This is a genomic window from Shewanella sp. 10N.286.52.B9 (assembly GCF_002873635.1).
In the GTDB taxonomy this organism is placed as follows: Bacteria; Pseudomonadota; Gammaproteobacteria; order Enterobacterales; family Shewanellaceae; genus Shewanella.
The window spans coordinates 1-57,671 of the sequence record NZ_MCTY01000164.1 but is presented as its reverse complement, the minus strand read 5'-3'; the positions used below and the strand labels follow the sequence as shown (position 1 = coordinate 57,671).

The 57,671-nt window shown below is 40.5% G+C and carries 47 protein-coding genes; 20 read left to right on the top strand and 27 right to left on the bottom strand.

The window, feature by feature from the left end; genetic code table 11:
- Positions 1–123 precede the first annotated feature (123 nt).
- From BCU91_RS09605 to BCU91_RS09595, 3 genes are all read left to right on the top strand, one after another.
- Positions 124–531 (top strand): S24 family peptidase, encoded by a 408-nt coding sequence (locus BCU91_RS09605; protein WP_102476820.1) that lies wholly within the window; start codon positions 124–126, stop codon positions 529–531.
- 40 nt (positions 532–571) lie between these two features.
- On the top strand, positions 572–1,828 hold the full coding sequence (locus BCU91_RS09600; RefSeq protein ID WP_102439842.1) for a Y-family DNA polymerase: 1,257 nt from the start codon (positions 572–574) through the stop codon (positions 1,826–1,828).
- A 296-nt stretch (positions 1,829–2,124) separates the two neighbouring features.
- Positions 2,125–2,781 carry a YgjV family protein gene (locus BCU91_RS09595; protein WP_241901023.1) on the top strand — a complete coding sequence of 219 codons (657 nt, stop codon included), beginning with the start codon at positions 2,125–2,127 and terminating at the stop codon, positions 2,779–2,781.
- A gap of 138 nt (positions 2,782–2,919) precedes the next feature.
- On the opposite strand, the gene BCU91_RS09590 is transcribed toward BCU91_RS09595, so the two are convergent.
- Both BCU91_RS09590 and BCU91_RS09585 read right to left on the bottom strand, forming a co-directional pair.
- Positions 2,920–3,993 carry an efflux RND transporter periplasmic adaptor subunit gene (locus tag BCU91_RS09590; RefSeq protein WP_102439841.1) on the bottom strand — a complete coding sequence of 358 codons (1,074 nt, stop codon included), beginning with the start codon at positions 3,991–3,993 and terminating at the stop codon, positions 2,920–2,922.
- Positions 3,990–4,475, bottom strand: coding sequence for a magnesium transporter (locus tag BCU91_RS09585; protein ID WP_102531370.1), 486 nt, complete (start codon positions 4,473–4,475; stop codon positions 3,990–3,992). Before BCU91_RS09585 ends, BCU91_RS09590 begins: the two co-directional genes overlap by 4 nt.
- A gap of 195 nt (positions 4,476–4,670) precedes the next feature.
- On the opposite strand from BCU91_RS09585, the gene BCU91_RS09580 reads away from it, so the two are divergent.
- Both BCU91_RS09580 and BCU91_RS09575 read left to right on the top strand, forming a co-directional pair.
- Positions 4,671–5,468: a LysR family transcriptional regulator gene (locus BCU91_RS09580; RefSeq protein WP_102439839.1), complete on the top strand. Its 798-nt coding sequence runs from the start codon at positions 4,671–4,673 to the stop codon at positions 5,466–5,468.
- 19 nt (positions 5,469–5,487) lie between these two features.
- Complete coding sequence (locus BCU91_RS09575; protein WP_102531369.1) at positions 5,488–8,232, top strand: bifunctional acetate--CoA ligase family protein/GNAT family N-acetyltransferase; 2,745 nt, start codon at positions 5,488–5,490, stop codon at positions 8,230–8,232.
- Here BCU91_RS09575 and BCU91_RS09570 read toward each other — a convergent pair.
- A complete protein-coding gene (locus BCU91_RS09570) occupies positions 8,229–9,203 on the bottom strand; it encodes a GGDEF domain-containing protein (protein WP_102531376.1) in 975 nt (324 codons plus the stop codon). The two genes, BCU91_RS09575 and BCU91_RS09570, sit on opposite strands and share 4 nt — an antisense overlap.
- 202 nt (positions 9,204–9,405) lie before the next feature.
- Between BCU91_RS09570 and eco the strand changes: the two genes are divergently transcribed.
- Positions 9,406–9,969, top strand: coding sequence for a serine protease inhibitor ecotin (gene eco, locus BCU91_RS09565; protein WP_102439837.1), 564 nt, complete (start codon positions 9,406–9,408; stop codon positions 9,967–9,969).
- A gap of 112 nt (positions 9,970–10,081) precedes the next feature.
- Here eco and BCU91_RS09560 read toward each other — a convergent pair whose 3' ends face one another.
- From BCU91_RS09560 to pssA, 5 genes are all read right to left on the bottom strand, one after another.
- The gene (locus BCU91_RS09560; protein WP_102531368.1) at positions 10,082–10,360 is read right to left on the bottom strand and encodes a hypothetical protein; all 279 of its coding nucleotides are present in this window, start codon (positions 10,358–10,360) and stop codon (positions 10,082–10,084) included.
- A 1-nt stretch (position 10,361) separates the two neighbouring features.
- Positions 10,362–12,368 carry an ATP-dependent DNA helicase RecQ gene (locus BCU91_RS09555; RefSeq protein ID WP_102531367.1) on the bottom strand — a complete coding sequence of 669 codons (2,007 nt, stop codon included), beginning with the start codon at positions 12,366–12,368 and terminating at the stop codon, positions 10,362–10,364.
- Between the two features lie 179 nt (positions 12,369–12,547).
- Positions 12,548–12,871, bottom strand: a complete 324-nt coding sequence (locus BCU91_RS09550; RefSeq protein ID WP_102519894.1) for a hypothetical protein — start codon at positions 12,869–12,871, stop codon at positions 12,548–12,550.
- Between the two features lie 44 nt (positions 12,872–12,915).
- On the bottom strand, positions 12,916–13,686 hold the full coding sequence (locus tag BCU91_RS09545; protein ID WP_102439847.1) for a DTW domain-containing protein: 771 nt from the start codon (positions 13,684–13,686) through the stop codon (positions 12,916–12,918).
- Between the two features lie 77 nt (positions 13,687–13,763).
- Complete coding sequence (pssA, locus tag BCU91_RS09540) at positions 13,764–15,077, bottom strand: CDP-diacylglycerol--serine O-phosphatidyltransferase (protein ID WP_102439833.1); 1,314 nt, start codon at positions 15,075–15,077, stop codon at positions 13,764–13,766.
- Positions 15,078–15,537: 460 nt separating this feature from the next.
- Between pssA and dacB the strand changes: the two genes are divergently transcribed.
- Positions 15,538–16,989, top strand: coding sequence for a D-alanyl-D-alanine carboxypeptidase/D-alanyl-D-alanine-endopeptidase (dacB, locus tag BCU91_RS09535; protein ID WP_102531366.1), 1,452 nt, complete (start codon positions 15,538–15,540; stop codon positions 16,987–16,989).
- 66 nt (positions 16,990–17,055) lie between these two features.
- Here the strand turns inward: dacB and BCU91_RS09530 are convergent, their stop codons facing one another.
- The 11 genes from BCU91_RS09530 to aroA form a co-directional block, all read right to left on the bottom strand.
- Positions 17,056–18,813: an acyl-CoA dehydrogenase C-terminal domain-containing protein gene (locus BCU91_RS09530; protein WP_102531365.1), complete on the bottom strand. Its 1,758-nt coding sequence runs from the start codon at positions 18,811–18,813 to the stop codon at positions 17,056–17,058.
- A gap of 215 nt (positions 18,814–19,028) precedes the next feature.
- Positions 19,029–19,829, bottom strand: a complete 801-nt coding sequence (locus tag BCU91_RS09525; RefSeq protein WP_102439830.1) for a CLCA_X family protein — start codon at positions 19,827–19,829, stop codon at positions 19,029–19,031.
- A 112-nt stretch (positions 19,830–19,941) separates the two neighbouring features.
- Positions 19,942–20,493, bottom strand: coding sequence for a DUF2058 domain-containing protein (locus BCU91_RS09520; RefSeq protein WP_102439829.1), 552 nt, complete (start codon positions 20,491–20,493; stop codon positions 19,942–19,944).
- Positions 20,494–20,520: 27 nt separating this feature from the next.
- Complete coding sequence (locus tag BCU91_RS09515; protein WP_102531364.1) at positions 20,521–21,324, bottom strand: SDR family oxidoreductase; 804 nt, start codon at positions 21,322–21,324, stop codon at positions 20,521–20,523.
- 86 nt (positions 21,325–21,410) lie between these two features.
- Positions 21,411–22,106: an orotidine-5'-phosphate decarboxylase gene (gene pyrF, locus BCU91_RS09510; protein ID WP_102531363.1), complete on the bottom strand. Its 696-nt coding sequence runs from the start codon at positions 22,104–22,106 to the stop codon at positions 21,411–21,413.
- 27 nt (positions 22,107–22,133) lie between these two features.
- Positions 22,134–23,294: a lipopolysaccharide assembly protein LapB gene (gene lapB / locus BCU91_RS09505; RefSeq protein WP_102476829.1), complete on the bottom strand. Its 1,161-nt coding sequence runs from the start codon at positions 23,292–23,294 to the stop codon at positions 22,134–22,136.
- 1 nt (position 23,295) lies between these two features.
- Positions 23,296–23,595 (bottom strand): lipopolysaccharide assembly protein LapA domain-containing protein, encoded by a 300-nt coding sequence (locus BCU91_RS09500; protein WP_102439825.1) that lies wholly within the window; start codon positions 23,593–23,595, stop codon positions 23,296–23,298.
- Positions 23,596–23,717: 122 nt separating this feature from the next.
- Entirely contained in the window at positions 23,718–24,005 is a 288-nt protein-coding gene (gene ihfB, locus BCU91_RS09495; RefSeq protein ID WP_076536501.1) for an integration host factor subunit beta, read from the bottom strand.
- Positions 24,006–24,077: 72 nt separating this feature from the next.
- On the bottom strand, positions 24,078–25,766 hold the full coding sequence (gene rpsA / locus BCU91_RS09490) for a 30S ribosomal protein S1 (RefSeq protein WP_277869102.1): 1,689 nt from the start codon (positions 25,764–25,766) through the stop codon (positions 24,078–24,080).
- Between the two features lie 92 nt (positions 25,767–25,858).
- Complete coding sequence (cmk, locus tag BCU91_RS09485) at positions 25,859–26,536, bottom strand: (d)CMP kinase (RefSeq protein WP_102531362.1); 678 nt, start codon at positions 26,534–26,536, stop codon at positions 25,859–25,861.
- Positions 26,537–26,711: 175 nt separating this feature from the next.
- Complete coding sequence (aroA, locus tag BCU91_RS09480) at positions 26,712–27,992, bottom strand: 3-phosphoshikimate 1-carboxyvinyltransferase (RefSeq protein WP_102439822.1); 1,281 nt, start codon at positions 27,990–27,992, stop codon at positions 26,712–26,714.
- 423 nt (positions 27,993–28,415) lie between these two features.
- Here aroA and BCU91_RS09475 point away from each other — a divergent pair, with 423 nt between their 5' ends.
- The gene (locus BCU91_RS09475; protein ID WP_102476832.1) at positions 28,416–29,606 is read left to right on the top strand and encodes an amino acid aminotransferase; all 1,191 of its coding nucleotides are present in this window, start codon (positions 28,416–28,418) and stop codon (positions 29,604–29,606) included.
- A gap of 109 nt (positions 29,607–29,715) precedes the next feature.
- Here the strand turns inward: BCU91_RS09475 and serC are convergent, their stop codons facing one another.
- Positions 29,716–30,807: a 3-phosphoserine/phosphohydroxythreonine transaminase gene (gene serC, locus BCU91_RS09470; protein ID WP_102531361.1), complete on the bottom strand. Its 1,092-nt coding sequence runs from the start codon at positions 30,805–30,807 to the stop codon at positions 29,716–29,718.
- Between the two features lie 311 nt (positions 30,808–31,118).
- On the opposite strand from serC, the gene BCU91_RS09465 reads away from it, so the two are divergent.
- Entirely contained in the window at positions 31,119–32,264 is a 1,146-nt protein-coding gene (locus BCU91_RS09465; protein ID WP_102476835.1) for a serine hydrolase domain-containing protein, read from the top strand.
- An 80-nt stretch (positions 32,265–32,344) separates the two neighbouring features.
- Here BCU91_RS09465 and gyrA read toward each other — a convergent pair whose 3' ends face one another.
- A complete protein-coding gene (gene gyrA, locus BCU91_RS09460) occupies positions 32,345–35,047 on the bottom strand; it encodes a DNA gyrase subunit A (protein WP_102439818.1) in 2,703 nt (900 codons plus the stop codon).
- A 356-nt stretch (positions 35,048–35,403) separates the two neighbouring features.
- Here gyrA and ubiG point away from each other — a divergent pair, with 356 nt between their 5' ends.
- From ubiG to yfaE, 5 genes are all read left to right on the top strand, one after another.
- A complete protein-coding gene (gene ubiG, locus BCU91_RS09455; protein ID WP_102439817.1) occupies positions 35,404–36,129 on the top strand; it encodes a bifunctional 2-polyprenyl-6-hydroxyphenol methylase/3-demethylubiquinol 3-O-methyltransferase UbiG in 726 nt (241 codons plus the stop codon).
- 150 nt (positions 36,130–36,279) lie between these two features.
- Positions 36,280–36,948: an HAD-IA family hydrolase gene (locus BCU91_RS09450; RefSeq protein ID WP_102439816.1), complete on the top strand. Its 669-nt coding sequence runs from the start codon at positions 36,280–36,282 to the stop codon at positions 36,946–36,948.
- A gap of 463 nt (positions 36,949–37,411) precedes the next feature.
- The gene (gene nrdA, locus BCU91_RS09445; RefSeq protein ID WP_102531360.1) at positions 37,412–39,700 is read left to right on the top strand and encodes a class 1a ribonucleoside-diphosphate reductase subunit alpha; all 2,289 of its coding nucleotides are present in this window, start codon (positions 37,412–37,414) and stop codon (positions 39,698–39,700) included.
- Positions 39,701–39,755: 55 nt separating this feature from the next.
- Positions 39,756–40,886: a class Ia ribonucleoside-diphosphate reductase subunit beta gene (gene nrdB / locus BCU91_RS09440; protein WP_102439814.1), complete on the top strand. Its 1,131-nt coding sequence runs from the start codon at positions 39,756–39,758 to the stop codon at positions 40,884–40,886.
- Positions 40,876–41,214: a class I ribonucleotide reductase maintenance protein YfaE gene (yfaE, locus tag BCU91_RS09435; RefSeq protein WP_102476838.1), complete on the top strand. Its 339-nt coding sequence runs from the start codon at positions 40,876–40,878 to the stop codon at positions 41,212–41,214. The genes nrdB and yfaE overlap by 11 nt, the downstream gene beginning before the upstream one ends.
- A 70-nt stretch (positions 41,215–41,284) precedes the next feature.
- On the opposite strand, the gene BCU91_RS09430 is transcribed toward yfaE, so the two are convergent.
- On the bottom strand, positions 41,285–42,175 hold the full coding sequence (locus BCU91_RS09430; RefSeq protein WP_102439812.1) for a LysR family transcriptional regulator: 891 nt from the start codon (positions 42,173–42,175) through the stop codon (positions 41,285–41,287).
- Between the two features lie 114 nt (positions 42,176–42,289).
- Between BCU91_RS09430 and BCU91_RS09425 the strand changes: the two genes are divergently transcribed.
- Complete coding sequence (locus BCU91_RS09425) at positions 42,290–43,696, top strand: MATE family efflux transporter (protein WP_102531359.1); 1,407 nt, start codon at positions 42,290–42,292, stop codon at positions 43,694–43,696.
- 86 nt (positions 43,697–43,782) lie between these two features.
- On the opposite strand, the gene BCU91_RS09420 is transcribed toward BCU91_RS09425, so the two are convergent.
- The gene (locus BCU91_RS09420; RefSeq protein WP_102531358.1) at positions 43,783–45,336 is read right to left on the bottom strand and encodes an AbgT family transporter; all 1,554 of its coding nucleotides are present in this window, start codon (positions 45,334–45,336) and stop codon (positions 43,783–43,785) included.
- 391 nt (positions 45,337–45,727) lie between these two features.
- Here BCU91_RS09420 and BCU91_RS09415 point away from each other — a divergent pair, with 391 nt between their 5' ends.
- The gene (locus tag BCU91_RS09415; protein WP_102439809.1) at positions 45,728–47,323 is read left to right on the top strand and encodes a BCCT family transporter; all 1,596 of its coding nucleotides are present in this window, start codon (positions 45,728–45,730) and stop codon (positions 47,321–47,323) included.
- Positions 47,324–47,435: 112 nt separating this feature from the next.
- Here BCU91_RS09415 and BCU91_RS09410 read toward each other — a convergent pair whose 3' ends face one another.
- The gene (locus BCU91_RS09410) at positions 47,436–47,942 is read right to left on the bottom strand and encodes a cupin domain-containing protein (protein WP_102439808.1); all 507 of its coding nucleotides are present in this window, start codon (positions 47,940–47,942) and stop codon (positions 47,436–47,438) included.
- A 210-nt stretch (positions 47,943–48,152) separates the two neighbouring features.
- Entirely contained in the window at positions 48,153–49,157 is a 1,005-nt protein-coding gene (locus BCU91_RS09405; RefSeq protein WP_102531357.1) for a kelch-like protein, read from the bottom strand.
- A 251-nt stretch (positions 49,158–49,408) separates the two neighbouring features.
- On the opposite strand from BCU91_RS09405, the gene BCU91_RS09400 reads away from it, so the two are divergent.
- Positions 49,409–49,591 (top strand): hypothetical protein, encoded by a 183-nt coding sequence (locus BCU91_RS09400; protein ID WP_102439805.1) that lies wholly within the window; start codon positions 49,409–49,411, stop codon positions 49,589–49,591.
- A 61-nt stretch (positions 49,592–49,652) separates the two neighbouring features.
- On the top strand, positions 49,653–51,512 hold the full coding sequence (locus BCU91_RS09395) for an SLC13 family permease (protein WP_102531356.1): 1,860 nt from the start codon (positions 49,653–49,655) through the stop codon (positions 51,510–51,512).
- A gap of 117 nt (positions 51,513–51,629) precedes the next feature.
- Here BCU91_RS09395 and BCU91_RS09390 read toward each other — a convergent pair whose 3' ends face one another.
- Both BCU91_RS09390 and BCU91_RS09385 read right to left on the bottom strand, forming a co-directional pair.
- The gene (locus tag BCU91_RS09390) at positions 51,630–52,295 is read right to left on the bottom strand and encodes an SDR family oxidoreductase (RefSeq protein WP_102531355.1); all 666 of its coding nucleotides are present in this window, start codon (positions 52,293–52,295) and stop codon (positions 51,630–51,632) included.
- Between the two features lie 148 nt (positions 52,296–52,443).
- Positions 52,444–54,459 (bottom strand): NADPH-dependent 2,4-dienoyl-CoA reductase, encoded by a 2,016-nt coding sequence (locus BCU91_RS09385; protein WP_102476844.1) that lies wholly within the window; start codon positions 54,457–54,459, stop codon positions 52,444–52,446.
- A 163-nt stretch (positions 54,460–54,622) separates the two neighbouring features.
- Between BCU91_RS09385 and sppA the strand changes: the two genes are divergently transcribed.
- Together sppA and ansA are read left to right on the top strand one after the other, a co-directional pair.
- Positions 54,623–56,464 (top strand): signal peptide peptidase SppA, encoded by a 1,842-nt coding sequence (gene sppA, locus BCU91_RS09380; RefSeq protein WP_102476845.1) that lies wholly within the window; start codon positions 54,623–54,625, stop codon positions 56,462–56,464.
- A 162-nt stretch (positions 56,465–56,626) separates the two neighbouring features.
- The gene (gene ansA, locus BCU91_RS09375; protein ID WP_102435808.1) at positions 56,627–57,637 is read left to right on the top strand and encodes an asparaginase; all 1,011 of its coding nucleotides are present in this window, start codon (positions 56,627–56,629) and stop codon (positions 57,635–57,637) included.
- The last annotated feature ends 34 nt before the right edge of the window (positions 57,638–57,671 follow it).

Sequence of the window (57,671 nt, the reverse complement as noted above, 5' to 3'; positions counted from 1 at the left end):
ATAACAGATTAAATAACCAACAATTCGCACGCTTATTCGACAACCTTACGGAATTTATTGCCAATTTTACGGGGACAGCTATAATGCTGTATAAACATACAGTGCTGTTGGGTGTCGATTGTTATGAAGGTTATTCCTATTTTTGCTTGTGCCGGTATTACTGGTTTTGAAAGTCCTGCTGCTGAATATCGGCAACTGCCATTAAGTTTAGATGAGCTATTGATTGAACATCCCAGTGCCACTTTTATTGGCCAAGCTAGCGGCGACTCTATGGAGAAAATCGGCATTTTTGATAAGGATATTCTCATTGTGGATCGCCATGTCAGTGTCGAAAACCATGATGTGATAGTGGCAAACTATAACGGCAACTTTGTCTGTAAGCTCATTGATATCAAGCGGCGATTATTATTATCGGCAAATGATCTTCACCAGAGTGTCACGATACAAGAGTATGACAACTTCAGTGTTGAAGGCGTGGTGATCCGTTCAATCCGTTGTCATCGCCAAAGCCCTATATTAGTTAATAACTAATGTTAGCTGATTAAACTAACGACTAACGGACAGTTAAATTATGTATGCACTCGTTGATGCCAACTCTTTTTATTGCAGCGCCGAGCAAGTGTTTCGCCCAGAGTGGCGTGGCCGTCCTATCGTGGTGCTGTCCAATAACGATGGTTGCATTGTGGCGGCTAACCGCCAGGCAAAAGCATTAGGAGTGGGTAAATTTGGTCCTTACTTTGAAGTGCGCGATTTTTGTGAAAAAGCAGGCGTGATTGCGCTTTCCTCCAATTATGAGCTTTATGCCTCTTTGTCTCACTCTATGATGGAAGTGATTGGCCGCTTTGCACCTGAGCAACATATTTACTCTATTGATGAGTCATTTCTGTCATTTAAACATTGTTACCCTGCGATCCCGTGTTTATTAAGCCATGCCGCTATGATCCGCCGCGCGGTATGGAAAGAAACCCGTTTACCTGTGTGTGTCGGTATTGCTGCCACCTTAACCCTTGCCAAAGTGGCCAATCATGCCGCTAAAAAGCTCCAGGGCTATAACGGGGTATGTTATATCCAATCCATTGAGCAAAGAAATGCCATTTTAGCGACAATGAAAGTCACCGATGTGTGGGGGATCGGTTCGCGGATCGGTAACAAATTACATGCCATGGGGATCACCACCGCACTGGATCTGGCTAAATTACAACCAGGCATTGCTCGTAGCCAATTTAGTATTGAAATCGAGCGTACAGTCAGAGAGCTCAATGGCGAGGCTTGTAAAGGCTGGGATAGCGCCAGAGCAGATAAACAGCAGATCTTTTCAACTCGTAGTGTCGGTGAACGTATTAGCGATATAGACTCATTATTACAGGCGCTCAGTAAGCATGCTGGTATCGCGGCAGCCAAAGCCAGAAAGCAAGGCTCTGTGGCTAGCACCATACTGATCTTTGCCAGTAACTCCCCTTATGATGAACAGCCTAATGGCTTTAAATATCATTACCGCTGTGCATATCCAACTAATGACAACCGTGAAATCATCAGTTACGCAGCAGAAATTGCCCGTAAGCTTTATAACCCCAATACTCGCTACTATAAAATCGGGATTGGATTGTTAGATTTATCACCGGTCAAACATTTGCAAACAGACTTGTTTGCCCCAGTAAAAGATCCTGCCTTGATGCAGGTTTTTGATAAGTTAAATCAACGCTACGGTAGTGATGCAATATTTGTCGCCGCCCAAGGTATTGGAGGTAAATGGCATATGCGCCGTGAGCTATTAACCCCGCAATACACCAGCTGTTGGCAAGATATTCCGCAAATCCACTGTGGCTAAATTGGTGATAAATTGATTTGCGTGTGCTGGTTTTTATTCTGACTTGGTTCAGGTTTAGTTGTGGCTTTAAATTAGCGTAAAATGGACAACTAATATCAAACCCAAACAGTACATTAATCGATCTTAAGCTCAACAAAAATACAACTTAGTCAACTCTAGCTGTTCAAAAAACACTCTCCAGTTCACAGTTTTATATCTAATCACATGAGCGAGGCTATTATGCGATTTTAGCCATTGTGTTATTGCTGAAAAAAACGACAATACGCATCCTTAATTTTCTTGGATTGTGCTTGCCTGTGTTAGATTTTTCCGCATTTGATTTTCAGTTTATTGCCGAGCCCCTATTTTACTTTCAGCTTATTGGCTTTGTCTCAATGGCCATTGGCTGGTGGGCAAATAGCCAACAACAAGACTGCAAATTTATTCATGGCAATATGATAGCGTCAGTACTTACCGCAATCCATTTAGGCTTATTAGGCAGCTTTCTCGGCATGGCCAACCAACTAGTTAATGTTATTCGCTTTCGTTTATGTCAAAGTTTGAATAGCAATAACCAGCAAAATCTTGCATCGACTGCCTGGTTAACATCGCCTTTAGCCATGTCACTCAGCTTTAGTATTATTGCCATGACGCAGGGTTTTCTATGGGCTGAGCATTGGAGTGAATGGTGTGCGGTTATCGCTGCAGTCGTAATGAGCTTTAGTTTATTCTTCTTAGCGGGCAGTCAACTAAGGTTAGCTATGGTTGCCAGTAATGGATTAAACCTGATGCTTTCAATATATTTGATGTCATGGTCAGGAATACTCTACCAAGTAATGACAATAGCAATATTGGCACTAGGGCTTATGCGCGAATTTAGCGACTACTATAACGACCAGCTCAACCAAAACTTTGAGCAAAATAGTGCCCTTGAAAGCTGTAATGAAACACAAGTGGCATTGTCTAAAGGTTAAAGTAATTAGCTTGAATCAATTCAGTTAGGATGAGTAAACCCTGTGGTAATAAGCAATTAAGAGCGAGTCATATTACTCACTCTGCTAATGCTAATACCAATGACTCGCAACGAAAGCACATTCACTAGAACGCATTCACTAAAGCGCATTAAGGTACGACTTTAACGCTTTAAGCCTAACAGTCGCCGCGCCAATGATATCCATAAAGCCCAATGCTGGATGGGGTTTCTCAGCAGAAATCCAAGCTGAGCCGGTTGCCCCAATCGGTAATGAATAACCTTCAGGTTCTTCAAACTCAATAACGACTGTACGACCATGAGAGCCGCCATTGTTACCCACATGCTGGCGCACATGTTGACTGCCACTCATGGGGTTAATCATGGCTTCGCCCGTACCTGAAGTAATGCTGTGCACTCTGCCTCTAAAGATTTCTCCCGGATAAGCATCCACATAGAACTCGGCAAACTGCCCAGGTTTTATATAGCGATATGATTGATCGGCAATGCGCATTTCTAAAAATTTCTTACTGGTATCAAACAAGTGCATATTACCCAAGCGGGTGCCTTCAGTTACATTGGTAATGGCAAGCTGCCCATCATATTGAGCCCGTATTTCACGACGTGAATCTGTCCATTTAGCCGATTCAATATCAGCCTCAATAGCTTGCATTTGCGCTGTTTGCGCGCCCAACTGGGCAATATTGGCAGCCACTTGGGCACGATTGGCATCAATCTGCGCTTGTAAATTATCGCGGTCCACCTGACTTGCATGCTCTTTTAAGGCCGTTAGACGCGCTAAATTACGCTCATCATTATTGATACTGACATTTAAAGCGTTAATTTGTTGGATTGCGGCAGCGTGCTGCGCTTGTACTGCATTTTTACTGGCTTCAAGGGCTTTGATTTGTTCCGTGCTATCCACTGATACTAAGGTGTAAATCAAGTCCCCTTTTTTAACGATTTGGTTATGAGTCACATAGACGTTTTCAACTTCCTGACCAATGAGTGGACTTAGCACTGCATGAGGCGCTTTAATGGTTGAGCTATCGGTTAAATCAGCGGGTGACCAAAAGCGATGGCCAGTAAACAATGAAAAAGCAATAAACATTCCTAAACCAATGGTGCGTACCGCATTAGTAAGGTTCCATTGAATGACCCCTAATTTAACTAAGAGCCATATAATTAACACATAAGGCAACATGATCTCTTTCATGATTTAACTCCTTTGATGCCATTACTAATGATGCTTGATAACCGTTTAGATAGGACATCCCAGCGCCCAAAAGCAATGATTATCGCCAGTACCCACCAGGTCTTATCAATAAACAAACCACATAAAGATAAAGCAAACACAATTTGGGTATGGGCACTCGACATGGCTTCTGACTTATGAACTGCAACTTCATGTAATTTCCAAAATAACAGCAGTACATAGCAAATGATCAAAATGGTGACCACAAACACAAAGCCCATAAAAAATTCAGAATCTAATAGGGTTAAAATGCTGGGGTAGCCATTAACAAAGTAGCCTTCAGGTAATTGCTTACCGTGTATTTGAGTGAGTAATGAGAAGCCATAACTTAAAAGTCCGATAACCGATAACGATAAAATAAATGTGGTCATTTTTCGCACATAGAAAGATAACTTATTGCTCAATGATGGTTGAACCGTGTCGATATCAGGTAATTCAGTCATAAAGATCCTAAAAACATGAGATATTTAACAGGGAGAGTAACAATGTCTCGCTGTATATGAGCTGAATACTAGCAATAACTCACTGTGATAACGGAATAACCGATATTCCAAATGAACTATTTACTTTAGTCCCAATGTACGCTTCGAATTTATAGTGTAATATATTGTTAAATTGCACTTATTTATCGGTATCTCATGGATTTGAATGCACTGAATGTGTTTGTCACCCTGTATAGATCAGGCTCGACCCAAAAAGCCGCCAAGCAACTGGGCCGCTCACAATCATTTGTCTCAAAAGTATTGGCTCAATTACGTGAAGAACTAAGCGACCCGTTATTTATTCGCACCGCTAATGGCCTACAACCCACCAGTTATGCCGATAAAATCGCCCCGCAAATCCAAAGTTCTATCGAGCAAATTAGCTTAGCCCTAGAACCAGAATACTTTGACCCTAAAAACCTGCAGTTCATTTCGGTGCACTTAGGCGAACCCTTGATGGTATTAATGGGTAAAAGCCTAATCAATGAATTACGCAAACAAACCAATGCCACCATAGAGTTAAGACAATGGCGAAAATCCAGTAATGATGGCTTGATCGATGGCTCCATTGATATCGGCGTGCAATCACTGCGAGACAGACCGCAGCAGCTGTATCAGAAAAAAGTGGCTTCTGGTTATGTTACTAAAGTGGGCAATGAGCAAGGGGAATTTGTAAAGCTATTAGTTGATGATTTAAATGAACATGTTGAATATTTTCGTGAATTAAATGAAAACCATAATCCGACAATCATTACCGACAACTATAGTTTACATCGCCAATTACTGGCCGATCATTACTCCTATAATTTTAAAATCGATGCTGAATTGCACAAAAAAGAAGTCGCCATAGACATGGCGATTATTTGTAGTTCATCGCGGCGCCATGAAGCTAAAATAGTATGGCTATCAGAGATATGTAAAAACGTCTTATTACAAGCAATTACCACGCGTTAATGATTATGCTGAGGGTATTATGAGCCAAAGAAGTATTCACACATTATTTAAACCCACTTCCATCGCCGTTATTGGTGCCTCAAATAGTGAAAAGCGCGCGGGGCGCGTGTTGATGAAAAACTTATTGGCCAGCGGCTTTTCAGGGCCCATTATGCCCGTAACCCCTAAATATTCCGCCGTTATGGGCGTATTGGCTTATCCCAATATTGAATCGCTGCCCATTAAACCCGATTTAGCCGTGATATGTACTCGCGCCAGTCGTGTACCTGATATCGTCGAAACATTGGCGCAGTTTGGCTGTAAAATCGCGATAATTATGGCCTCAGGCATGGCTGATGAGTTTGATGAACATGGTGTTAGCCTGTTAACTCAAACGCTGCAAAATGCAAAACGTTACGGCATGCGAATATTGGGATCAAATAGTTTAGGGATGATTATTCCCACCATTGGTCTTAATGCGAGCCTAGCGCATACCGGCGCAAAAAAAGGCAAAATTGCGTTTGTGTCACAATCTGCCGCCATTTGTACTACGGTGCTGGATTGGGCTAATAATAAAGACATCGGCTTTTCATCGTTTATATCTTTAGGTGATGCATCTGATATAAATTTTGATGAATTGCTCGATTATTTAGGTCGTGATAGCCGCACCAGCGCCATTATGCTTTATATTGATTCTATTAGTGAAAAGCGTCATTTTTTATCCGCAGCGCGCGCAGCAGCCCGTAATAAACCCATATTTGTGATTAAATCGGGTCGCAGTGCTGAAGGCGTTAAGGCCGCTATGTTGCACACAGGCGGTAAAGGCGGCAATGATGCCGTCTACGATGCCGCCTTTAAGCGTGGTGGTATGTTGCGGGTGCATGACTTAATTGAACTGTTTGCCGCAGTTGAAAGTTTGGCCCACTCCACGCCATTAAAAGGTGAGCGAGTCGCCATAATCAGTAATGGCGGCGGCCCTGCAGTATTGGCCGCTGATGAACTCATTATTAAAGGCGGTAAACTGGCACAGTTGTCAGATGACACCATCACTCAATTAAATCGCATATTGCCAACAACCTGGTCTGGTCAAAATCCAATAGATATTGTCGGTGATGCTGACAGTAAACGTTATAGCCAAGCACTAACTATATTGATGGATAGCCAAGAAATGGACGCTATTTTAGTGCTGCATTCACCATCAGCATTAGAAGAAAGTGACCAAATCGCCCAGAGTTTAATTGATGTCATCAAGGGCCATCCAAATCGAAACAAGTTAAATATTTTAACCAATTGGAGTGGTGAGGATTCAGCCTACACCGCAAGAAAGCGATTTAGTAAAGCCGGGATTCCGACTTATCGAACCCCTGAAGGCGCAGTAAAAGCCTTTATGCATATGGTCGAATACCGCCGTAATCAAAAACTATTGCAAGAAGTGCCGCAATCTATTCCAGATAATATTCCCACTGACACTAATACAGCGCGGAATTTATTACAAAAAGCCCAAGCCAATAATCGTTTTATTCTCGAAACCCATGAAGCCAGTGACATTTTAAAAGCTTACGGTTTAAATACCATAGATACAGAGTTTGCCAGTAGCGCAGAGCAAGCCGTTAATATCGCCACCAAGTTGGGCTTTCCTGTGGCACTAAAAGTCCAATCCCCTGACTTGATGTACAAATCTGATGTGCACGGTGTGGTACTAAACCTCAATAATGCTGAAGAAGTGTATCAGGCAGCGCTATCCATTACTTCCAGAGTTAAGGACACCAACCCTGACGCTGAAATCAATGGCATGATAGTGCAAAAAATGGCATTAACCGCTGGCGCTCAAGAAGTGCGGGTCTCTGTGATTAATGATCCTGTTTTTGGCCCTGCAATTTGCCTTGGTGAAGGCGGCTCAGAATGGGACCCGACACGTGATGCTGCAGTTGCCCTACCGCCACTTAATATGGCACTGGCGCGCTATATGGTCATTCAGGCGTTGAAAACTCACAAACTTAGAGACAGACATTTACCCCTTGGTTTAGACATGAATGCAATATGTGTGATGCTAACCCAAATATCGCACCTGATTATCGATTGCCCTGAAATCGCTTCTTTAGACCTTAACCCAGTGCTCGCCGCAGGTGAAACCATTACCCTGCTTGACGTTAACATGAAGCTCAATTGTACAGATATTGATCCCAAAGCGCGCTTAGCGATCATGCCATACCCAAAAGAGTTAGAACAAAAGGCCACCTTGAAAAATGGCTTGAAGGTCATGCTCAGGCCCATTCTTCCTGAGGATGAGCCAAAGCATTTAGCCTTTGATAACTCACTCAGTGATGAAGATCGCTATAAACGCTACTTTGGCGTTCGTTCGAAAATGACCCATGAGGAAATGGCGGTTTTAACACAAATAGATTACGCCAGAGAAATGGCATTTATCGCCACTGCAGAAGATGAAAATGGTGAGGCAATCACCTTAGGTGCGGTGCGAGCATCGACTGATCCTGATAATACAGAAGCAGAATTTGCTATGGCGGTGCGCGGCGACTATCAAGGAATTGGTTTAGGTAAAATGCTATTAGAAAAACTGATTAACTATTATAAAACCACTAATACTCCTGTGTTAGCGGGCTTTACCATGTTTGAAAACCGCAGTATGGCAAACCTCGCCAAAGGGCTTGGCTTTACGGTATCTTTTGATATGGATGAGCACCTGATTAAGATGCATATGGACTTGCCCCAATGTGAAGCTAACCCGCAAGCTAAAGCGGGTATAGACTCTGCCGATAAACATTAGCCTTTAACACAGTTGCGACCTGATGATTTCGCTTGATACAGCATTTCATCAGCGCGACTTAACCAGGTATCACTATCATCTCCAGGGTGGATTTCAGCAGCCCCTATCGATACTGTGATATTGCCTAAATGCTGCTTTTTTTCTTTACCAATGGTGAGCTGCTTATCTGCAATACGATTTTTAATTTGCTCAGCCACCGTTAAGGCATCTTGTAGCTCAGTATTAGGCAATAAAATCACAAACTCTTCACCGCCATAGCGGGCAACGAAATCATTACCTTTTACCGTTTGTTTTAATGCAAAAGCCACAAATGCCAGCACTTTATCGCCAACTAGATGACCATAAGTATCATTGAATTTTTTAAAGAAATCGATATCTATCATTAATAGGCAACAAGGTATATTGCTATGGCTAAACAAACTGACTTGCTCTAAAGCAAACACCTCATAGGCACGGCGATTATTTAACGAGGTTAATTCATCGGTCATTGCCACTTTACTTAAACTGGTCATTTCATCTTTTAAAGTCGTTAATTCATTACCCAGAGAGTCTATGTCGGCTTTCATTAAATCGTTGTTTAATAGCACCTTCTCCACTTCAAAACTAATATTGACGATTAACTCGTTAAGTAATTGTGGACTTGGATTTGACTGCAGTTCCTCGTTTAAAGAATGTAAGCTCGATGAAAAGTCACTAGTACCAGAAGAAAGCTGACTGATCTTACTGTATAAGCTATTGATGAGTAATTTGGTTTCAATTTGAACATTATCAATGACTTCTGGAGACTGCTCTTGAATAAAGTTGTTATAAAGGCCTTGATTGACCGCGGCGGTAAACTTAACTTTATTGGCAATTAAACCATCGATCGCACGTTTTAAGTCTAAATTTGTTTCCGCATAATACTGATACCAAATGGCATAATTTTCTGGGGTAACCGGTATATGCAGCGCGGACATTTTCGGCACTGCCATTCTTAGTATTTGTGCAGAATTTTCTAAACTCGTCTTCAATTTCACGTCCTATGATTTATATAAGTCAATGTAAGCCCAGCAAAGGTAACGCTATACTTAAATGCTAAAAAATTAAATTTAAAAAAATATAACCCTTTTACGCATTTGATACGTTTAAAACAATAACAAGCATAACAATAACATTTTACATAAGAGAAACCATATGAAAATTTTACTAAAAAACCAATTAAATAAACTACCTATGGCAACGTTATTAAGCGTATCGGCGACAGTAATAGTACCCGCTTATGCCACTAGCCCTGTGCCTAACCAATTTAGTCAACCCGCAATGATAACCATGCATAAAAATACTCATGAAAATTATCAGCTAATTGACAATATAAAGATGTTTCCAAAGCCAGCGACTAAGCAAGTGCAACATATACTTGAATTAGCACAGCGTGATGATGAGGCGAGTTATAAAATTGAAATTCAAATTGGCCAAAATAAGCTGGTAGATTGTAATCACCATAGACTAAGTGGCAAATTGGTCGAGCAGAATTTATCAGGCTGGGGATATCCGTTTTATAGCGTCGATAGTATAACGGTAGGGCCAAGTACGATGATGATGTGTAATGAACCTAAAACGGCTAAATTTGTGCCAATGGGACAAAGCTTGAGCATCAATTATGATAGCCGTTTACCAAAAATATTTTACCTACCTGAAGATGCAACGTTAAGATACCGTATTTGGCAAGCTAAAGGTGATTACCACTATTCAAATTAATGTGTGGGACCATGGCTAAACAGCGTTATAACAAAGCGTCAGCAGATAACCCAAATAACCATAGTGCATCTGCTAACGCTGTTTAATATTTAACTGGATCCAAGGTAATAATTTAACAACGTTTAACCCGAACAACCTGCATAATCTCTACGCTAAATCCAGCCACAGTATGCTCTTCAGGGTAATACACTAAACTCACAAGTTGATCCTGCAAGCTCTTATATTTTTTAGTACGCTTAAATTTAAATGCTACATCGTAACCCGCTAACATCAAGGTATGGTAAACCCACTCTTCTATTTCACGCTGAGTATGGGAAACAACTTTAACCCCTTCAATATGGTTAAGTTTTTCATGCTTTTTAAGTAGTGCATCTACGGCTTTCTTCTTCATATTAACCTGGTCCCATATCTGAGTTATTACCGTTTATGTGATTGATATAATCAACGATGTCTTGATATCGATACTGACTGCAATAACCAAAACCTGACAGTTGCTTTACTTTGTTGCGGGTAAAAATCGGCACACTAATACCTGCTAAAAATTTAGTTTGAACCGCTACAGATATCGGCATAATGCCTTTTGCGTTCATATGAGTACAAAACTCATTAAGATACTGCTGCAATGACGCTAATTGAGTGATTGGCGCTAATGCCTGTTGCGGCAACAATGCTATCTGCCCACGACAGACACTACAATGACCACAATGACTAGGTGCTTGCTGATCATCAAAATAACGCGCCAATTTAGCAGTAATACACTCAGTTGATTCAAAAAAACTAATAAGCTGATTTAAACGTTTTATCTCTTTGACTTCGTTACTTTGGAAGTAATCAGACAAACTTGCAATAAGGTTTGGATTACTTAAAGCATTGATATCAACATTAAACACTTGGGTTATTTTTTTGGTTTCTAACTGGATATATTGTTTGTCTGCTAGGTAGTCTAACGCCGAAACTACCCGTTGCCTGTCTGCACCATATTGCTGATATAAGCTATCGAAATCTAGTTGACCCCATATTTTCTTAAAACGAGTATGCTCAAATATTTGCTGCAGAAACGCTTGGCGCTGGGGATCAAAACTGGCCAGCAACTGCTGTTTATCAATCAAAAATTGATACTTAAACTCAGCAAAATAAGCAAAGCTTGGTTGCACCACGTTGGCTAATTCAAGTTGAACTAACAGGGTTTTTAACGGCAACTGTTTAATGTTACAGCTAGTTGAAATCGCATACTCTTGCATTTCCCAGCGGCCATGTTCAACTTCAGCGCTAATATGTTCTATTAAGTTGGTAATCGCTGAGGGTTCTGGCGTATCGCCATAAACAAAGTTTTCAATGGTATTTAAGCCATCTTTGTTAGCTAGCGTAATACAATGAGACAATTGCCCATCTCGGCCTGCACGGCCGATTTCTTGGCTGTAGTTTTCGATAGATTTCGGTAAATCGTAATGAACCACAAAACGGATATTGCTTTTATCTATTCCCATACCAAAGGCAATTGTGGCAACAATTACGTTGATTTGGCCGTCCATGAATTGCTGTTGGATGCGATTTCTGAGCTCTGAATCAAGTCCTGCATGATAAGCGGTGGCTTGAATATTGTTAGCACTTAAAAAAGCCGCGATATCTTCTGCCGTTTTTTGCAAGGTCACGTAGATAATCCCAGCACCTGTGCATTGCGATACTGTGTTGACTAATTCCAATTGCTTAGCGGCTTCAACAACAGGTTTGATACTGATATCTAAATTACTGCGATAAAAACCCGTTTGTACCACTTGCTCAGGCAAAATAGCAAAACGGTTGGCCATATCCAGCTTTACCTTTTCAGTGGCTGTGGCGGTTAATAACAACACTTGGGCAATACTAAATTGCTGCACATAAGATGGGATTTTTAAATAATCAGGCCTGAAGTTATGGCCCCATTCAGAGATACAATGAGCTTCATCAACGACTAATAATGAAATATCAATACTGCTAAGAAACTGCCTAAAACGTTCATTTTTAAAACGCTCAACCGACACCATTAAAATTTTTGTATGCCCGCGGCGAACATCACGCATAACCTGCTGTGTTTGCTCAAAGGTTAAGCTTGAATCTATGCTGGCGGCATTTATTCCCTTAGCATTTAAAAAAGCGATTTGATCTTTCATTAACGCAAGCAATGGCGATACCACTAAGGTGACATTAGCCAGTTGTAAGGCGCTAAATTGATAGCACAGTGATTTACCTGAGCCTGTAGGAAAAATGGCTAAAGAAGATGCTCCTGACAAAATATGTTTAATTACATCAATTTGCCCTTCTCTAAACTGATTATATCCAAATTGCTGCTCGAGCTTTTGAATTAAATCGGCGTTGTCATGTAGTAATGGCGAAGGACTATCAAACGATGGAGTTTGCATACTGGAGCCTAGATTGATGATTAAAGCGAAGGCAATTATACGCTAACACGAATAAAATTGAAACTCTGAAGCTTATAAAACAATAACTTATAAAATACTTACCCGAGGTGAACACGGCTTTATTCATCAAAAGAATAAACAGTAATATCGGAGCATAAAGTTGAAATAAACAAGGTCGGTTAGCCTTTACGTGATAGGTATTGATTGATTAACAAGGTTAATTTGTCTTCGAAGGCTTCTTGAGCTTGCTCTAAATCATCGCCAAAGCGAACCATAAATTTAGTGGCTTGCTCACGAGATAACATGTTATTGGCTAGACAGTACGCCATTTCATCGAGTTGTTTGTTGTAACGTGGCTCTAAAAACCATTGGCATGTTGCAGTATCAAGGCTTGCCAGCATTTGCTGTGCTAAATCACAAAATATTTGTATGTGCTCCATACCATCGGGGCCCAAACAACCGGGCTCTAGACGATATAACACAATCAACTTACTTTCTAACATAGAGTAACACTCGCATCCGCTGCTTTTATGATGGTATTTAAACGCTATTTAGCCGCTGCGTTTAGCATTGCTTGTTCAAACTGCTGAATATAACTTTCAATCGGAATGATATCTTCTTTTAAACGACGATTTCTACCCAGTAACGACGACTCAACAAATAAATTAAACCACGAGCTCAATGCTTTGGAGTTTAATGGCTCGTCGATGGCTTCAAGAGCCAGAGCTGCCACTTCAGCAGTTGATAGCTGAAAATCATGGCTGCCTTTTCTTAATTCGTAATTAGCTAAGGTTTCAGGACTAAAAGAAAACAATGGCAATCTATGTAAATAAGGGCTTTTACGAAACATTTTGATCGCTTGACGCCAGCTACCATCTAATAAAATTAACAGCGGTATTTTACCAGTGGCGGCATTGTCACATTGACTAGGATGACTAACCACCATTTGCCCTTCTTGGGCATACTGCTCAGGAAATATCAGCATTGGCTGATATTTGGGGTCGTTGATCGCTTCAATCATTTGTTTATTGGGCTCAGTACGAGACCATAAATAAGCGCTAGTATTAGGGACTAAATCAGCAATTAAACGGCCACTGTTGGTTGGCTTTAGCACTTCATCATCATACATGACTAGCATGAAGTGGGCTTCAGTATTGATATATTGTCTATGTTGACAGGTACAGAAAATTTCTCCTAATAAACACCACTGGCAGCGAATGAGTTTTTTCCCTCTGGCAGCAAATGGTTTAGTTGAAATAGATTTTCGGTATTGATACAAACGATGAACTGCGTGTTGCTGCTCAGGAGGTAACGCCAACATGGGATTATTCTCGGTTACACGTTATAGTTTATAACGTTCAAAAAAATTCATCACCCAATTGGGTGATGAAGTTACTATAGAATTCTTTTTAGTAAAAGGTCAGCTTTTAAGCGCTTTATCCTGGTCATAATCTTTTTCACAGGAGCCGGATACTTTTGCACGGTTTCAATTTGACTATAATGGAACAGTTTTTCGGTATGCTGCAGAATAAATTCTTGTTCTGCCTCAAAACTTTGCTTCCACACACCACTGTCATCATGCAATAACAAACCATTTTCTAAATCCAACGCCCACGCTCTTGGGTTTAAATTAGAACCAGTGATGAGATGCTTTTTGCCATCAGCACTAATCCCTTTTAAATGATAACTATTGATACCGTCTTTCCATAAGTGGATCCGTAACTGACCGTTTTCAATCGCCCATTGCTGACGTTTTACAAACTTACGTAAGGTTTGTTCGTACATGTAAGGCAATGCACCAATGGTAGAAAAATCTTTCTCTGGTGGGATATAAAAATCATTGGCGGTTTTATCACCCACCACGATATCAATACTCTTTCCATTACGTAAATGACGCGTCAACGCTCTCACTAAAGAGTTTGGAGGGTTAAAATACGGCGTACAGATAAACAGTGACTCGGTTGATTCATCAACCAATTTTATCACCACTTCGTTTAACTTATTCTTCTTGCGGCCTAAGCCTACAAGCGGCGTAACACGATTGCCAATACGGGTACTTTCAAACTGATAATCTGAACGTGATAAGCGAGTTTTAAAGGTGCGCATGTCATTTTTATCAGGGCATTTTTCGTCGCTGCTGTCTTGAGTCAACGGACAAACAGCCGGATCGCTAATTAGATGTTGCTCAATGAACTCACCCATACTGCGAGCAAGCTCAGCAGATTCCAGCACATGATAACGATCAAAACGGTACTTATCGTTTTGTTTAAAGTAAATGTTATTAATGCTAGCGCCGCTGAATATTACTGCATCATCAATGATGAAGCCTTTAAGGTGTAATACCCCTAAAAACTCGCGAGACTTAACTGGTACACCTAAGATGTCAAAAGGTGCCTTCGCAGCAGCCATGGCTTTGCGGTACATGATGTAATTACCACTATCACCTTTATGGCCAATTAGGCCACGCCTAGCTCTATGGTAGTCCACTAGGACAACTATTTTTAACTCTGGGTTAGCAGCTTTAGCTGCAAGTAACGCCTCAAGAACTTCTCGGCCCGCTTCATCATCTTCTAAATAAAGCGCAGCAATATATATCGCATTCGTAGCATTCGCGATGCGAGTTAACAATTCTTGTTTAAATTGAACCGGGGTTAATAACCACTTTAACGATTCATTTTGTAATGCGATACCACCAAGCTTATCCAGCAAGGCAACCTCCTTGAACTTAAACAGTTAAATGCTATTAACGTCGATATAAATTGACTAGGTAAGTATTTATCGTTTGTTTCTAATTTTGAATAATAAATACTGTCACTTAAAATTTATACTTTGTCATCGTTTTAACTGAATAACAAAAAATATTAGGAGATAGAAATTACCGACTTAGCGGCTTATGAGCAAGGCTTTTCTGATGTTATAGCCCTATTTGATGGGTTTATGAGGCTCAAGTGAACGATTTTGGATCAAACTTTTAAAGTGATTGTTAAGGCCTGTAGAAAAAACAACCTACGCTATCTTGTTTGAATAAATAAAAATCAATTATGTTGAGCAAAAAACAAACACAAAAACTGACGCTAATGTCTAACATCAATTTTTATCGCTTCATCACTGTAATAATCCGTTAGATCACGTATTTTAGAGAGACTCAAACTTTTACTACTGGCTAGTTATGTATTTACTAATACGTATATTAATTGTTTCTTTATTTAGCTTACCTGTGTGGGCCGATGAATACTTAGCCAATGTGATGCAACATATTGCGCCTCCTCAATCACAACTGGCTATAAACATATGGGATATTGAAAAAAACAGCAGTGTTTACAGCATTAATGAGCAGACATTAATGCAACCCGCGAGCATCCAAAAGCTACTTACTGCCGTTGCAGCTACAAAGCAATTAGGTACTGATTTTTATTATGAAACCCAAGTATATATTGATGGAGTTGTAGTACAGCAGCAACTCAATGGTGATGTGTATATTAAATTTAGTGGTGATCCTAGCTTTACTCGTGAACAACTAAAACAACTACTCACCACACTTAAAACTAAGGATATACAACATATAAATGGCAATGTGATCTTAGTATCACCGACCAGTGAAAGTCTTAGAGCACCTGGCTGGGTATGGGATGACCTCGGTATTTGTTACGCAGCGCCAGTGTCCGATTTTATTATTGATAAAAACTGTGTCAGAGCAAGCCTAAGTCCACTAGCAGATAACGCATCTGAAATCATAATAGATGCACAATACCCAGTTGAAATCAGCACCAAGGCGGTTTTTAAACCTAATATAGACGTTACTCAAGCTAAGGCGCAATTTTGCGAGTTACACATGCAACGCTTTGACGGCAATCGCTATCGAATTTCAGGTTGTTACCCAGGCAATCAAACTATAAGTTTAGCCGTTGCTGTTAATGATCCGTCTCGCTATGCCAAAGATGTGGTCAAAGCCATACTCAATGACAAGCAAGTCAATTACGCTAATTTGATCATAAGTAAGCAAAGCATCCCGCCTAGCGCGCAGTTGTTAGCCACGCATCAGTCTGAAAAGTTACCCAAATTATTAAAGATCATGCTGGAAAAGTCAGATAATTTAATTGCCGATAGCTTATTAAAAAACATTGGCCAAGATTTTTACCGGCAAACGTTTAACAGCGATAACATAGAGGGTCTTGATATTAACGGCTTTACTATGGGCGCTAAAGCATTACAATCGATTTTAATCGAATTGAACTTACCATTTAATGATGCCAATCTCGTTGATGGCTCAGGCTTGTCTCGTTATAACTTACTGACTTCAGCACAAATGTTATCTGTGCTGCAACTCATCGACAGCGATACACGTTTTCAATACCTAACTGAGTTTTTACCTATATCTGGTAAAAGCGGCACCTTAAAATACCAACAACATTTCAATAAACCGCCTTTGAAAGCGGCAATATCAGCAAAAACAGGCACCATGCTAGGGGTTGAAAACTTAGCGGGATTTATTCAGGCAAAAAATGGTAAACACTATGCCTTTGTGATTATAGAAAATGGACTCACTCCTAATGCAAAACAAACAAGACTAGCCCCTTTTAGCGCGCTATTACTGCGAAGATTATATGATTTACAGCCATAAAAAAGCGCATTGTAAACTATGCGCTTTAACTCTCTTTCTCAAGCAGAAAATTGAACCAATTGGTGTTTAAAATAACTCTGCTGGCATAGCCATTATTGCATCATCACCTTGATTGACTTGAGCAATATGAAAATCTGCTTTTGGCAAAATTTTATCCATATAGAATTTAGCCACATAACGCTTTTGCTCACTAAAGCTGCTGTCATCATGACCAACTGCACGCTCTGCCATGAGTAATGAGTAATAGCCATATAGGATATAACCAAAGGCATCTAAGAAATCTACCGCACTGGCGTTGATTAATGCTGCTTGAGTAAGCTTGTTGTCATTGATGTAGTTTGCTAATGTCAGCAAATTATCAAAGCGTGAACTGATAGCTTTTCTGTCAGCTTCAGAAACATGCTCAAAGCCCGCTAAATCAGCATTGATATCTGCCACAAACGCATTCAAAGTAGCAAGGTTATCACCAGTGACTTTACGGCCTAAGAAATCAATTGCTTGGATACCGTTCGTACCTTCATAAATTTGTGCAATACGGGTATCACGCACAAACTGCTCAATACCAGTTTCACGAATATAACCATGCCCACCAAATACTTGTTGCGCCATGATAGTGGCGTCTAATCCGCGGTCAGTTAGAAACGCTTTTGAAACCGGTGTCAGTAAGCCCACATACTTGGCTGCTTTTGCCTGAACATCACCTTCAGCATGCTTTGCTAAATCCAATTGTTTACCGGTAAATACTGATAACGCACGGCCAGCATCGGTAACCGACTTGATGGTTAATAACATGCGGCGCACATCGCCATGAACAATAATGGGGTCAGCCGCACTGCCTGTTGGCGAACCACCTGCTGCAATACCTTGCACACGTTCTTTAGCATAATCAGCAGCCATCTGATAAGCGCCTTGAGCACTACCAAGGCCTTGGATACCAATAGCTAAACGTTCGTAGTTCATCATGGTAAACATGCAAACCAGGCCGCGATCAGGACGTCCAACGAGGAAGCCTTTGGCACCATCATAGTTCATTACACACGTCGCTGATGCTTTTAAGCCCATTTTGTGTTCAATAGAGCCGACCGTCACACCATTAGCCCCACCTAAGCTACCATCATCGTTAACCGTGATTTTTGGTACTAGAAATAATGAAATACCTTTAGAGTTAGGAAGTTTCGCTAACACTAAGTGGATAACGTTTTCAGTAAGATCATGGTCACCACCTGTGATGAAAATTTTGCTACCAGTAATCGAGTAACTACCATCATCTTGTGGTTCGGCTTTGGTGCGAATATTGCGTAAATCAGAACCTGCTTGCGGCTCTGTCATGTCCATGGCACCAGACCACTGACCTGAATACAAGTTAGGTAAATATTTAGCTTTTAATTCATCTGTCGCGTGTGCATTAATACACAGCGCAGCACCAGCAGTTAATGAGCTATACAGGGTAAATGAGTTACATGCGCTGTAATTCATTTCATCAACCAAAACACCTAACATTTTTGGCATTCCCATGCCACCAAAATCAGGTTCGCCACATAAACCTACCCAACCGCCTTCTGAAAACTGCTGGTAAACTTCTTTAAAGCCATCTGGTGTGATGACCTTATCATCTTGGTGCCTAACCCCTTGCTCATCACCACTTCTATTTATAGGATGAATCAAATCACGACTAATCTTGCTTGCTTCATCTAAAATAGCAACAGCAGTGTCCATATCAACCATCTCAGCGATATTTGGCATCGACTGCCAAGTATTCGTCGCATCGAATACGTTTTCTAACAAAAACTGCATGTCCTTTAAAGGGGCTTGGTAAGGGTTCATAGAATGCTCTTAAACAGATAATTAAAACAGTTGTTTCAATTTATACAAAAACCGCACTAAATACAAGATGAATCTAGTATTGTTATTGATTAATTTCTAGTGATAGAACAAACATAAAAGCATATTAAATACTGATAAATAAGTAACTTAGTATAAAGAACGCCTACAAAGAGTACAATTTATAGGCAAAGATTTGGATCTTACAAATAAGCGATTTAATTATTAAGCTTGCGCTCAAAGGCTGCGCCTAATAAAGCAAAATAATCGATCATCGCTGAGAATATTTGCGATCTGTGCTGCGCTGCTGGATACATCAATTGTGTCGCCAAATCCTTTTTTAATGTACCAGAGACTAAGTAATTGTTTTGTATATCACTACAAGCTTCAATCGCCGATTCAAATGCCCGTGCCATCAGTTCTGTGGGCTTAGAAAAATAATAATAGCCTTGCTGCTTATCAAGTTTGATTGCATTAGTGACATACTCACTGGGCTGTTCGCCATCATCAGACAACAACACCACTTTAAACAAAGCAGATAAATTGTCATTAAGCTTATGAGACTTTAATAGTGAATCATTTAGCCACAAGTCACTGGCGCATTGATATTTTTTAAATGAAAACCGGGGTGATACATCAAAAGCCTTATCGACAATATAATGATCAAATGCATGCCAAAACTCATGGGCTAAAGCCCCCGCGCCCGCATTTTTAGCAAGAGCTAACTCGCGAGTTAGCGGAGAATAATGGGCCTGCACACCTTTTTGACCACCACGACCGAATAACAAATTTAGCGTTTTACGAAGGCCAATAAGCTCTGTGGGTACTTGCAGTATTTGCGATAAATCTGCCATTGAATCAAATACTAAATTAGCGGCAAGATCAGATTCTTCTTTGGTTACCCATTTACCCACACTGATATGATTGAGGCCAAAACACTGTTTGATATCAATAAAATTAGCTTGTTCACCAGAGCGGTAATCGGCTCCATTTCGAAAATAGCGGGCTGTTTTTAACAAACATCACCTCAAAATTTATTCTACAGCTATGTAAATATCTGCAATAAAAAATGCCTCTTCATGAGGCATTTATTTCTGTTTTATCCCAAGCATTAGCTTGGGTTAAAAAACCTTACCACATTAAATCATCAGGAATAGCGTAATCAGCATAAGGATCGTTTTCTTCACTGGCCTGTTCAACTTGATTATCAGCAGATTCTTGCCATAAATACCCACACCACTCAGGTACCAACAAGTTAACTCGTTCAGCAAGTTTATGGGGCACAATATAACTTTTGTCTTCAAAACGCACGATACCAACAACACCCGTTTGTAATTGGCCTTGTAGTTTTTCATCCACATAAACAGATAAAATTTTATTCTCAACTGTAAAGTTAAATTTTATCTCGCCGCCTGCAGGTGCTTTAATCGCAAACTTAGTAAATTCAGTGATTAAACCACGTACCTGACCTTTTTCTGACGCTTCAGCAAAGCGCTGCTCGTTTAAGGCTTTGTCCTTCGCTGCTTGTTCAAGTTTTTGCTGGGCAATTTGTTGCTTTAACGCTGCACTGCCATCATCAATTTTCGCTTTCTTTTGTTTACGCTTTTGTGTTTTCACATCGCGCGCTTTTTGCTTACTGGCAAGTCCTGCTTTTAGCAGCTGCTCTTGTAATGCGTTTGCCATTTAAATCACCTATAAAAATTGTTCATATTACTGTGGTAAATGTTTTGCTAATGCATCCATTGCAGCGCCTGCGCCACCTAAAGACCAACCGCCATCGACGGGCAAAATGGTGCCTGTGATGTAGCTGGCCATGTCAGAAGCTAAAAATAACGCTGCATTGGCAATATCTTGTTTTTGACCATTGCGCTTTAATGGCACACTGTCTGCTATCATTGATTTTAAAGCTTTACTGGGCGCTAAGCGATCAAAACCTTCTGTCTCTTCGATTGGGCCAGGTACAATCGAGTTTACCCGTATCCCTTCAACGCCCCACTCCATTGCTAAAGTGCGAGTTAACATATCAACGCCGGCTTTAGCAGCGCATACGTGCACTTGCAAAGCCATTGGCACGTAAGCCTGAGGTGCAGAGATTTGTATCACGCTCGCATTGCCTTTAGTCAACAAAGGGTAAGCTTGCTTAATGACTTGAAAGCTACCTAATAAATCAATATCCATCACTGATTTAAAACCATTAACGGAGAGATCTTTTGCCCTTGAAGGGAAATTACCCGCAGCGCCGCTGATGAGTATATCAATAGTGTTATATTGATCAGCGATGCTATTGAAACCAGATGCAACTGCGTCTGAATCTCTGACATCAAAACTTACCCCAATATGCTTACCTTTGGGATTGGTTTGCTGCAGTAAAGCTAGCGCAGTATTGACTTTATCCATGCTACGACTGGCAACAGCCACATTGGCCCCCACTTTAGCAAAAGCACACGCTATACCTAAATTGATACCACTGGTGCCACCTACAACAACGACATTCTTTCCTTGATAATTAAACATTTTATGCTCCTGCATGTGTGTTATTAATCAGTTTAAAAGTTGCGCTGCTATAGGCTAGTGCTGGCGAAAATGTTCGCTATTAACTGCTATTTAAGCGAGTTAACGATTGCCTGTAACGACGCTAATGGATCTGTCGCTTTAGTAATGGGTCTACCGATTACTAAATAATCTGAACCAGCCGCAATTGCTTTTGGTGGCGTCATAACACGGTGCTGATCACCAACATCAGCGCCAACGGGGCGAATGCCGGGAGTGACTAAATTAAAGGCTCCGCCAAATGTTTGTTTTAGCATAGTTGCTTCTTGAGCTGAGCACACTATACCATCTAGGCCTGCTTGCTGTGTTAACGCTGCTAGGCGTTTAACATGTTCTGAAGCTGGCACATTGATCCCTAATAGCGCGAGGTCTTCATCACTCATAGAAGTCAGCACTGTCACGGCGATTAATAATGGCGCATCTTTACCATAATTCCCTAATGCCGTTTTAGCAGCTTGCATCATGGCTAAACCGCCGCTTGCATGGACATTGGTCATCCAAACACCGAGATCGGCAGCTGCTGATACCGCTTTAGCCACAGTGTTAGGGATATCATGGAATTTTAAATCAAGAAATAAATCAAAATCACGGTCATGGATATCTTTAACCAGTTGTGGGCCGAATAAAGTAAACATCTCTTTGCCTACTTTTAAACGACACATAGTAGGATCAAGTTTATCGATTAAAGCAAGCGCCTCATTTTTATTGTCATAATCTAAGGCCACTACAATCGGTTTATCTGCCATGTTCACTCCAGTAATATAAAAAATCAGTTATTCGCCATCTAGCCCTTTTACGCGTTTTATACTTCCCCACTCTTTACATGATGGACAATGCCAGTAAAGGCTGTGTGCAGGGAAACCGCATGAGCTACAACGATAACTAGGACGAAATTTAATTTGTTGTTCTACTAACTTTTCAAGCATTGAAAGACTTTGTTTCGCTTGGCCATCTTCAGCTTGCTTGATATGCAATTGCATTAAATGTTGGAAACCTTTCATTGTTGGATGTCGATACAAATGATCGAGCACCATTTTTTCGGCATTTTCACTAAAGCCTTGCTGAATTTTATGCTGAGCTAACGCAATAATTACTGACGCGCTAGCGCCTTCTTGTAAAGCTTGCTGAAGCAAGGTTTGGTAACCTTCAAGATCGTTACTGTCGCGGTAGACTTGCTTAGCAATACCAATGGCATCAGCAAATAACTCTATATCGGCAAGTTTTAACTCGACTAAGCTTTTTTTACATAGGCTTACTTGGTTAGCATCAAGATATATCTTCGCTAGCGTTAACCAGGCACGGCCACATTTATCATCTAATTTAATGGCTTGTTGGAGATATTTGATTTTTTCAGCGTTTCCAGATTCTTCATCAGCGAGTTGACAATAAAAATGAGCGGTTACATGTTTTAAAACTTGCTGGCGTTTGCGACTTAGGCGTTTAGTAATATTAATGGCGTTTTGCCATTCTTTAGTGACTTGATAAATTGATATTAATGCAGTTTCAGCTTCTTCGCTGTGATCATCTTGACTAACAAGATTAATAAAGATTTCTTCAGCTCTATCGTAAAAGCCGGCGGCTAAATAGTCTTTACCTAACTCCATCATGGCAATATCGCGTTGCTCTGTGGTAAGGCTTGGTCTAGCGATGAGGTTTTGATGTATTCTAATGGAGCGGTCTACTTCACCGCGCTTTCTAAATAATGAACCTAAAGATAAATGGGTATCTATGGTTTCATCGTCAACATCTAGCATGGTAATGAACAAATCAACCGCTTTATCTGATTCATTAGACAACAAAAAATTAAGCCCTGTAAAATAATCACGGCTTAGTTTTTTACTTTGTTGTTTTTGATTCTGTCTTATACTTCTTCGACCCATATACCAGCCATAGCCGGCCGCGATAGGTAATAACAGAAAGAGGATTTCAAGCATATTACGCTACAGTATCCTGTGACATTGGTTGAGATTGTTGTTCTAACAGTTGCTCTGTTAATTGGGCAATTTGCTTTTTGTTTTTTCTTAATATGATTTTGAATTTTAAAATATAATAAGCAGCAAATAACCAGCTTATGACAAAACCACTGAAAAAAACAACAGCGAGTACGACGGGTAAACGATACTGACCTTCTGCAATAAAATAACTTACAGTGACAATTTGTTCATTCTTAGCACCAAAAAGTAAAGCTAGGACAAAGAATAAACCAACAATAACAATGGCAATAAATGATTTCACGTGAGTCTCCATTCAACGTCGCAATATAATTGATTATCCAAGATATTTGCTAAAGTAACCAGCTTTGCAGTGCAATAGATACAAAAAAGCCTCCAAAAGGAGGCTTTTTAATCAAGCGTTAATTAAACATTAACCGCATCGACACGTTCACGCAGTTCTTTGCCTGGCTTAAAGTGCGGTACATATTTGCCTTCCAAGTCAACTGAGGTTCCAGTTTTTGGATTACGACCAACACGTGGTGCACGATAATGAAGAGAAAAACTACCAAAGCCACGGATTTCAATACGATCCCCGCCTTCTAATGTTGTTGCCATTTGCTCCAACATTTCTTTAATAGCACTTTCCACTTCTTTAGCCGACAACTGCGACTGCCCAGTGGCAAGCTTTTCGATCAGTTCGGATTTTGTCATCCTTTACCCTCTATAATCAAGCCAAAACAGTCGCCTAATGGGGAGCGAACTCCCCAAACAACAGGCGATATATTACTTACGAGCTGCCTTGAACGCTTCAGCCATTGCATTACTAATAACAGCATCTTCTTGCTTGTTAATAGTTGCCATAGCTTCTTTCTCATCTGCTTCATCTTTCGCTTTGATAGATAAGCTGATAGAACGATTCTTGCGATCTACGCCCATGAACTTAGATTCAACTTTGTCACCTACAGCGAATACTGTAGATGCGTCTTCGATACGCTCGCGAGAGATATCTGCAACGCGAAGGTAACCTTCAACAGTTTCAGCTAGTTCAATTGTAACGCCTTTAGCGTCAACAGCAGTAACTACACCATTTACAATAGTACCTTTCTTCTTATCTGCCAAGTAGGCATTGAAAGGATCGTCTTCAGTTTGCTTAACGCCTAAGCTGATACGCTCGCGCTCAGGGTCAACTGAAAGTACTACTGCATGGATTTCGTCGCCTTTTTTGTACTCAGAAACAGCGTCTTCGCCAGTTCCGTTCCAAGAAATGTCAGAAAGGTGAACAAGACCATCGATGCCACCGTCAAGACCAATGAAGATACCGAAGTCAGTGATAGACTTGATCTTACCAGAAACTTTATCGCCCTTGTTGAAACGAGTAGCGAAATCATCCCATGGATTAGTCTTACATTGCTTAAGACCTAGAGAAATACGACGACGTTCTTCATCGATGTCTAATACTAGAACTTCAACTTCATCACCTAAGTTAACAACTTTAGATGGGTGAATGTTCTTATTAGTCCAATCCATTTCAGAAACGTGAACAAGACCTTCAACGCCTTCTTCGATTTCAACGAAACAACCGTAGTCAGTTAGGTTAGTTACGCGACCAGTTAAGCGTGTGCTTTCTGGGTAGCGCTTGCTGATTTCTAACCATGGATCTTCGCCAAGTTGCTTAAGACCTAGTGATACGCGTGTACGCTCACGGTCATACTTAAGAACTTTAACGTTGATTTCGTCACCAACATTAACGATTTCAGATGGGTGCTTAACGCGCTTCCAAGCCATATCAGTGATATGTAGAAGACCGTCAACGCCACCTAAGTCTACGAATGCACCGTAGTCAGTAAGGTTCTTAACGATACCTTTAACTGCTTGACCTTCTTGAAGGTTCTCAAGAAGAGCATCACGCTCGGCACTGCTTTCTGATTCGATAACAGCACGACGTGAAACAACAACGTTGTTACGCTTCTGGTCAAGTTTGATAACTTTGAATTCTAATTCTTTGTACTCTAGGTGAGCAGTATCGCGAACTGGGCGAACGTCTACTAGAGAACCTGGTAAGAAGGCACGGATACCGTTTAATTCAACAGTGAAACCACCTTTAACTTTACCATTGATGATACCGATTACAGTTTCAGCATCTTCATACGCTTTTTCTAGAACAATCCAAGCTTCGTGACGCTTAGCTTTTTCACGAGATAATTGAGTTTCACCGAAACCGTCTTCAACAGAGTCAAGTGCAACATCAACTTCATCGCCAACAGCGATTTCTAAAACACCTTGAGCGTTTTTGAATTCGTCAGCAGAGATAGGGCTTTCAGACTTAAGACCAGCGTCAACAAGTACAGTACCGTTTTCGATGCGTACTACTACGCCACGTACGATAGAACCAGGACGGAACTCAAGTTCATTTAGGGATTGTTCAAATAGATCAGCAAAAGATTCAGTCATTTTATGATTACTTTCTTTTATAAACCACCATCCATCCTAGATGTGGAGTCAATTAATTGATTTACATCTTCCGTGATATAAATGTTGTTTGATAAATTCTCAGAATTAAGAAATTACCTTAAGTTTTTATTGATGTGTTCAAGCACAAGCTCAAGCACTTCATTAATACCTATGCCACTAGTATCAATAACTAGCGCGTCATCTGCAGGCACTAAAGGTGAGACAGAGCGATTAATATCGCGGTCATCACGCTCAATGATTTCAGATAAAAGGCGATCGATATTAACATCGAAGCCTTTGTCCTGCAACTGTTTATAGCGTCGCTGCGCCCTTTCCTCTGCGGATGCAGTTAGGAATATTTTTGCGGGTGCGTTAGGAAAAACCACTGTTCCCATGTCACGCCCATCGGCGACTAAACCCGGTTCAGCACAAAAAGCACGTTGTCGTCTCAGTAATGCTTCTCTTACGCGAGGTAAAGCAGCGATTTTAGATGCTGCGTTACCACATTCTTGAGTACGAATACTGGTTGAAACGTCTTCACCTTCTAAAATGACTTTTACAAGGTCACTGCCCGCTAAGAACTGCACGTCTAAATGAGAAGCAAGTAAGGTGATCGCCTCTTCATTTTCTAATTCAACATCGTGATGAATGGCTGCAAGGGCTAAAACACGATAGATAGCGCCGCTATCTAGTAAGTGCCATTCAAGTCGCTCAGCGACGAGTTGGCATATGGTCCCTTTTCCTGCACCGCTTGGTCCGTCGATTGTGACTACTGGAGCACGTTCAGACATAAATTCCTCCGAAAAAAACAATCTTCCATGAATATAAAAAGGTTCATCAAAATGAGCGGGCGGCATTGTACAACAATTTACAGCAAAATACTGGAGAAAATTTACGATATTCAATCAAGATCAAATGACGGCAGTATATTGACTGCCGTCATATTTAAGACTTAAACCAAGCGCTTTACTCACCGATACGTGCAAATTCAGTAAAATAGGCTGGGAAGGTTTTAGAGGTGCAATCTGGATCATTAATGGTAATACCGCAATCAGCAAAAGCCAGCATTGAAAAACACATCGCCATTCGGTGATCGTTGTAAGTGTCAATTGCTGCTGTATTTAAAACAGCTGGTGGCGTAACGGTAATATAGTCATGACCCTCGTCAACGGTTGCACCGACTTTACGTAATTCAGTGGCCATTGCTGCAAGACGATCGGTTTCTTTAATGCGCCAGTTGTAAATGTTTGTGATACGTGTGGTGCCTTCGGCAAATAATGCCGCAGTTGCAATGGTCATTGCCGCATCTGGAATGTGATTCATGTCTAAATCAACCGCGGTTAATTTTGCTTGGCGCGCGATAATAAAATCGTCGCCCCACTCGATGTCTGCGCCCATTTTTTCGAGTACATCAGCAAATTTAACATCGCCTTGAATACTGAGTTTACCGACACCGGTCACTTTGACTTCACCGCCTTGAATTGCGCCAGCAGCAAGAAAGTATGAAGCAGAGGATGCATCGCCTTCAACTAGCACTTTACCTGGGGAAACATATTTCTGACCTGTAGGTATTTCAAAACGGCGGTAGTCATGATTGATCACTTCAACACCAAAACGGGCCATTAGTGCGATAGTGATATCAATATATGGTTTAGACACTAACTCACCTTTAATGGTGATATTAACCGTGTCTTTGGTTAATGGCGCTACCATTAACAAAGCTGTGAGGAACTGACTGGATAAATCCCCCGCTATCTCAACATCACCGCCATTTAAACCATTGGCATTAATCGTCAGCGGTGGAAAACCATCATTTTTAAGATAGCTCACTTCAGCACCGAGTTGACGTAGTGCATCAACAAGATCGCCAATAGGACGCTCTTCCATACGTGGTTCGCCCGTTAAGGTGAACTCGCCACTGCCCAGTGTCAATGCCGCGCATAAAGGCCGCATTGCTGTCCCCGCATTACCTAAAAATAAGCTTTGCGCTTGTTCCGCCGTAATAGGCTTACCTAAGCCTTGTAGCTCACATACGGTGTTATTTTCAGATAATTGGTAATCAACGCCTAATTGCTTTAATGATGCCAACATATAGCGAATATCATCTGAATCAAGCAGATTTGTTAGCGTGGTTCTGCCTTCGGCTAAGGTTGCTAATAACAGCGCTCTATTCGAAATACTCTTAGAGCCAGGAATATTGACAACGCCATTTACTTTTTGGATCGGATCAAGACGCAATTGTTTCATTACAAGTTCTTCTTAAATGTCTTCTCCCTGCTACGGAAGAATAAATGTGTATGGGCTAAAGAGAAAATGACGTCTTTGTCAATTTATCTATACGAATTAGATGGTATAAACTTAATAAATTATTCTTGAATACAAATTTACTGATTGCAGCCAATGATTCAAGGGATAACTGAAATTAAATGACAGTTTTACGCTGAACTTGAATTATTTGCGTAAAAAAAGCGCAACTCGGCCATTTATATGACCCAAACAGCCAACTTCATTAAGCAAATAAATGACTTTTTTGGTAAAAGTGTAAACTTTAAACTAAGTAAAATCTTTATTTTAGGTAGTTTCTAGAAATAGCCATTTCAATCAGTATTTAAACCACGTTATGCTAAACAAAACCCTACTTTTATTTTTAATACTATAAGGTCAATGGCCATGTTTAACGCGTTAACTGCAATGCCTGCAGATCCCATTCTTGGTTTACTTACTCAGTACCGCCAAGACACTCACCCACAGAAGATTGACCTCGGGGTTGGTGTTTACAAAGACCCAATCGGCAATACGCCTATTCTTGATTGTGTAAAGACAGCAGAGCGACTGCGCACTGAGTCTGAAACGACTAAGGTTTATATTGGCCCTACTGGTTCTCCTCAGTTTAATACTTTGATGACAGAACTAGCATTTGGCGAAGCTCACAGTGCATTAATTGCTGACCGTATCCGAACGGTATCAACGCCTGGTGGCACAGGTGCCCTGCGCGTTGCTGCTGAATTTATTAAAAGCTGTAATCCTAATGCCGTGTTATGGGTGAGCGATCCAACCTGGGCTAACCATACTGGCTTATTTGAAGCCGCTGGCATCACTGTAAAAACTTACCCATATTATGATTACGATGCGAAAACTCTAAAATTTGATGAAATGAAAGCGGCATTAAATAAGATCGGTAGTAACGATGTGGTACTACTACATGCATGTTGTCATAACCCAAGCGGCATGGATTTAACCAATGCCCAGTGGGATGAAGTCATCAGCATTACCGCTAAGCAAGGTTTTACCCCATTAATTGATATGGCATATCAAGGGTTTGGTGATGGCGTTGATGAAGATGCTTACGGCGTTCGTCAAATGGCCGCTCAAGTTGAAGAAATGATCTTATGTAGTTCATGTTCTAAAAACTTTGGTTTATACCGTGAACGAATTGGTGCTTGTAGCATTATGGCTAAAGATAGTACTAAGGCGAATATTGCTTTTTCTGTACTCTTGTATGTAGTGCGTTGTATTTACTCAATGCCGCCAGCTCATGGCGCAGCCCTTGTTGAAACCATTTTAGGTGACGCACAATTAAAGCAGCAATGGTTAGATGAGTTAACCGTTATGCGCAACCGCATTAATGGCAATCGACAAATGTTGGTCAACAAATTAATAGAACAAGGGGTTAAACAAGATTTCAGCTTTATTGCTAACCAAAAAGGCATGTTCTCTTTCTTAGGGATTAATGCTGAGCAAGTTGAAACCCTTAAAAAAGAACATAGCATTTATATGGTCGGCTCAAGCCGTATGAGTATTGCGGGTATAAGCGAAACAAATGTTGATTACCTTGCAAAATCAATCGCTATAATTCTTTAACTATCTGGTTGTAAGCCAATAATTGCGTTTAAAAAAGCGAATAATGACTGCTCATTATTCGCTTTTTATTCTGTAGAACTAAAGCTCAACAATGTAACTTGGTATCGCTTTAGCTATGCTGCTTAGCAAAAGCTTGCATAAAGTCAACCAGCGCCTGCACACCCGCTAACGGCATAGCATTGTAAATACTGGCACGCATGCCGCCTACTACTCTATGACCTTTTAAGGCGACCAAGCCTGCTTGCTCAGCTTGGGCTAAAAACTCACTATCTAAGCTACTATCGCTTAATTGGAATGTCACATTCATCCGTGAACGGTTTTGCTTACAAACACCGTTGGTATAAAACGGGTTGTTATCAATACAGTCATACAGCATTTGCGCTTTTTGCTGATTTAATGCTTCCATTGCAGCTACGCCGCCTACTGATGTTAACCAGTCAAACACTTCGGCAGCTAAGTACCAGGCGAACGTGGGTGGCGTATTGAACATCGAGTCATTGGCTTGTGCGATACGGTAATCCATAATCGATGACTGCGGCAAACTGGGTAGCTGCAACATATCATCTCTGACAATCACGATAGACAAGCCTGAAGGGCCGATATTTTTTTGAGCGCCAGCGTAAATCAAACCATACTTACTGACATCGATTTTTCGCGACATAATGGTTGAAGACAAATCAACCACGACTGGCCAAGGACACTCAATTTCATCTAAAATTTCGATGCCATCAACGGTTTCATTGGCGCAAAAGTGCAAATAACGATAATCGTCACTATGCGCGCTAAAGTCAGGCAGCACCACCTGATTTAAACCATCGATATTTTCAATGATATTGACTTGATCAATGTTGTTTTCACCAACCAGTTTTATCGCTTCTTTTACCGCAGCCGTTGACCATTGGCCATTAACTAAATACAAGGCTTTACCGTTGTCACCTAAGAAATTATTAACAACATTGGTAAATTGACCTCGTCCGCCGCCATGCATAAACAAAACGTGATAGTTTTTTGGAATATCCATCAAGGTACGTAAGGTTTTCTCGGCATGTTGGGTTAACGCCATAAACTCTTTACTACGATGACTAATTTCCATTACGGACACACCCAAGCCATTCCAGTTAATTAATTCTTGCTGCGCTTTTTGCATCACAGCTTGAGGTAACATGGCAGGTCCAGCACAGAAATTATAAATAGCGCTCACAGCATTGTCCTTATATCGTTTTTAGTTAACACATTCATAATGTATCGAATTCTCAGCAGTATATCGCAACTGTTTGGCAGCTAAAATGAAAATTAATCATCAATGCTGATTCTGTCGAGCTTTATTGCTAGTTAATGACAATAAACGACAACGCTATTTTAAAAACTAAGTGCTATTTATCACTAGTAAAGTGAGAAAAATTACACAACAATAGTCATACTAAAGCATTAGGTTATAGTCTCTTTGGAGATTGGCCTTGTGTCAGTGTTAACTAGAATAATAAATACCGTAACGCGGTCATGGATATTTACATGTTTTCAAAATCGGCTTTTATCGTAGGCACGCTTTCTTTAGCAATAAGCACTGTCCTTGTCAGTAAGCCAACACATGCTTCAATTTATAACGGCGTATCTGATAAATTTAAGCAAAAATTTCATCAGCAACTTAAAAAGAACAAAGTCCCGGGCGGTGCGTTTGTTATTGTCGAAGGCGACAAGATTCTAAAGCTCAGTTATTACGGTAAACGCAGCAAAGGTAGCGCTTTAAATGTAAATGCCAATACGGTGTTTCGACTTGCATCTGTATCTAAAACCTTTGCAGGTACTCTGGCCAGTATGTTAGTCCAGGAAAATAAACTTGACTGGCAACAACCGATAAATGCTTATCTTCCAAGCTTTGTATTAGCTGATCCTAAAGCCAGTCAGAAAATTAACCTAGGCCATATTATCGGTCAAAGCACAGGCTTAATGCCAAATAGCTACGATAACTTAGTCAATGCCAATGTAAGCAAGGATAAAATTCTAAATAAGTTTTCAGAAATAACCCCAATGTGCAGGCCTGGCGTTTGCTATAGCTACCAGAATGTAGCCTTTTCATTTATCGAATCTGCCATTGAGCAAAAAAGTGGCCTAAGCTACGAGAACTACATTGAAAAACGCATCTTTAAGCCACTAGAGATGAATAACGCCTCAACAGGCTATACAGCATTTATGGCGGAAAAAAATCGCGCAGAGCCACACATTAAGACTAAATCAGGCTTTAAAAAAGTATCAGTAAAACCAAACTACTATGAACTGGCTCCAGCGGCAGGCGTCAATGCGAGCATTACTGATATGTCCAAGTGGTTAATCGCCAACTTAGGCGAGAAACCTGCTGTACTTTCAAGCGCTGTGATTAATGATGTGACGACGCCAGGCGTTAAAACAACCAAGGAGCTTCGCCGCCGAGATTGGCGTACCTACCTTGATAATGCTTATTACGGCAAAGGATGGCGGGTATATGAGTTTGAAGGCCGGCCATTAATTTATCACGCTGGTTGGGTAGCGGGTTATGTTGCTGAAATTTCCTATTCTCCCGAGCTGAATATCGGCATGGTAATGCTATTGAATGGTGAGTCGAGAGTTATTGCTAAATTGAGTTCTGCTTTTTGGCATGATGTATTTAAACAGCAAAACTAATTCGGACGTCATTATCATCTATAAATGACAAGCAATAAAAAAGGATGCCAATTGGCATCCTTTTTTGTCACTAGAATAACTTATTCGTCATCTTGTGCAGGTGTATCTGTTGCAGGGTTTTCAGCATCAGAAGTAGTTGCAACTACTTCGCCTTCTACTGTTTGACCTTCTGCTTCAGCATCAAGTTCAGATTCATCCATTTGAATTTCTTCGATACGCTGCAAGCCAACGACTTTCTCATCTTCTGCAGTGCGGATAATCGTTACGCCTTGGGTGTTACGACCAATCAACGACACGCCAGCAGATGGTGTACGAACCAAGGTGCCTTTATCACTAATTAGCATAATTTCGTCAGTTTCAGTAACTTGAACTGCGCCTACTACAGCACCATTACGTTCACTTACTTTGATTGAAACCACACCTTTAGTGCCACGGCTCTTAGCTGGATATTCAGCTAAATCAGTACGTTTACCATAACCGTTTTCAGTGACAGTTAGAATATCACCTTCTACTTTCGGAATGATCATCGAAACAACTTTCTGACCATCTTCAAGTTTGATACCACGAACACCTGTTGCTGTACGGCCCATTGGACGAATCGCAATCATGTCTTCACCAGTTTCAGGATCTTTCTTCACTTCACCGGTTTCTGAATCACGTACTTTTTCGTTAAAGCGAACCACTTTACCTTCGTTTGAGAACAACATGATGTCGTTGCTACCGTCAGTAATATCAACACCAATTAGTTGATCGTCGTCTTTAAGGTTAACGGCAATAATACCGTTCGCACGTGGGTTACTGTAAGCCGTTAATGCGGTTTTCTTCACGGTGCCGTGAGCGGTAGCCATAACAATATATTTGTCATCTGCATATTCACGAACAGGTAGAATTGCAGTAATACGCTCACCATCTGACAATGGTAATAAGTTAATGATTGGGCGACCACGAGCGGTACGGCTTGCCAGTGGTAGTTGATAAACTTTCAACCAATACATTTTACCAAAATCAGAGAAACATAAAATCGTATCATGGGTATTGGCAACTAATAGTTTTTCGACGAAATCTTCATCTTTTACTTTAGTAGCAGCTTTACCTTTACCACCGCGGCGCTGAGCTTGATAGTCAGTTAACGGTTGGTACTTGGCGTAACCCATATGAGAAAGTGTTACGACTACATCTTCTTCATTGATTAAGTCTTCTAGACTCATATCAACTTCGTTTTGGTTAATAACAGTACGACGTGGGTCGCCGTATTGCTCAAGCATTTCTTCTAATTCTTCTTTGATCACTTCCATCAAGCGCTCAGGACTACGAAGAATGAATAATAAGCTTGCAATGAACTCAAGTAACTCTTCGTATTCTGAAAGAATCTTCTCGTGCTCTAAACCTGTTAGGCGATGTAAACGTAGCTCAAGAATAGCTTGTGCTTGTTGCTCAGTCAGGAAGTACTTGCCTTCACGGATACCATACTCTGGCTCTAACCATTCAGGTCGAGCAGCATCATCACCGGCTTTTTCAAGCATGCCTTGAACGTTACCAAGATCCCAACCTTGTGCCACTAATTTTACTTTCGCTTCCGCAGGGGTTGGCGATTCTTTAATTAGTGCAATGATTGGATCGATGTTAGCTAATGCAATAGCCAATGCTTCAAGAATATGAGCACGTTCACGGGCTTTACGTAATTCAAATACAGTACGGCGCGTCACCACTTCACGACGGTGAAGAATGAAGCACTCTAGCATTTCTTTCAGGTTAAACAGTTTAGGCTGACCATTGGTCAATGCCACCATGTTAATACCAAAAGAACATTGCATTTGAGTTTGCGCATATAAGTTGTTTAAAACAACTTCACCGACTTCGCCACGTTTGATCTCGATAACGATGCGCATACCGTCTTTATCAGATTCATCACGTAGACCAGTAATACCTTCAATCTTTTTATCTTTAACAAGCTCAGCAATCTTTTCGATCAAGCGGGCTTTGTTAACCTGATATGGGATTTCAGTAACAATAATACGCTCACGGCCATTATTGTCTTCAATTTCAGCTTTTGAGCGCATAATCGCACGGCCACGACCGGTCTTATACGCGTCAATGATCCCTTTACGACCATTAATGCTGGCTGCTGTCGGGAAATCAGGACCTGGGATGTAATCCATTAATTGCTCAATAGATAACTCAGGTTCTTCAATTAATGCTAAACAGCCTTTAATCACTTCTGAAATGTTATGTGGCGGGATATTTGTTGCCATACCAACCGCAATACCAGACGAACCATTAATTAATAATGTTGGTACACGAGTAGGTAAAACCGCTGGGATAAATTCAGTACCATCATAGTTAGGTACAAAATCTACGGTTTCTTTTTCTAAGTCAGCTAATAAAGAATGTGCCAACTTACGCATACGAATTTCGGTATAACGCATCGCCGCTGCTGAATCGCCATCAACAGAACCAAAGTTACCTTGGCCGTCAACGAGCGTGTAACGCATTGAGAATGGTTGTGCCATACGAACAATCGTATCGTACACGGCCGTGTCACCATGTGGGTGATATTTACCAATTACGTCACCAACAACACGAGCTGATTTTTTATAAGGCTTATTGAAGTCGTTTTTCAACTCGTTCATGGCAAATAACACACGACGGTGAACAGGTTTTAACCCATCACGAACGTCAGGTAATGCACGACCTACGATTACACTCATTGCATAATCTAAATATGAATTCTTTAGTTCGTCTTCGATGTTAATTGGCGAAATTGATGATGCCAGATCAGTCATAAACTGCTCGTTCCCCTAAAATTAGCGCACAATAATTATTCCATTTTATTGTGTAGCTCAAAAACGTGATTTGGCATTCTAACACAGATATTTAAAGAGGCTAGACCCTAGAACAAGGAAATATTAACGCGAGGACAAAAGCTGTCAAAAAATCTTTAAATTCAACTATCTCTATTACATTATTTGCGTATTTCATTTTGATAAATTGCCCCATAAAATACTGATGTCGTTTTTATGGGCAGACATTGAGCAATATTCCGTCAACCAAAGTGAAATCTTGCTTCATCTCACTATGTTTATTCAATCCAATGGTTATAATACCTGCAATAAATACTAATAATTAATGGGTTCTCGACATGTCTAACCAAGAACAAACCACGCCGCAAAATGTAGATCATCAAGAAATAGAAAAATTTGCCCAAATGGCCCAGTCTTGGTGGGATCCTAATGGCAGTTTCAAGCCTTTGCATCAACTTAACCCATTACGCCTTAATTATATCGATCAAACCAGTGGTGGTATTTTTGGTAAGCAAGTATTAGATATCGGTTGTGGTGGTGGTATTTTGTCAGAAAGCATGGCTAAAATTGGTGCCAATGTAACAGGTTTAGACATGGGTGAAGCGCAAATTGAAGTGGCTAAACTGCATGCATTAGAAACTGGCATCGATATCCAATATCAAACCATGACCGCAGAAGAACATGCACAGCAACATCAAGGCTATTATGATGTGGTCACATGCATGGAGATGTTAGAGCACGTCCCTGACCCATTATCAGTGATTAAAGCATGCTGCGATATGATTAAACCTAACGGTTATGTGTTCTTTTCAACCATTAACCGTAACCTGATGTCATATATTCAAGCAATTGTTGGCGCTGAATATGTTTTAAAGATGCTGCCAGTTGGCACGCATGACCACAGTAAGTTCATTAAACCGTCTGAGTTAATCAATTTGGTTGACCAAACAGAGCTTCATTGCCGTGATGCTCTTGGGATAAGCTTTAATCCTTTAACGGGTGTATATAAGTACACGAATAAAGTTGACGTTAATTATATGATCGCCACCCAAAAAGCTGATTAGTATCACATCGTCATCTTTAATAGCCAGCCATAAATAGTAGAACAATATTAAAGTAGTAATACTGCAGTGAATCAGTGACATTACTACTTTAATCCTTCACTTAATTCATAATCGGATTAAGTAATCGCTAATAACTTCAGCACGCTTAGGATAACTATGAACAAGATTAAAGGTGTACTCTTTGATTTAGACGGTACATTAGCTGATACAGCCCCAGATCTTGTCCATGCATTAAATTTAAGTTTGCAAGAGCGCGGTATCGCTAGTAAAAGTATTGATAACTTACGCTATGCTGCCTCCCATGGTAGTTTGGCGCTTGTAAAAGCCGGTATACCTGAGCTTTCCCATGAGTTACAAATCGAAGTTCAGCAAGCTTTGTTAGTGCATTACCAACGGGTCAATGGTGAAAAAGCATCATTATTTAGCGGTTTTGATGATTTTCTGTTGTTATTAGAGCAACGTGACATCCCTTATGGTGTTGTTACTAATAAACAAGCCCGTTTTACTCGGCCATTGGTTAAGGCCTTAAACATCGAGCACAAACTCACTGCGATTATCAGTGGTGACTCCACCCAGCACTCCAAACCACATACCGCGCCAATGTTACTTGCTGCCCAGCAAATTAATTGCCTGCCACAGGACATCCTATATATAGGTGATGCTGAAAGGGATTTAATTGCCGCCCGTAATGCTGGGATGAAAGGCGCTATCGCATTATGGGGTTATTTGTCAGAGCAAGATAAACCCAATGAATGGCCGAGTGATTTTCAGTTCAGCAAGGTTGCCGACTTACATCAGGCTTTCCTTAACAAATCTTAAATATAAATAGCAAATAATTTTGTTAACAAAACAATCGATCGCCGAATATTGTAGCGATCGAGCTCACGTTTTTTTTCGGCTAAATATTAATCTTAACCAACAAAATATCGTGTATTTTGACCTAGCAGGTTAGCCTTCACTAACATTGGCCACTATACATAAGATATCCACAACTTATTCACTAAATTGCTGCTTGCAAATCGCCCCAAACCTCACTATCTTGTATGTAAGTTTTAATTAAACACCATATCTTGTGTGTGACATCAGAACAAGACACAAGGCTTTTTCTGCTTTGGGTCTTCAAATAACACTCGTATTTCTTGGATATATTACGTTGTTAGTGCTTATGGATGATCAACTTACAAGGGACCGTATTGTGATTTAATGGCGATCGTAAACGAGACGATTAAAAAAGATCCAAAATTTAAATCACGCAAACTATTTTACAATCAAGGCTTTTTTAATGAACAGCAATATGACAGTCACAAAACGCAGTGGCGAACGCGAAACAATCGATTTAGACAAAATTCATCGCGTTATCGAGTGGGCAGCTAAAGGATTGAAAAACGTTTCAGTCTCAGAAGTTGAATTACGTTCTCATCTACAATTCTTTGACGGTATTCCAACTGAAGCAATCCACGAAACCATTATTAAAGCAGCAGCAGACTTAATCTCACCAGAAGCGCCTGATTATCAATTCCTCGCTGCAAGACTTGCTGTTTTTCATTTACGTAAAAAAGCTTTTGGCCAATTTGAGCCACCGAAGTTAGTTGATCAAGTCACTCGCTTGGTTGAACTTGGCAAATACGATAAGCATATTTTAGAAGATTACACGTCAGAAGAATTAACCATTTTAGATGGTTATATTGACCACTGGCGCGATATGAACTTTTCTTATGCTGCAGTTAAACAGCTTGAAGGCAAATACCTAGTTCAAAACCGGGTCACTAACGAAATTTATGAAAGTGCTCAGTTCCTGTATATTTTAGTGGCAGCTTGTTTATTTGCGCGTTACCCAAAAGACACCCGTTTAGATTACATCAAACGTTTTTATGACGCGGCTTCAACATTTAAGATTTCTTTACCAACCCCAATTATGGCAGGTGTACGTACTCCGACACGTCAATTTAGCTCATGTGTATTAATTGAATGTGACGACAGCCTTGACTCTATCAATGCGACCGCATCTTCAATTGTAAAATACGTTAGTCAACGCGCAGGTATTGGGATCAATGCCGGTCGTATCCGTGCATTAGGTAGCCCTATTCGCGGTGGTGAAGCATTCCATACCGGTTGCTTACCATTTTACAAATACTTTCAAACAGCGGTTAAATCGTGCTCTCAAGGCGGCGTACGTGGTGGTGCAGCTACCCTATTCTACCCGTTATGGCATTTAGAAGTTGAATCGTTACTGGTACTTAAAAATAACCGTGGTGTTGAAGACAACCGTGTTCGCCATCTTGATTACGGTGTACAGCTAAACAAATTGATGTACCAACGTTTAATCAAAGGTCAAAACATCAGCCTATTCAGCCCATCTGATGTGCCAGGTTTATACGACGCTTTCTTCGCTGATCAAGACGAATTTGAACGTCTATACCTTCAGTATGAAGCTGACTTAAGCATTCGTCGTAAAGAGATTAAAGCAGTTGAATTATTTTCATTGATGATGCAAGAGCGTGCATCAACAGGCCGAATCTACATTCAAAATGTTGATCACAGCAATACTCACAGCCCATTTGATCCGCAAGTTGCGCCAATTAAGCAATCAAACCTTTGTTTAGAAATCGCCTTGCCAACTAAACCGTTGAAGAATATTGATGATCCAAATGGTGAGATTGCCCTTTGTACATTATCAGCATTAAACCTTGGTGCTATCAAAGATTTATCAGAGCTAGAACCATTAGCTGACTTAGCAGTACGTGCATTAGATAACTTGCTTGATTATCAAGATTACCCAATCATTTCAGCGCAACTTGGTTCTATGAATCGTCGTACTCTAGGCATAGGTGTGATTAACTTCGCTAATTACCTTGCTAAGAATGGCATGAAATATTCTGATGGCTCAGGTAATAACTTGACCCATAAAACCTTTGAAGCAATTCAATTTTACTTATTGAAAGCATCAAACAATTTAGCAAAAGAGCAAGGCGCATGTCCTTTGTTCAATGAAACAACGTACGCTCAAGGTATTTTACCCATTGATACCTATAAACGTGACTTGGATAAAATTTGTGACGAGCCATTACACATGGATTGGGAAGGTTTACGTGCCGATATTAAACAGCACGGCCTGCGTAACTCCACTCTTTCGGCATTAATGCCGTCTGAAACATCATCGCAAATTTCTAATGCAACCAATGGCATTGAACCACCACGTGGCCTGATCAGTGTTAAAGCCAGTAAAGATGGTCAATTAAAGCAAGTTGTACCTGACTTTGATGAACTTAAAGATAAGTATGAATTACTTTGGAATATGCCAAATAATGAGGGTTACTTACAGTTAGTCGGTTTGATGCAGAAGTTTGTGGACCAAGCAATCTCATCAAATACCAATTACGACCCGACACGATTTGATAATCAAAAAGTGCCTATGCAAACCTTACTGAAAGATTTGCTCACCGCTTATAAGCTTGGGGTTAAGACCCTTTACTATCACAACACCCGTGATGGTGCATCGGATCAGTTTGATGACATCACAGTCGTTGAAAAAGAAGACGATGGTTGTGCAAGCGGCGCTTGTAAGATTTAATCACTAATTAGCATATCAACGCGGGGAGTTTTCCCCGCTTTTTTGGGATATAAAAATGGCTTACTCTACTTTCTGTCAAACTCCGAACAACCCAATGTATGAACCTATGTTCATGGGACAACCCGTTAACGTTGCACGTTACGATCAACAAAAATATGAAGTGTTCGAAAAATTAATTGAAAAACAATTATCCTTTTTCTGGCGTCCGGAAGAAGTAGATGTAAGTAAAGATAAAATCGACTATCAAAGTTTACCTGAGCATGAAAAGCATATTTTTATCTCAAACCTCAAATACCAAACCTTACTTGATTCAATTCAAGGCCGCTCACCAAACGTAGCATTATTGCCATTAGTGTCGTTACCTGAGCTTGAAACTTGGATTGAAACTTGGTCTTTCTCTGAAACTATTCACTCTCGTTCATATACCCATATTATTCGTAATATTGTTAATGATCCTTCAGTAGTTTTTGATGACATCGTCGTCAACCAAGAAATCTTAAAACGGGCCGGTGATATCGCTCAATATTATGATGACTTGATTGAATTAACCCAAGTGATGAATCTACACGGACAAGGCACGCACCTCATCAACGGTAAAGAAATTACCGTTAATAGCCGTATTCTTAAAAAATCATTGTATTTATGCATGATGTCAGTCAACGCATTAGAAGCAATTCGTTTTTATGTTAGCTTTGCATGTTCATTTGCTTTTGCTGAACGTAACTTAATGGAAGGCAATGCAAAAATTATTCGTTTGATTGCCCGTGATGAAGCATTACACCTTAATAGTACTCAGCATATTTTAAATATTATGCAAGGTGGAAAAGACGATCCTGAAATGGGTGAAATTGCGGCTGAATGTGAGCAAGAAGCCTATGACATCTTTTATAAAGCTGCAGAACAAGAAAAGCAGTGGGCACAGTACTTATTTAAAGACGGTTCAATGATTGGCTTAAATGAACAGATTTTATGTCAGTACGTTGAATATATTACTAACCAGCGCATGAAAGCGGTTAATTTAAAACAGCCTTATGCTGAGCAAACTAATCCACTTCCTTGGATGAAAAACTGGCTTGAAAGTGATGCGGTACAAGTTGCCCCACAAGAAGTAGAAGTCTCTTCTTACTTAGTAGGACAAATTGATTCAGCTGTTGATAGCGATGAGTTTTTAGATTTTGACCTATAATAGACATTTAAAAAAAGCCCCCATTGTGAGCTTAAATGGGGAACCTGTGTTGCTGTTTAATCAACAGCAACACACGCTTTTAGAAGTATTAGAAATAAAAAAAGTCAACGTCTTCTCTGAATGTCGACGTGGTTTTTGTGGTGCCTGTAAAACCAAAATCATTAGTGGTAAGGTGAGCTATATCACTGAGCCACTTGTTGAGTTAGAAGCTGATGAATGCCTGCCATGTTGCTGCGTACCCGATAGCAATATTGATTTAGATCTCACCACAGATGAACCCAGTAATATTTACGTTCAACAACGCAGACATCTATTAGTGACTGAGTAATATCACTAATTAACGCTAAGTCATGACCTGACTTTTAGTAATAGCATCTTTGATAGACATAAAAATTGAATTATATTCTTTCTTTTTTAGCTGCGATGAACATTTTTTCCACCTCACCAAACATCCAGTTCATTATGTGTCCCGCACCTTTATCCCGTCGCTTCACTAATCCCATTTCAATGGTGAGTGAATCCGATATGTGATAACAGCTTAACTCAATTATCTCGCCTGTATACCAATCTGAATGGGCAATATGCTCCGGTACTAAGGCCCAACCTAAACCACGGGCAACGAGAGAAGTAATATAATAATAGCTGTCCACGTGCCAACAATTAGCTGAGATAGGTTTACCTGTGGTTTCTAAGTCACAAATAACAAATTGTTTATACATGTTTAACTGTGAAATATTTGGCACTGGTATTGACGCTAACGGATGTTTCGGTGCAACAATTAGAGATTGATGAAAACTATCAATGGTAAAGAACTCTAAACTGTCACTCAGTTGTTCACCCAAGAACAAAATACCTAAATCAGCCTTTCCTATTTCAACCCACTGTGCAATATCGTCTCGGGTTCCATTTAAGATAGTCAGTTTTAATAATGGAAATTGGTGAGCGGTTTTATCAAAAAAATCTTCGAAAATAGAGATAGGTACAGCTTCGTCAATAGCGATTGTTAGCGACAATTCATCATCAGTCATTACCGACATAGCTCTAGCGTTTAAACGCTCACATTGTGCTATAACGGCATTGGCTTCAATATACATTTGTTCGCCCTGCTCTGTCAGCACAGGTAAACGCCCAGATCTATCAAATAATTTAAAACCTAAATCAATTTCCAAGTTAGCTATAGCACTGCTTATCCTTGACTGCGCTTTTCCTAAAGAACGGGCAGCAGCAGAAAATGAACCTAAATTCACGGCAGTAACAAATGCTTGTAATTGCTCTATAGACCAATTCATATTCATACTCTTAATTGAATCATTAACAATCTATCCGTTTAGCGGATAGTAACCAACTTTAGTCTATCTTATATGGTGCGATAATGATGCTTCATTCTCAACAAGCCTTAAAAAATGTCGTTAATCATATCTCAAAAAGTTAACCCTAATAATGTGAAGCAACATTATTGGAAATATGCCATTCCATCGATTAGCGCAATGCTAGTCAGTGGCTTATATCAAATCATCGACGGTATCTTCGTTGGCCATTACATTGGTTTCGAGGGGCTTGCTGGGATCAACCTCGCTTGGCCAATTATCAGCGGTATTATTGGTGTTGGCATGATGATAGGCATGGGTGCAGGCAGCTTATTATCGATCAGCCGTGGCGAGAATAACCCTATAAAATCAAAACGCATTTTAAATAATGCCATCGCCCTGCTCATTGGCTTTAGCATAATGGCTGCGCTGTTCATTCAATTTTTTGCTAAAGACTTATTGTTATTACAAAAAGCTGAAGGTGAGAACTTATCTATGGCAATGGCCTATATAGACGTTTTTGTTTATGGCGCATTTTTTACAACCGCGGCTACTGCAATACCACTGTTAATTCGTAATGATGAAAACCCGGCTATCGCGACACAACTTATGGTGCTAGGTGCCTGTGTAAATATCATATTGGATTACCTGCTGATTGTCCTTTACCCAATGGGCTTGCATGGTGCTGCGTTGGCTACCATGATTTCTCAAACCTTAGTCGTGATATTAGGCGGCTGTTATTTTATGTCGAGTAAATCGAATACTAAATTACAATTTTCTTTGAATGTCATTAACGTTAAGACTATGGGTTCTATAATGGCATTAGGCTTATCCAGTTTGTTTATGTTCATGTATTTTAGCTTTATTATTGCCTTACATAACTACTCATTCATGGTTTACGGCTCGGCTGTGCATGTCGCCGCCTTCGCGATTATCGGCTATATCGCCACAATGTTTTATCTCATAGCAGAAGGGATTGCTGGGGGTATGCAGCCACCGGTAAGTTATTATTACGGCAAAAAACAAATAGCCAACATCAAAACAACGGTGATTCTTGCGACAAAAGTCGTTTGTATTTTCGCACTGTTATTGGTTGTAGTATTAAACTTGTTTCCTAGCAATGTGCTGCAGCTGTTCAGTCATGGCGATGGCGCATTAATGGCTGAAGCTTTAATCGGAATTCGATTACATCTGTTTGCGTTAATCTTGGACGGTATTATCTTTGTGGCCACAGTGTATTTTATGGCCGTTAATCAAGGCCGTAAATCCTTAACCATTTCGATAAGTAATATGCTGATCCAACTTCCATTTTTGATGCTTTTGCCGTTGATGATTGGGGTCAATGGTATTTGGCTGGCTGTGCCACTTTCCAATATAAGCTTATGTCTTTTACTGATGCCGATGGTATTTAATGAACTAAAACGCATTAAAAAGATCGACGAACAACACCAGCCTGTAGCGGTAGTACAGCAAAGTCCCCAAACAACGAGTGTGCACGCGTAAGCGCTGTGCAAATATACAAAAGGACTGCAAATGCAGTCCTTTTTAGTTTATTCGATTGTAGACTGTAGGCCTAAATCATTAAGGGCTTAACCGTAGGTGTAACTTGCACCAAGGCCTAATGGGAAACCAATTGACCAATAGATCAATAACCAAGCGCTCCAAATAGACAACAATGCCAAGCTAAATGGCAGCATCATAGAAATTAACGTACCAATGCCTATGCCTTTCACATAACGTTGACAGTAAACTACCACCAACGGGAAGTATGGCATCAATGGGGTAATGATATTAGAGCTTGAATCGCCCACTCGGTAAGCGGCTTGGGATAAATCTGGGCTAATATTGAGCTGCATCAACATAGGAACCAGTACCGGCCCAATCAGTGCCCATTTAGCCGACGATGAACCAACAAATAGGTTAACGAAACCAACTAAAATCACCATGCCAATAACGGTAACTTCAGCAGGCAAGTTCATGGCTTTTAAGCCGCCTGCGCCTTCTACCGCAATTAACGCACCAAGGTTTGACGCTGAAAATGCAGCGACAAACTGGGCACAGAAAAACGCCATTACAATATAGTGCGCCATGCCACTCATTGATTTTGACATCGCCTGCACCACATCGGCTGAACTTTTAAAGGTGCCAGTCATAAAGCCATAAACCAAACCTGGCAATACAAAGAAGATAAAGATTAACGGCACAATTGATTGCATCAATGGCGCACTAAAACTGGTTAACGAACCACTAGCATCGCGTAAGGTTGATGTTTCAGGAATAGTTAATGAGAAAAAGCCAACTATCGCGGCCAACATCACCGCCGATGCCACTCTAAATGCATTTATTTCTTTAGAAGTAACCTCTTCCATTGCTGGTAAATCAACTTCTTCACGCTTTACTTTATGGCTACGATTAAGTCTTGGCTCAAGAATTTTATCGGTTAAATACCAAATTGTTAAGGTAATTGGGATACATGATGAAGCTGCAAAGAACCAATTATTGAGTGGGTTGACTTGAATATCAGGATCGACAATTTGCGCTGCCGACTGAGTAAAGCTTTGTAATAGTGGGTCAATTCCTGAGGGAATAAAGTTGGCGCAAAAACCGCCTGATACCCCTGCAAACGCCGCGGCAATACCAGCTAATGGATGGCGACCAACAGTAAAAAATATCACCCCAGCAAGTGGGATAACGACCACATAACCCGCATCAGTTGCGGTATGAGAAATAATCCCCACTAACACAACCGCTGGTGTTAAAAACTTTGCCGGGGTTATTTTTAGCATTTGCTTCAGCGCGGTATTGATAAAACCCGATTGCTCTGCAACGCCGACACCTAACATGGCAACAAGGACCACCCCTAATGGGGCAAACGCGGTAAAGGTAGACACCATAGAGGTTAAAAAGTGCGTTAATGCTTCAGCGCTAAGCAAATTATTAACCACGATTGGACTATCGGTTCTTGGATCAATTGCCTCAAAACTTACCCCAGACAATAAAGCTGAAATTCCCCATACTGCAAACATCAAAATTAAGAATAGCATTGCAGGATCTGGTAATTTATTACCCACTCGCTCAATACCATCTAATGCTCTTCCTAAAAAGCCGGGTGCTTTTTCTGAAGACTCACTTGTAGTTGTCATTTTAGCCCTACCTTCATTGATACCTTAATCCATTAGCAAAGCATAAATGCCATCAACATTTATCGCTAGTGGATAGAGGTTATATCTATTTTTGAATTTTTGTATTTTTCAGTTTATTAAACCAACCTTTAAGCAAACTTAAAAAAAGAGCCACAATGCTTATAAAAAAAGCATCAAACACAATATTCAGAACTTTATTCCGCAGTTTAGATATATTGACAATTACAGCACTACTAAAAAAACAGACAAACCCAAGGTGGCAACATAACAAACAACCCATTAACATCAGTAACTTGCGGTATTTTTTATTATAAAAACACTCATCACTCAGGGTCTAAATCTGTTAACCTTTAATAAAAATAGTTACTATAAAATGAGTTATTGAGGGCACATGAGTCAATCAAAAGACAAATACAGTATTAATAATACTGACTACGAAGTGGGACAAGATAATATCCAGAAATGGGGTTTTGATATCCACAATCCTGTTTTTGGTATCAGTGCAGGCTTAATCGCTGTTTTTCTAATTGCATTACTTTCAGTCGATGCAAGCACTGCAAAAGCAGCACTCGATGGCGTTAAATGGAAAATAATCAATAATTTTGATGTGCTTTTCATGTGGTCTGCAAACTTTTTCTTACTATTTTGTATCGCCTTAATTATTTCTCCCTTTAGAAAAATCCGCCTTGGTGGCAATGACGCAGTACCCGAATATTCCATATTTTCATGGATGGCGATGCTATTTGCAGCAGGAATGGGCATTGGGCTGATGTTTTGGGGCTTAGCAGAACCTGCAGCTCATTATACTGGTTGGTTTGAAACGCCCGGTGGTGTCGAGCCATTTACTGATGAAGCCATTAAAGCTTCTCTAGGTGCTACCATGTTCCATTGGGGTCTACACCCATGGGCAATATATGCGGTAGTAGCATTATCAATGGCCTTCTTCACATTCAATAAAGGCTTACCCCTGTCTATGCGCTCTGCGTTCTACCCTATTTTAGGTGATAGAACTTGGGGTTGGTTTGGTCATATCATTGATATATTGGCAGTGCTTGCCACTCTGTTTGGTTTAGCAACATCACTAGGCTTGGGCGCTCAACAAGCTGCCAGTGGTATAAGTCATGTATTTGGGATCAGTAATGGCATTTCAACTCAACTTATTATTGTTGCATTTGTTACTTCATTAGCCATATTTTCAGTGATTCGCGGTATGCACGGCGGCGTTAAAGTTCTCAGCAATATTAATTTACTGGCAGCTTTTGCTTTATTGTTATTTATCATAATAATGACTTTTTCCGTCACTCTGACCTATTTACCGATTACTATCATGGGCTATATTGAAAATATTATTCCATTAAGCAATCCACATGGTCGAGAAGACGAAGCTTGGATGCATGGCTGGACAGTATTTTACTGGGCGTGGTGGATATCTTGGTCACCATGTGTGGGGATGTTTATTGCACGTATTTCTCGCGGTAGAACAGTAAAAGAATTCCTACTTGGCGTACTATTGATACCAACAGCGATTACTATTTTTTGGATGGCAACATTTGGCGGCAATGCTATTGATCAAATCATCAATCAAGTCGGTGAATTAGGTGCCAATGGGCTAACAGATATCACGCTAGCGTTATTTCAGGCTTTTGACGTAATGCCAATGACTTCGATAATTTCGATTCTTTCAATCATATTGATCATGGTGTTCTTTATTACTTCATCTGACTCGGCTTCACTGGTCATAGACAGTATTACATCCGGTGGTAAGATTGATGCACCAGTGCCACAACGTATCTTTTGGGCAACCACAGAAGGCGCTATTGCAGCGGTATTATTGTATGTTGGTGGTACAGAAGCGATACAAGCCCTTCAAGCGGGCGCTATATCCACAGGACTCCCTTTCACCATTATCTTACTGACAATGTGTGTAAGCTTAACAATGGGTTTGAAATCGGAAATGGATATTAACCAGAAAAACTACGCTAAGTAATAATTGTAGTTCTAATTAAAATTCCATTAAGTAGAATATAAAACCAGCAAAATACTATTAAAAATAGATTTGCTGGTTTTTTTTGCATTAAAGCTGACTATTATTTCACCGGTTAAGGTTTTTCGACATTAACGCCTTTACTACTTGCTCGAGTAATAAAAAACTTCATTGATACATCGCCAGTATTAAATATGCCGTGTAAGTCCCAGGGGGAAACATACAATACATCGCCAGTTTTTGCAGGTGTTTCCACGCCGTTTAACGTCCAAATACCCGAGCCTTCTACAATGTATAAATACTCCTCTTCAGCATGTTGGTGAGGCGGATGAATTTCGTTGTTAGGTTCTATAATTGCCAAACCCACAATTGTATCCTTGGTGCCTATTGTTTCGCCGTAAAAATAGGTGTAGAAATCACTACCATCGTAAGCTGTCTTATGGGTGTTTTCAAAGTTAACAATACTAGATTGAATATGACTATTTGATTCATTATTTATAGCGTTAGTTTCATTCGAATCTGTATTTTTTACAAAGGCACACGACGTCAGAAAAGTTATAGATATCGAAATAATTAAGTAAAATCCCGATACTTTTGCCATTTTTGACAGATTATTTTTCATAGCTTGTTCCTTATCGTAAATAAATTGCCAACTTTAACTTAAGCACTTTCATAAAAAAGTACTCAGCCGGCTACCTATTTATCTGATCCAATAGCCCCTTCACCAACTTGTTAAATTTTCAGGTATTAATATAACCAGAGACACATATATTCTTATCTGTGATTCAGATTAACTTATCAATTTTAGGTATATTGCATTGTCATTATTAAGCTATTTATCATTATTAAAAATAGCATCGAGCTTAATACGTTCAACTGAATTTAATTCGGGTGATCCACCCTGCATACCAGAACCTGAGGCAATCCATAGGTAGCCATTTGCTTCGATAACACCACTCCCGTGTCTTCCTTGAATTAAAGAAGGCTTTTTAAGCCATTGTTTTGATTGGCTATCAAATAAGTGAACTTCTTCATGAGCTTTATTGGGATCGGCACTTTCTCCCCCGACTACTATCAATTTATTTTGATGAGCGAATATTGCAATGCCAGCTCGTGGGATTGGTAATTCGTTTCGCACTACTTGCCATTGATTAGTCTCGATATTAAATACATCAAGTTTGCCTTCAACTAACTCAAAGACTTGATTGTGCTTGCCTAGAGTTCTTCGTCCCCCTGCAACATAAATATGATTATTTATTAGCGCAGCTTGAGCATGGTCTCGCGCGTGTGGGGCATCATTTAGAATAGTCCAGGTATTGGTCATAAAGTCATAGCGATCAACCCAGTTAACATTGCCATCTAGGTGACCGTTAGTAATACCGCCAATAAGGTAAAGGGAATCGTTTTTAACAACAGCAACGGCACTACCTCTTAACCTTGCTGGTGGAATAGCAGGACCTTTTTCCCATTTGTTTTCATTGGGGTAAAAATAATAAATATTTTCAACTGGCGTCTCAGCGGGATAAGCTCCAGTTAACGCCCCTGCAATAACAATTTTGTTTTTCCATACACTTGGTTGAAAGTGATGTAGCTCTATGGGGGATTCTTGTAAAGGGCGCCAAATTAACAAATTAGGGTCAAACTCATCAACGGCTTTTATTCCTCTGCCACCAATTAAATAACCCTTATCTTCAAATTTGATAAAGCCCGCTTCGTGGCGTGCAGAGAAAGAGTTCGACGTTGCTATTTGCTGCCAAGTGGTTGTGGCTGTTGCGTTAAGTACAACAAATAGTGAAACAAATAGTGAAACAAACAAGGCCACCAAAGATTTAACCATTGAAAAATCTACTCTTTATTGCCTTAAACTAATGTATTTAGACTGGAGTGTTATGCTTAATGCGGTCACCTAATTAGATGTGAATTTTCAAAGCTCTAGTGGTCAAAAAATATTGGCAAACCTCAGCAAGATTAGCAATCTATACATTGGTACCCCTCCTTTAAACATTAAATAATTAGCGACTTACTTAGCAGAACTACAATGTGTCACCTATGCTTTAGATAATCTGAATATAAATCTGTAGGTTGTACATGACTGTGAGAAAAAGCATCCCCAAGGTTGCCGATACTGTTTTAGTTGATGGTCATTACATAGTTGAGCAACGATCTTATGTTGAGCGCCGCAAAAACAAATCGGCTATCGTTCGTTATGACCGCAGAAAACAGCGAGACCCACGTTTACCGCAATTTAAATCTATTGACGAGGTGGTGTGACTTCAATAGCCGATAGGTCTAAATAATCATTTCAACAACCATCCTCTAAAGACCAAATACCATGTCACCAAATCAAATTATCATTGTCATAATCTTATTCGTTACTATGGCGCTTTTTTTATGGGGGCGCTGGCGTCATGACTTAGTCGCTATGTCTGCCTTGCTTGTTTGTGTATTCACAGGTCTAGTCCCAAGCAGTGAAGCTTTTACAAGTTTCAGTCACCCAGCAGTCATCACTGTGGCCGGTGTGCTGGTATTAGGCTATGGCCTGCAACGCTCCGGTGCTGTCGATATATTGGCAAAGTACTTATTACCAGCTCAAGCGGGACCAACCTTGAGTATACTGGCGCTGATCAGTTTGGCGGCCTTGCTATCAGGGTTTATGAATAATGTAGGCGCCCTTGCATTACTAATGCCTATTGCGATTCAAATGGCTGCTAAATATGACTTACCTGCAGGGAAAGTATTAATGCCACTGGCATTTGGTTCAATTTTAGGCGGGATGACAACTTTAATTGGTACGCCAACAAATATCGTCGTTTCTGGATTTCGTGAATCCAGCGGATTAGGTAGTTTTACCATGTTTGACTTTTCGCCAGTAGGTGTTTGTATTGCTCTGGCTGGAATCGTGTTTGTCGGTTTATTTGGCTGGCATATCGTACCCAGTCGCAAACAATCTTCATCTGGCAGTTTTGATACCGGTAATTACTTCTGTGAAGTTAATATTGTGGCTGGCAGTATTGCTGAAAAAATGAATCTGCGAGAAGTAGATAAATTGCTTGATGAGGCCGATGCTCAAATTATCAGCATGATCCGTCGCGAGGTACACCTCACGGCCCCAAATCCAAATAGAGTGCTACAAATTGGTGATATCCTGATCATAGAAGTCGAACCGGAATCTATCCCTAAAGCACTTTCTAGCCTAGGGCTAGAACTTGAACCAGAAAGCGCTATTACAGAAGAAGCGCAAACTGTAGCAGTGGTTGAAACTAAACTGCAAAAAAAAGGCGACGAATCAACACCAGAATCTGCTAAAGATGATGATAATGACACAAGTAAGCCTGCAGAAATTATCATGCAGGAGCTAGTCGTAATGCCAGGCACCACAATAGTTAATCGCTCGGTATCCGATATTGAATTACGTAACCGCTATGGTATCAATTTACTCGCCATTTCTCGCCAAGGCCACCGCTCAGTAAAACGTTTACGATCTACCCCGATAAAAGCCGGTGACGTATTATTACTTCAAGGTGATCCTGAATCTGTATCAGGTTTTGCATCTCAGTACGGCTGTTTACCTTTAGCTGCACGCGATATCCGAGTACCTAAAAAAGGACAGGCACTGACGGCTTCAATCATCATGGTGTTGACGCTTGTCGCCGTCGCTTTTGGGCTATTACCCGCTGCTGTTGCATTCGTGGCTGGTGCTCTGGCTTTTACGCTGTTTGGTATTGTACCCGTTCGCGCTATTTATACGTCAATCGACTGGCCCGTGATAGTGCTACTCGCAGCCTTATTACCTGTGGCGAATGCCATGTATACCACAGGTACCGCCGATTTAATCGCCCAGTTTTTACTTGATAATATTGCCCAGAGCCATGCAATAGGCGCATTAGTTTTGGTCTTAGTGGTGACCATGTTTTTATCTGATTTAATGAATAATGTGGCAACTGCAGCAGTCATGTGCCCGATCGGGATCAGTACTGCAGCCCAACTTGGGGTTAACCCTGATACATTCTTAATGGCCATAGCGATTGGGGCATCATGCGCGTTTTTAACGCCAATAGGTCATCAAAACAATACCCTGATCCTCGGTCCTGGTGGGTTTCGCTTTGGGGATTATTGGCGACTGGGTTTATTACTTGAACTTATTGTGGTGTCAGTGAGCATACCTATGCTGCTATGGGTGTGGCCATTTTAATCAACATTGCTGAATTTCTAATAGCTTCCACATAATGCATTCACAAGCTATATTTTATATCGCTTGTGATCAGCAATGGGCTTTTTAATAATCAGTTTTGACGTTTTGCCTTTAATCTTACCAAGGCAACACTTGACCGTTTGAATGTTTAAATACGCCAGTTTGACTCATATCAAGTTGCGTTATTAAACCTACAATACGCGCAGCTGATTCAGTTGCTGATATATCACCGCCATGATTTACCATATCTGTTTGTACATAACCTGGGTGATATATACCGACCGCAACCTCTTTTGATGCTAAGTCATGACTTAACGACATTGATGCAGCATTTAAAGCAGCCTTTGACATACGGTAACCATAACGACCACCTGAGGTATTATCTTCGATAGAGCCCATTCTTGAGGTTATCATCGCAACTTTACCACCAACATTTAGTTGTGATTGTAGCGCAGCAACAATACGCAACGGAGCCAGTGCGTTTACTTCAAACTGCTGGCGAATCGTATCTATGTTCAGATGAGCTAACTGCTCATCACGTAAAATACCCGCATTGCACACCAGTACGTCAATTAACACACCAGCAAGTGAGGTTTTCATATTATGAATCCCCTCATCGGTAGCCACATCAATTTGAGTAATTACATTAATGCCCAATTCGTCGAGCTCATCTGAAGTATGACGACACAAACCAAAGACTTTATCGCCTTGCTGCTTAAATAATTTTGCGAGAGCTAAACCAATTCCTCGGTTTGCACCCGTAATAACAACGTTTTTTGACATAGGATAATCCTTAAACACTGAGCTCTGCATTGAAACAAACCTCAATAAGTAAACTTAGTAATTATATTTAATACAAATAGTGAATATTATCAGTAAACAAAAAAACCTAGCAAATTGCTAGGTTTTTTAATTAATACTCACCTTAAGCTTAAATCGCCATGGCCAGCTCAGCGCCTTGTCTAATAGCGCGTTTAGCATCTAATTCAGCGGCAACATCAACACCACCAATAAGGTGAACTGGTAACCCTGACGCTTTCATCTCATCGACTAATGTGCGGTTAGACTCTTGCCCTGCACATAAGACTACATTATCAACCGCAAGAATTTCTGACTGCTCACCGACTTTAATATGTAACCCTTGTTGGTCAAACTTTTCATAGCTAACACCGGTTTTCATATTCACTTGATGCTGCTTTAAAACACTACGATGGATCCAGCCGGTTGTTTTACCTAAACCTTTACCCATTTTAGTGGTTTTACGTTGCAGTAAATACACATCGCGACTTGGGTTATGCTCTGATTCGTCAGTTAAACCGCCAGCATGTTGATAGCTTTTATCAATACCCCATTGCTTTAACCACTTTTCAGGCTGTAATGTTGATGATTCCTTCTCGCACAGGAAATGCGCCATATCAAAACCAATACCGCCAGCACCGATTAACGCAACTTTATCACCAATCTCTACTTCACCTTTTAGCACTTGCTGATAATCAACCACTTTAGGATCATCAAATCCCGGTAAGGATAACGCCCGTGGGACAACCCCAGAGGCAATAATCACTTCATCAAACTTTTCAGTGGCTAATACTGCTGCATCTAAACGGGTGTTTAATCGTAATTCGACATTATGCAGCTTCATTTGATTTTTGAAATAACGAATGGTTTCGTGAAACTCTTCTTTACCTGGAATTTTACGCGCTAAGTTAAATTGGCCGCCCACTTCGTCTTTAGCTTCAAACAATACTACTTCATGCCCACGTGAAGCGGCATATACAGAAAACGCCATTCCAGCAGGGCCTGCGCCCATAACCGCAAGACGTTTTTTACCTGTGGTTGGGGTAAAATTAATCTCAGTTTCATAACATGCACGTGGATTAACTAAACAGGTAGCACGTTTCATTGAGAAGGTATGATCTAAACACGCTTGGTTACAACCAATACAGGTATTGATTAATTCACTTTGATCAGCTGCCGCTTTATTAACAAATTCAGCATCGGCTAAGAAAGGCCGCGCCATTGATACCATGTCAGCCTGACCCGATGCGATAATTGATTCACCAATTTCAGGGGTATTAATACGGTTAGTCGCAATTAATGGCACATTAACTTCTGATTTGAGTTTTTCAGTCACCCATGCAAAAGCGCCGCGCGGCACACTGGTGGCAATGGTAGGTACACGTGCTTCATGCCAACCGATGCCGGTATTGATGATGCTCACACCAGCACTTTCTAGCCATTTAGCCAGTTGCACTACTTCATCCCAGCTTGAGCCATTGTCGACTAAATCAAGCATAGAAAGCCTGAATATTATGATAAAATCGCTACCGACTTTGGCACGAATAGCATTAACAATTTCAACGGGGAATTTAGCACGCTGAGTAAAGTCACCGCCCCACTCGTCGGTACGTTTATTGGTACGCGAACTGATAAACTGATTAATTAAATAGCCTTCTGAGCCCATTACTTCAACACCGTCATAGCCCGCTTTTTTTGCAAGCGCAGCGCTAGATGCATAATCTTTAATGGTATTACGCACTTGTCTTGATGACATTGCTGACGGCGTAAAAGGGGTAATAGGTGATTTTATTTTGCTTGGCGCTAATGAAAATGGATGGTAGCTATAACGGCCTGCATGTAGAATTTGCATACAGATTTTGCCATCCGCTTCATGGACTGCATCGGTAACAATTTTATGTTTGCTTACTTGCCAAGGAAAACTTAATTGGCATGCATGAGGCGCTAGCCGACCTCTGAAATTTGGCGCTATGCCACCGGTGACAATTAAGCCACAGCCACCTGCTGCACGTTCTTTATAAAATGCAGCTAGTTTCTCAAATCCGCCCTTTTCTTCTTCTAGACCCGTATGCATTGAACCCATCAATACACGGTTTTTTAACTTGGTGAAGCCTAGATCTAAGGGTTCTAATAAATGTGGAAACGACATTCAAACATCCTTTTTAAACAAGTGATTTAAACTAGCATACAACGACATAATCATAAGCTCAATCATTTAGCGTAGCTATTGTTAAAAACCGTTACAATTCAATTTCCCAAAATCACTCAAGATCAGTTAGCATTACACTATTAGAATGTTACAGGAGTGGCTAATGTCCGCTAAACCCTCATTAATTAAGAGATTCTTTGGATTTATTTGGAAAACCATCAACGGTATTCGTAAATTAATCCTCAATATCATTTTCTTCGGCATCATTGCCATGATCATTATGGCTATGACATCTGAAGAAGAAATCACCATTGAAGATCAATCTGCCTTAGTCTTAAACCTATCTGGCAGCATTGTGGATCAAAAACGTCATGTTGACCCGATTGAAGCGATATTTAAACAAAGTAACACTGATGATCCGGAAGCAGAAATACTTTTAGCCGACATTCTTTACGTCATTGAAAATGCCACTCATGACAAACGTATTAATAGCATCGTATTGAAAATGGGCAATTTACGTAGTGGTGGGATCAGTAAAATGACCGCCATTGGTGATGCCTTAAACAAGTTTAAAGAAGCGGGTAAAACCGTGGTTGCTGTTGGCAATTCATACGAGCAAAATCAATACTTCCTGGCAAGTTATGCGAATACCATTTATCTCAACCATAAAGGTGGCGTGTCACTTGAAGGCCTTAGCAGCTACCGTATGTTCTTTAAAACCGCACTTGAGAAAATGAACATCAGCACCCATGTATTTAGAGTCGGCACTTTCAAATCAGCGGTCGAACCCTTTATCCGTGATGATATGTCAGCGCCGGCAAAAGAAGCCAGCAACGCCCTGCTTACTGACTTATGGCAAAACTTTGAAACAACCATTGCCACTAACCGTCAAATTGCGACCGAGAATATCGTATTAAACCCACAAACCTACCTAGCGGAACTTGATAGTGTTAACGGTGACTCAGCTCAATTAGCGATAAAAATGAATTGGGTTGATGAATTAGTCTCAGATGAGTCATTTAGACTCGCCATGCTTAAAACCGTAGGTCAAGAAGCCAATGGCGACTCATACAAGCAAATCTCTTTTTCTAAATATTTTAATTTAGTACAGCCAATTCCTTCACTGATAGAACAAGAATCTGTCGGCATTGTGGTCGCCAAAGGTAATATCCTCAATGGCAAACAACAAGCGGGACAAATTGGTGGCGAGAGCACTTCAGCACTATTAAAGAAAGCCCGCTTTGATAACAAAGTTAAAGCAGTCGTGCTACGTGTCGACACCCCAGGTGGGAGTGCATTTGCTTCTGAAAAAATTAGACAAGAAGTCATTGCCCTTAAACAGGCTGGTAAACCCGTAGTGGTCAGTATGGGTAGCCTAGCGGCATCTGGCGGTTATTGGATTTCAGCAAGTGCTGATTACATTTATGCCACTCCAACTACCCTCACTGGTTCTATCGGGATCTTTGGCATGTTTGCCACCTTTGAAAAAGTCTTGTCCAATTGGGGCATTAACTCAGATGGTGTGTCGACCTCGCAATGGGCTGGTATTTCGGCGACCCGTGAGTTAGACCCAAATATTTCTGCTGTCATACAACGCCATATTGAACACGGCTATCATGAATTTATCTCGTTAGTTGCCACTGAACGAAACATGTCGTTAGAACAAGTAGACCGCATTGCCCAAGGCCGTGTTTGGTCTGGCACCCGCGCCGTTGAACTGGGGTTGGTTGACGAACTTGGCGATATGGATAGCGCCATTGCTAAAGCGGCTGAAATGGCTGAAATGGTAAAGTTTGATACTAAAGTCATCGAGCAAGAGCTCACAACCGAGCAAATCTTCATGCAAAAAATGCTCGCATCTGCTGCAACATATTTACCTGTAGCAACCACACAGTCACCTATGGTTGAACAATTTATGGGTCAATGGCGCACTGTTGTTGAACAAATGACTCAGTTTGATGATCCCAATGGCCTATACATGTATTGCGAACTCTGCGATTACTAAGCTATTGTGATTGTTTAATCTTGTTAGGCATGAAGTCAGAATAAGATCAAATTGAATTATCTTCAAAAAAGCCCGTTATTCGGGCTTTTTTATTGGGTTTTATTCAGCTCAAGCCGTATAATTTGCAGATTATATAATTTAAGTGGTTGAGAATTCATTACAATGACAAAACGCTCCATATACGTTGCCTATACTGGCGGTACGATTGGTATGCGCAAAACCGATGATGGCTTTGCACCTGTGGCAGGATTTTTAACTGATTGTGTAAAGTCCATGCCAGAGTTTTACCATGAAGAAATGCCAACCTTTGTCATTAATGAATATTCACCATTGATTGATTCTTCAAACATGGCACCACCTGATTGGCAGCGCATCGCCAATGACATCAAAGCCAATTACCATAACTACGACGGCTTTGTGATCTTGCATGGCACTGACACCATGGCATACACGGCTTCTGCCTTGTCATTCATGTTACAAGGGCTATCCAAGCCTGTTATCGTAACCGGTTCGCAAATCCCATTAGCTCAGCTGCGCTCAGATGGGCAAACTAACCTGCTTAATTCACTGTATATTGCGGCGAATTATCCCGTCGCTGAAGTGTGTTTATTCTTTAATAATAAGTTGTTTAGGGGCAACCGCTCAACCAAAGCCCATGCTGATGGTTTTGATGCTTTCGCGTCACCTAACTTTCCTATATTGTTAGAAGCTGGGATCAAAATTAATTTACGTGCAGGTAAGATCACCGAGCCCACCACTAAGCCCTTAGAGGTGATTAACATCAGCCCGCAACCTGTAGGGGTGATCACCTTATACCCAGGTATTTCAACTGAGATTTTTAACAACATCTTAATGCAGCCAGTAAAAGCACTTATCTTACTGACCTTTGGTGTTGGGAATGCGCCTCAAGATAAAGCCTTATTAGATACCCTTAAACAAGCTGATGAACGTGGCATTGTAATTGTTAATCTAACCCAGTGTTTTCAAGGAAAGGTGAACATGGGGGGTTATGCGACGGGTAATGCATTAGCCAAAGCTGGAGTGATTAGCGGCTCAGATATGACCATTGAAGCAGCATTGGCTAAATTACATTATTTACTATCAAAAAATTTAACTTCAAATGAAGTAAAAATCGCAATGCAGCAAAACTTACTGGGTGAGCTAACTGAATAAATTTCTGAAAATAAATATGTAATGTACTTTAGAC

Coding starts and splice junctions, on each gene's coding strand:
- BCU91_RS09605 (WP_102476820.1), top strand. CDS start 124: ATGAAGGTTATTCCTATTTTTGCTTGTGCCGGTATTACTGGTTTTGAA.
- BCU91_RS09600 (WP_102439842.1), top strand. CDS start 572: ATGTATGCACTCGTTGATGCCAACTCTTTTTATTGCAGCGCCGAGCAA.
- BCU91_RS09590 (WP_102439841.1), bottom strand. CDS start 3,993: ATGAAAGAGATCATGTTGCCTTATGTGTTAATTATATGGCTCTTAGTT.
- BCU91_RS09585 (WP_102531370.1), bottom strand. CDS start 4,475: ATGACTGAATTACCTGATATCGACACGGTTCAACCATCATTGAGCAAT.
- BCU91_RS09580 (WP_102439839.1), top strand. CDS start 4,671: ATGGATTTGAATGCACTGAATGTGTTTGTCACCCTGTATAGATCAGGC.
- BCU91_RS09575 (WP_102531369.1), top strand. CDS start 5,488: ATGAGCCAAAGAAGTATTCACACATTATTTAAACCCACTTCCATCGCC.
- BCU91_RS09570 (WP_102531376.1), bottom strand. CDS start 9,203: ATGGCAGTGCCGAAAATGTCCGCGCTGCATATACCGGTTACCCCAGAA.
- eco (WP_102439837.1), top strand. CDS start 9,406: ATGAAAATTTTACTAAAAAACCAATTAAATAAACTACCTATGGCAACG.
- BCU91_RS09560 (WP_102531368.1), bottom strand. CDS start 10,360: ATGAAGAAGAAAGCCGTAGATGCACTACTTAAAAAGCATGAAAAACTT.
- BCU91_RS09555 (WP_102531367.1), bottom strand. CDS start 12,368: ATGCAAACTCCATCGTTTGATAGTCCTTCGCCATTACTACATGACAAC.
- BCU91_RS09550 (WP_102519894.1), bottom strand. CDS start 12,871: ATGTTAGAAAGTAAGTTGATTGTGTTATATCGTCTAGAGCCCGGTTGT.
- dacB (WP_102531366.1), top strand. CDS start 15,538: ATGTATTTACTAATACGTATATTAATTGTTTCTTTATTTAGCTTACCT.
- BCU91_RS09530 (WP_102531365.1), bottom strand. CDS start 18,813: ATGAACCCTTACCAAGCCCCTTTAAAGGACATGCAGTTTTTGTTAGAA.
- BCU91_RS09520 (WP_102439829.1), bottom strand. CDS start 20,493: ATGGCAAACGCATTACAAGAGCAGCTGCTAAAAGCAGGACTTGCCAGT.
- BCU91_RS09515 (WP_102531364.1), bottom strand. CDS start 21,324: ATGTTTAATTATCAAGGAAAGAATGTCGTTGTTGTAGGTGGCACCAGT.
- pyrF (WP_102531363.1), bottom strand. CDS start 22,106: ATGGCAGATAAACCGATTGTAGTGGCCTTAGATTATGACAATAAAAAT.
- lapB (WP_102476829.1), bottom strand. CDS start 23,294: ATGCTTGAAATCCTCTTTCTGTTATTACCTATCGCGGCCGGCTATGGC.
- ihfB (WP_076536501.1), bottom strand. CDS start 24,005: ATGACAAAATCCGAACTGATCGAAAAGCTTGCCACTGGGCAGTCGCAG.
- cmk (WP_102531362.1), bottom strand. CDS start 26,536: ATGTCTGAACGTGCTCCAGTAGTCACAATCGACGGACCAAGCGGTGCA.
- aroA (WP_102439822.1), bottom strand. CDS start 27,992: ATGAAACAATTGCGTCTTGATCCGATCCAAAAAGTAAATGGCGTTGTC.
- BCU91_RS09475 (WP_102476832.1), top strand. CDS start 28,416: ATGTTTAACGCGTTAACTGCAATGCCTGCAGATCCCATTCTTGGTTTA.
- BCU91_RS09465 (WP_102476835.1), top strand. CDS start 31,119: ATGTTTTCAAAATCGGCTTTTATCGTAGGCACGCTTTCTTTAGCAATA.
- gyrA (WP_102439818.1), bottom strand. CDS start 35,047: ATGACTGATCTGGCATCATCAATTTCGCCAATTAACATCGAAGACGAA.
- ubiG (WP_102439817.1), top strand. CDS start 35,404: ATGTCTAACCAAGAACAAACCACGCCGCAAAATGTAGATCATCAAGAA.
- nrdA (WP_102531360.1), top strand. CDS start 37,412: ATGAACAGCAATATGACAGTCACAAAACGCAGTGGCGAACGCGAAACA.
- nrdB (WP_102439814.1), top strand. CDS start 39,756: ATGGCTTACTCTACTTTCTGTCAAACTCCGAACAACCCAATGTATGAA.
- BCU91_RS09430 (WP_102439812.1), bottom strand. CDS start 42,175: ATGAATTGGTCTATAGAGCAATTACAAGCATTTGTTACTGCCGTGAAT.
- BCU91_RS09425 (WP_102531359.1), top strand. CDS start 42,290: ATGTCGTTAATCATATCTCAAAAAGTTAACCCTAATAATGTGAAGCAA.
- BCU91_RS09420 (WP_102531358.1), bottom strand. CDS start 45,336: ATGACAACTACAAGTGAGTCTTCAGAAAAAGCACCCGGCTTTTTAGGA.
- BCU91_RS09415 (WP_102439809.1), top strand. CDS start 45,728: ATGAGTCAATCAAAAGACAAATACAGTATTAATAATACTGACTACGAA.
- BCU91_RS09410 (WP_102439808.1), bottom strand. CDS start 47,942: ATGAAAAATAATCTGTCAAAAATGGCAAAAGTATCGGGATTTTACTTA.
- BCU91_RS09405 (WP_102531357.1), bottom strand. CDS start 49,157: ATGGTTAAATCTTTGGTGGCCTTGTTTGTTTCACTATTTGTTTCACTA.
- BCU91_RS09400 (WP_102439805.1), top strand. CDS start 49,409: ATGACTGTGAGAAAAAGCATCCCCAAGGTTGCCGATACTGTTTTAGTT.
- BCU91_RS09395 (WP_102531356.1), top strand. CDS start 49,653: ATGTCACCAAATCAAATTATCATTGTCATAATCTTATTCGTTACTATG.
- BCU91_RS09390 (WP_102531355.1), bottom strand. CDS start 52,295: ATGTCAAAAAACGTTGTTATTACGGGTGCAAACCGAGGAATTGGTTTA.
- BCU91_RS09385 (WP_102476844.1), bottom strand. CDS start 54,459: ATGTCGTTTCCACATTTATTAGAACCCTTAGATCTAGGCTTCACCAAG.
- sppA (WP_102476845.1), top strand. CDS start 54,623: ATGTCCGCTAAACCCTCATTAATTAAGAGATTCTTTGGATTTATTTGG.
- ansA (WP_102435808.1), top strand. CDS start 56,627: ATGACAAAACGCTCCATATACGTTGCCTATACTGGCGGTACGATTGGT.